47 protein-coding genes and 1 pseudogene (2 of these 48 only partly in view) are annotated in these 57,671 nt (G+C 67.8%); 35 read left to right on the top strand and 13 right to left on the bottom strand.

Translation table 11 applies throughout. From position 1 onward, the window contains the following. Window positions 1-870, top strand: partial view of an ammonium transporter gene (locus tag ABTW65_RS16105; protein ID WP_350661741.1) — the 3' portion only. 390 nt of this gene lie to the left of the window's left edge; 870 of the gene's 1,260 nt are visible here — the last part of the coding sequence; its start codon lies beyond the left edge, outside the window; the stop codon is at window positions 868-870. Window positions 871-928: 58 nt separating this feature from the next. On the opposite strand, the gene ABTW65_RS16100 is transcribed toward ABTW65_RS16105, so the two are convergent. After that, a complete protein-coding gene (locus ABTW65_RS16100) occupies window positions 929-2,140 on the bottom strand; it encodes a Fic family protein (protein ID WP_350661738.1) in 1,212 nt (403 codons plus the stop codon). A 258-nt stretch (window positions 2,141-2,398) separates the two neighbouring features. Between ABTW65_RS16100 and rplS the strand changes: the two genes are divergently transcribed. From rplS to ABTW65_RS16060, 8 genes are all read left to right on the top strand, one after another. Further along, the gene (rplS, locus tag ABTW65_RS16095; protein ID WP_350661736.1) at window positions 2,399-2,749 is read left to right on the top strand and encodes a 50S ribosomal protein L19; all 351 of its coding nucleotides are present in this window, start codon (window positions 2,399-2,401) and stop codon (window positions 2,747-2,749) included. Between the two features lie 63 nt (window positions 2,750-2,812). Next, window positions 2,813-3,715 (top strand): signal peptidase I, encoded by a 903-nt coding sequence (gene lepB / locus ABTW65_RS16090; protein WP_350661734.1) that lies wholly within the window; start codon window positions 2,813-2,815, stop codon window positions 3,713-3,715. Then, a complete protein-coding gene (gene rnhB / locus ABTW65_RS16085) occupies window positions 3,712-4,404 on the top strand; it encodes a ribonuclease HII (protein ID WP_350661732.1) in 693 nt (230 codons plus the stop codon). Before lepB ends, rnhB begins: the two co-directional genes overlap by 4 nt. Before the next feature lie 83 nt (window positions 4,405-4,487). Next, entirely contained in the window at window positions 4,488-4,796 is a 309-nt protein-coding gene (locus ABTW65_RS16080) for a DUF2469 domain-containing protein (RefSeq protein WP_045550889.1), read from the top strand. A gap of 139 nt (window positions 4,797-4,935) precedes the next feature. Further along, window positions 4,936-5,301: a YraN family protein gene (locus ABTW65_RS16075; RefSeq protein WP_350661730.1), complete on the top strand. Its 366-nt coding sequence runs from the start codon at window positions 4,936-4,938 to the stop codon at window positions 5,299-5,301. After that, complete coding sequence (locus ABTW65_RS16070; protein ID WP_350661728.1) at window positions 5,301-6,884, top strand: YifB family Mg chelatase-like AAA ATPase; 1,584 nt, start codon at window positions 5,301-5,303, stop codon at window positions 6,882-6,884. The genes ABTW65_RS16075 and ABTW65_RS16070 overlap by 1 nt, the downstream gene beginning before the upstream one ends. Continuing rightward, complete coding sequence (dprA, locus tag ABTW65_RS16065) at window positions 6,881-8,053, top strand: DNA-processing protein DprA (protein ID WP_350661726.1); 1,173 nt, start codon at window positions 6,881-6,883, stop codon at window positions 8,051-8,053. The genes ABTW65_RS16070 and dprA overlap by 4 nt, the downstream gene beginning before the upstream one ends. A gap of 29 nt (window positions 8,054-8,082) precedes the next feature. Next, window positions 8,083-9,045 (top strand): tyrosine recombinase XerC, encoded by a 963-nt coding sequence (locus ABTW65_RS16060; RefSeq protein ID WP_350661723.1) that lies wholly within the window; start codon window positions 8,083-8,085, stop codon window positions 9,043-9,045. A 169-nt stretch (window positions 9,046-9,214) separates the two neighbouring features. Here the strand turns inward: ABTW65_RS16060 and ABTW65_RS16055 are convergent, their stop codons facing one another. Continuing rightward, on the bottom strand, window positions 9,215-9,838 hold the full coding sequence (locus ABTW65_RS16055; protein ID WP_350661721.1) for a peptidoglycan DD-metalloendopeptidase family protein: 624 nt from the start codon (window positions 9,836-9,838) through the stop codon (window positions 9,215-9,217). Between the two features lie 422 nt (window positions 9,839-10,260). Between ABTW65_RS16055 and rpsB the strand changes: the two genes are divergently transcribed. The 13 genes and pseudogenes from rpsB to ABTW65_RS15990 all read left to right on the top strand — a co-directional run. Then, the gene (gene rpsB, locus ABTW65_RS16050; protein WP_350661719.1) at window positions 10,261-11,190 is read left to right on the top strand and encodes a 30S ribosomal protein S2; all 930 of its coding nucleotides are present in this window, start codon (window positions 10,261-10,263) and stop codon (window positions 11,188-11,190) included. A gap of 48 nt (window positions 11,191-11,238) precedes the next feature. Continuing rightward, the gene (gene tsf / locus ABTW65_RS16045) at window positions 11,239-12,048 is read left to right on the top strand and encodes a translation elongation factor Ts (RefSeq protein ID WP_350661717.1); all 810 of its coding nucleotides are present in this window, start codon (window positions 11,239-11,241) and stop codon (window positions 12,046-12,048) included. A gap of 168 nt (window positions 12,049-12,216) precedes the next feature. Further along, the gene (gene pyrH, locus ABTW65_RS16040) at window positions 12,217-12,930 is read left to right on the top strand and encodes a UMP kinase (RefSeq protein ID WP_350661715.1); all 714 of its coding nucleotides are present in this window, start codon (window positions 12,217-12,219) and stop codon (window positions 12,928-12,930) included. A 62-nt stretch (window positions 12,931-12,992) separates the two neighbouring features. Further along, a complete protein-coding gene (frr, locus tag ABTW65_RS16035; protein WP_350661936.1) occupies window positions 12,993-13,547 on the top strand; it encodes a ribosome recycling factor in 555 nt (184 codons plus the stop codon). A gap of 176 nt (window positions 13,548-13,723) precedes the next feature. Beyond that, window positions 13,724-14,617, top strand: a complete 894-nt coding sequence (locus ABTW65_RS16030) for a phosphatidate cytidylyltransferase (protein WP_350661713.1) — start codon at window positions 13,724-13,726, stop codon at window positions 14,615-14,617. Between the two features lie 14 nt (window positions 14,618-14,631). Further along, window positions 14,632-15,135, top strand: a complete 504-nt coding sequence (locus ABTW65_RS16025; RefSeq protein WP_350661711.1) for a histidine phosphatase family protein — start codon at window positions 14,632-14,634, stop codon at window positions 15,133-15,135. 79 nt (window positions 15,136-15,214) lie between these two features. Then, window positions 15,215-15,613: a hypothetical protein gene (locus ABTW65_RS16020; protein ID WP_350661709.1), complete on the top strand. Its 399-nt coding sequence runs from the start codon at window positions 15,215-15,217 to the stop codon at window positions 15,611-15,613. Between the two features lie 121 nt (window positions 15,614-15,734). After that, complete coding sequence (gene rlmN, locus ABTW65_RS16015; RefSeq protein WP_350661934.1) at window positions 15,735-16,859, top strand: dual-specificity RNA methyltransferase RlmN; 1,125 nt, start codon at window positions 15,735-15,737, stop codon at window positions 16,857-16,859. A 945-nt stretch (window positions 16,860-17,804) separates the two neighbouring features. After that, a complete protein-coding gene (locus tag ABTW65_RS16010) occupies window positions 17,805-18,101 on the top strand; it encodes a hypothetical protein (RefSeq protein WP_350661707.1) in 297 nt (98 codons plus the stop codon). Further along, on the top strand, window positions 18,098-19,795 hold the full coding sequence (locus tag ABTW65_RS16005) for a restriction endonuclease (protein WP_350661705.1): 1,698 nt from the start codon (window positions 18,098-18,100) through the stop codon (window positions 19,793-19,795). The genes ABTW65_RS16010 and ABTW65_RS16005 overlap by 4 nt, the downstream gene beginning before the upstream one ends. A 121-nt stretch (window positions 19,796-19,916) precedes the next feature. After that, the gene (locus tag ABTW65_RS16000; protein WP_350661703.1) at window positions 19,917-22,448 is read left to right on the top strand and encodes a tetratricopeptide repeat protein; all 2,532 of its coding nucleotides are present in this window, start codon (window positions 19,917-19,919) and stop codon (window positions 22,446-22,448) included. Between the two features lie 452 nt (window positions 22,449-22,900). Continuing rightward, window positions 22,901-29,506: a DNRLRE domain-containing protein gene (locus ABTW65_RS15995; protein WP_350661700.1), complete on the top strand. Its 6,606-nt coding sequence runs from the start codon at window positions 22,901-22,903 to the stop codon at window positions 29,504-29,506. A gap of 1,014 nt (window positions 29,507-30,520) precedes the next feature. Then, window positions 30,521-30,694, top strand: a pseudogene (locus tag ABTW65_RS15990) (23S rRNA (adenine(2503)-C(2))-methyltransferase RlmN); the annotation flags it as partial. A gap of 27 nt (window positions 30,695-30,721) precedes the next feature. Here ABTW65_RS15990 and ABTW65_RS15985 read toward each other — a convergent pair. Beyond that, on the bottom strand, window positions 30,722-31,156 hold the full coding sequence (locus ABTW65_RS15985; RefSeq protein ID WP_350661698.1) for a hypothetical protein: 435 nt from the start codon (window positions 31,154-31,156) through the stop codon (window positions 30,722-30,724). A 186-nt stretch (window positions 31,157-31,342) separates the two neighbouring features. Between ABTW65_RS15985 and ABTW65_RS15980 the strand changes: the two genes are divergently transcribed. Beyond that, complete coding sequence (locus tag ABTW65_RS15980; protein WP_350661696.1) at window positions 31,343-32,503, top strand: glycosyltransferase family 4 protein; 1,161 nt, start codon at window positions 31,343-31,345, stop codon at window positions 32,501-32,503. On the opposite strand, the gene ABTW65_RS15975 is transcribed toward ABTW65_RS15980, so the two are convergent. Next, a complete protein-coding gene (locus ABTW65_RS15975) occupies window positions 32,478-33,590 on the bottom strand; it encodes an LOG family protein (protein WP_350661694.1) in 1,113 nt (370 codons plus the stop codon). The two genes, ABTW65_RS15980 and ABTW65_RS15975, sit on opposite strands and share 26 nt — an antisense overlap. Before the next feature lie 18 nt (window positions 33,591-33,608). Further along, a complete protein-coding gene (locus ABTW65_RS15970; RefSeq protein ID WP_350661692.1) occupies window positions 33,609-34,487 on the bottom strand; it encodes an oxidoreductase in 879 nt (292 codons plus the stop codon). 71 nt (window positions 34,488-34,558) lie between these two features. On the opposite strand from ABTW65_RS15970, the gene ABTW65_RS15965 reads away from it, so the two are divergent. Beyond that, window positions 34,559-35,152, top strand: coding sequence for a TetR/AcrR family transcriptional regulator (locus ABTW65_RS15965; protein WP_350661690.1), 594 nt, complete (start codon window positions 34,559-34,561; stop codon window positions 35,150-35,152). 33 nt (window positions 35,153-35,185) lie between these two features. After that, window positions 35,186-35,743, top strand: a complete 558-nt coding sequence (locus ABTW65_RS15960) for a hypothetical protein (protein WP_350661688.1) — start codon at window positions 35,186-35,188, stop codon at window positions 35,741-35,743. Window positions 35,744-35,803: 60 nt separating this feature from the next. On the opposite strand, the gene ABTW65_RS15955 is transcribed toward ABTW65_RS15960, so the two are convergent. The 3 genes from ABTW65_RS15955 to ABTW65_RS15945 form a co-directional block, all read right to left on the bottom strand. Next, window positions 35,804-36,676 (bottom strand): serine protein kinase RIO, encoded by an 873-nt coding sequence (locus tag ABTW65_RS15955; RefSeq protein ID WP_350661686.1) that lies wholly within the window; start codon window positions 36,674-36,676, stop codon window positions 35,804-35,806. A 166-nt stretch (window positions 36,677-36,842) separates the two neighbouring features. Then, window positions 36,843-38,222: an NAD(P)/FAD-dependent oxidoreductase gene (locus ABTW65_RS15950; RefSeq protein WP_350661684.1), complete on the bottom strand. Its 1,380-nt coding sequence runs from the start codon at window positions 38,220-38,222 to the stop codon at window positions 36,843-36,845. Next, complete coding sequence (locus ABTW65_RS15945) at window positions 38,219-38,692, bottom strand: Lrp/AsnC family transcriptional regulator (RefSeq protein ID WP_350661682.1); 474 nt, start codon at window positions 38,690-38,692, stop codon at window positions 38,219-38,221. The genes ABTW65_RS15950 and ABTW65_RS15945 overlap by 4 nt, the downstream gene beginning before the upstream one ends. Window positions 38,693-38,816: 124 nt before the next feature. Between ABTW65_RS15945 and ABTW65_RS15940 the strand changes: the two genes are divergently transcribed. Then, a complete protein-coding gene (locus ABTW65_RS15940) occupies window positions 38,817-40,205 on the top strand; it encodes an NAD(P)/FAD-dependent oxidoreductase (protein ID WP_350661680.1) in 1,389 nt (462 codons plus the stop codon). Window positions 40,206-40,323: 118 nt separating this feature from the next. Here ABTW65_RS15940 and ABTW65_RS15935 read toward each other — a convergent pair whose 3' ends face one another. Continuing rightward, a complete protein-coding gene (locus tag ABTW65_RS15935) occupies window positions 40,324-40,497 on the bottom strand; it encodes a hypothetical protein (protein ID WP_168381104.1) in 174 nt (57 codons plus the stop codon). Window positions 40,498-40,514: 17 nt separating this feature from the next. On the opposite strand from ABTW65_RS15935, the gene ABTW65_RS15930 reads away from it, so the two are divergent. Next, window positions 40,515-41,129 carry a hypothetical protein gene (locus ABTW65_RS15930; protein WP_350661678.1) on the top strand — a complete coding sequence of 205 codons (615 nt, stop codon included), beginning with the start codon at window positions 40,515-40,517 and terminating at the stop codon, window positions 41,127-41,129. On the opposite strand, the gene ABTW65_RS15925 is transcribed toward ABTW65_RS15930, so the two are convergent. Next, a complete protein-coding gene (locus tag ABTW65_RS15925; RefSeq protein WP_350661676.1) occupies window positions 41,100-41,744 on the bottom strand; it encodes a TetR/AcrR family transcriptional regulator in 645 nt (214 codons plus the stop codon). The genes ABTW65_RS15930 and ABTW65_RS15925 overlap by 30 nt on opposite strands. 81 nt (window positions 41,745-41,825) lie before the next feature. Between ABTW65_RS15925 and ABTW65_RS15920 the strand changes: the two genes are divergently transcribed. Further along, window positions 41,826-43,253 (top strand): amidase, encoded by a 1,428-nt coding sequence (locus ABTW65_RS15920; RefSeq protein ID WP_350661674.1) that lies wholly within the window; start codon window positions 41,826-41,828, stop codon window positions 43,251-43,253. Here ABTW65_RS15920 and ABTW65_RS15915 read toward each other — a convergent pair. Then, window positions 43,240-44,628, bottom strand: a complete 1,389-nt coding sequence (locus ABTW65_RS15915) for an aspartate aminotransferase family protein (protein ID WP_350661671.1) — start codon at window positions 44,626-44,628, stop codon at window positions 43,240-43,242. The genes ABTW65_RS15920 and ABTW65_RS15915 overlap by 14 nt on opposite strands. Before the next feature lie 117 nt (window positions 44,629-44,745). On the opposite strand from ABTW65_RS15915, the gene ABTW65_RS15910 reads away from it, so the two are divergent. The 6 genes from ABTW65_RS15910 (at window position 44,746) to ispG (ending at window position 54,926) form a co-directional block, all read left to right on the top strand. Then, entirely contained in the window at window positions 44,746-46,188 is a 1,443-nt protein-coding gene (locus ABTW65_RS15910) for a gamma-aminobutyraldehyde dehydrogenase (protein WP_350661669.1), read from the top strand. 141 nt (window positions 46,189-46,329) lie between these two features. Continuing rightward, complete coding sequence (locus tag ABTW65_RS15905) at window positions 46,330-48,366, top strand: acyltransferase family protein (RefSeq protein WP_350661667.1); 2,037 nt, start codon at window positions 46,330-46,332, stop codon at window positions 48,364-48,366. A gap of 247 nt (window positions 48,367-48,613) precedes the next feature. Then, window positions 48,614-51,235, top strand: a complete 2,622-nt coding sequence (locus ABTW65_RS15900; protein WP_350661665.1) for a substrate-binding and vWA domain-containing protein — start codon at window positions 48,614-48,616, stop codon at window positions 51,233-51,235. 49 nt (window positions 51,236-51,284) lie between these two features. Then, window positions 51,285-52,394, top strand: a complete 1,110-nt coding sequence (gene dxr, locus ABTW65_RS15895; RefSeq protein ID WP_350661663.1) for a 1-deoxy-D-xylulose-5-phosphate reductoisomerase — start codon at window positions 51,285-51,287, stop codon at window positions 52,392-52,394. Further along, a complete protein-coding gene (locus ABTW65_RS15890; protein ID WP_350661661.1) occupies window positions 52,391-53,749 on the top strand; it encodes a M50 family metallopeptidase in 1,359 nt (452 codons plus the stop codon). Before dxr ends, ABTW65_RS15890 begins: the two co-directional genes overlap by 4 nt. Window positions 53,750-53,771: 22 nt before the next feature. Further along, entirely contained in the window at window positions 53,772-54,926 is a 1,155-nt protein-coding gene (gene ispG / locus ABTW65_RS15885) for a flavodoxin-dependent (E)-4-hydroxy-3-methylbut-2-enyl-diphosphate synthase (protein ID WP_350661659.1), read from the top strand. A 203-nt stretch (window positions 54,927-55,129) separates the two neighbouring features. On the opposite strand, the gene ABTW65_RS15880 is transcribed toward ispG, so the two are convergent. Both ABTW65_RS15880 and ABTW65_RS15875 read right to left on the bottom strand, forming a co-directional pair. Continuing rightward, on the bottom strand, window positions 55,130-55,543 hold the full coding sequence (locus ABTW65_RS15880) for a hypothetical protein (protein WP_350661658.1): 414 nt from the start codon (window positions 55,541-55,543) through the stop codon (window positions 55,130-55,132). Then, window positions 55,540-55,695: a hypothetical protein gene (locus ABTW65_RS15875; protein WP_350661656.1), complete on the bottom strand. Its 156-nt coding sequence runs from the start codon at window positions 55,693-55,695 to the stop codon at window positions 55,540-55,542. Before ABTW65_RS15875 ends, ABTW65_RS15880 begins: the two co-directional genes overlap by 4 nt. A 221-nt stretch (window positions 55,696-55,916) precedes the next feature. On the opposite strand from ABTW65_RS15875, the gene ABTW65_RS15870 reads away from it, so the two are divergent. After that, on the top strand, window positions 55,917-57,671 hold the 5' portion of the coding sequence (locus ABTW65_RS15870) for a hypothetical protein (RefSeq protein WP_350661655.1). Its footprint extends 249 nt past the window's final position; the window shows 1,755 of its 2,004 coding nt (coding positions 1-1,755); the start codon lies at window positions 55,917-55,919; its stop codon lies off the right edge, out of view.

Below are 57,671 nucleotides of genomic sequence, written 5' to 3'. Positions count from 1 at the left end.
GCGAAGTTCTGGCCGTGGCTGCTCTTCGCGGGCATCTGGGCCACCGTCGTCTACTTCCCGGGCCAGGCCTGGGTGTGGGCCCTCAACGCCGACGGCGACTACATCGGCTGGATCGGCAAGTGGGGCGCGCTCGACTGGGCCGGTGGCACGATCGTCCACCAGGCTGCCGGTGCGGCCGCGCTCGCACTGGCGCTCGTCCTCGGTCAGCGCAAGGTCGGCTTCTCCAAGGAGGAGACGGCTGCTCACAACGTACCGCTGGTCCTGATCGGCACCGCGATCCTCTGGTTCGGCTGGTTCGGCTTCAACACTGGCGTCCCGGGCGCCACCCAGGGCCAGACCACCCTGATCTTCCTCAACACCCTGATCGCCCCGGCCGCGGGTCTGATCGGCTGGATCATCGTGGAGAAGTTCAAGGACGGTAAGTCCACCGCCGTCGGCGCCGCCTCCGGTGTCGTCGCCGGTCTGGTCGCGATCACCCCGGCCTGTGCCCACATCGCCCCGGTCTGGGCGATCCTGCTCGGCCTCCTCGTCGGCGTCGTGTGCTGCCTCGCCGTCGAGCTGAAGTGGAAGCTCGGCTTCGACGACACCCTCGACGTCGTCGGCATCCACCTGGTCGCCGGTTTCATCGGCTGCATCTACCTCGGCTTCTTCGCCCAGGTCGGCGGCACCGGCCTCTTCTTCGGTGGCGGCTTCGACCAGCTCATCAAGCAGCTCGGCTCCTCGCTCGCCGTGATCGCCTTCGCGTTCATCGTCGCCTACGTGGTCGGCATGGCGATCGAGAAGACGATCGGTTTCCGCGCCAAGGAGGAGGACGAGGTCGCCGGTATCGACCTCGCGATCCACGAGCCCGGTTACCAAGAGGTCGGCTGACCTCTTCAGGTTCGACGAGGCCCGTCCCGGTTCGCCGGGGCGGGCCTCGTGGCGTACCTCAGCGCGGACCGTACGGAAGCTGCCTGGCCTGGTGCTGGATGCGCGCGCTGAGGTCCTCGACCTCGGCCAGGACCGCCGGCGCGACCCACACGGGGGAGCGGCGGGTGCGCTTGGCGCGGGTGAGGATCCCGGCCCGCTCCAAGCCGTCGATCGTCTCGGCGGCGTCCTCGATCCCGAGGTTCTTGGTGACCAGCTCGGCGTTGAGGATGGGCTCCTCGGTGAGCAGGTCGAGAAGACGGTACGCAGCAGACCCGGGCCGTGGGTCGCCGGCCGCCTCGCCCCAGCTGCGCCGGATGCTCTCCAGCGTCTCGGCCGTCTTCCACGATTCCGTCGTCGCGATCGTCGTCGAGGCGGCGAGCATGGCGATGATCGTGGACGCGGTGCCGGCCCGGTAGTCGTTGAGGGCGGAGAAGTAGCGGTCGCGGTGGGCGACGAGCGCCGAGGCGATCGGTACGGCCAGGTGGCGCGAGGCGCGGCGCCGCCGGAGCACAGCGTGGATGAGTGCCCGCCCGATCCGGCCGTTGCCGTCGATGAAGGGGTGGATCGACTCGAACTGCGCGTGCACGATCGCGGCCTGCGCGATGGGGGAGAGGTCGTCGCGGTTCGCGAAGGCGACCAGGTCCTCGATGTATTCGACGACCGTCTCCGGTGGCGGTGGCACGTGGAGGGTGTCGCGGGGCGCGTAGTCGGAGCCCCCGACCCAGTTCTGTACGACGCGGAACCGGCCGGCGTTGGCCGCCTCGTCGGGGTGGCGTACGAACAGGTCACGGTGTGCGCGCAGGATCGCGTCGGAGGTGATCTTGCGGGTCGTGTCTGCCTCGCTGATCAGGCGCTGCATCGCCTGGGTCGCGGAGGCCATCGAGATCGCCGAGGAGTTGGCACCGATGCCGAGCAGGGCTCGACCGTAGTCGGCCAGGCTCGCCTCCACCTGCTCGATCTTGGAGGAGTCGATCGCCTCGGTACGCAGCTGCAGGTGGTTGAGCCCGTCCATCGTCCGGCCGTGGACCAGGTCGAGGTGACGTAGCGCGCCCGCGCTGGCGGTCGTCATCGCCGCCACCGGCCGCTCCAGCGCCAGGTCGAGGTCGGCGATGTGAGGTGGCAGCGCGACCGTGACCTCACGCAGCAGCCGGTCCACGCGCGGACCGCGCGGGATCCGCTGCTTGTAGGGGCGCGTCACGTAGGTGTGCGGTGGCCAGTCGGTGTCGGTCACGGGGGCATCCTTGCACGGGATGCGGATGCGTTGCCTACGTCGCGATTCCCGGCGGTCCCTGGCGCTGTGGCAGACTTGTGGGCCGGTCCAGTCGGCCGAAGCACGCTCCGAAGATGACACCCGGAGGTGTCGCGACGGGCTCCTGCCACAGGGGGAACCGTACGCCGCCGGCCAGCGTGGCTGGACCACCGCCAAAGATCGCCCTGACCAGGGCATGGATGACCGCGATCGGCCTGTGGCGAGCGTGAGGAGAAAAAGATGAGCAACGTACTTGCTGAGGTCGGCAATGTCGCCAAGCGCGACGACCTGCCGGAGTTCCGAGCCGGTGACACCGTCAAGGTGCACGTCAAGGTCGTCGAGGGCAACCGGTCCCGCGTCCAGGTCTTCCAGGGCGTCGTGATCCGCGTCCACGGTTCCGGCATCGGCCGCACCTTCACCGTCCGCAAGGTCTCCTTCGGCGTGGGTGTCGAGCGCACCTTCCCGCTGCACTCCCCGATCTTCGAGCAGATCGAGGTCGTCACCCGCGGTGACGTCCGTCGCGCGAAGCTCTACTACCTGCGCAACCTGCGCGGCAAGAAGGCGAAGATCAAGGAGCGCCGCGAAGCCTGAGAGGCCCCTGAACCGTAGCGAGTCGATGAGGCTCGTTGTGGAGGGAGTCTCTAGACTCACCGCGTGACTTCGAACGACCGCGATCCTTCCGTCGGCGTCGGGCCCCAGGCCCGCTGGGACGGGCCCGATATGGGGGGATCGCGGTCGTTCTCGTCTTCGCCTCAGGCCCCGCGCTGGGCCTCTGAGCGGCAGGGCCCGGCCAAACCCCCGCGCCGCGAGGAGGAACACAAGCCACGCCTCTCGGCCTGGCAGGAGGGCATCGTCCTGGTCGTGCTGGCCGTGCTGGTCGCGATCGTCGTGAAGGCTCTCTTCGTGCAGGCCTTCTACATCCCCTCGGAGTCCATGGAGCCCGGGCTTCAGGGCGGCCCATCGGTGGCGACCGACGACCGGGTGCTGGTGGAGAAGCCGTCCTACTGGCTCTCGGGCACGCCACAGCGCGGCGACGTCGTGGTCTTCTCCGACCCGGGCTCCTGGCTCGGTGTCGACGAGTCGGCAGGCCCCAGCAACATTCTCGGCAAGACGCTCGCGGTCATCGGTCTCTACCCCGAGGGCGGCCACCTGGTGAAGCGTGTCATCGGGGTCCCCGGCGACGTCATCGAGTGCTGCGACAAGCAGGGCCGGCTGATCGTCAACGGCGTCCCGATCGAGGAGCCGTACGCTCGGCCCTCCCAGACCAAGTGCGGCCGCCCCAACAAGGAGGGCGAGTGCTTCGGGCCGATGCCCGGCAACCGCCACTGGGAGGCCGGTCCGGTGCCCGAGGGTTCGCTGTTCGTGATGGGCGACAACCGGGCCAACTCGGCCGACTCGACCGTGCACATGTGCACGGCCAACGAGACCGACTGCGCGCTGGTGCCCTGGGTACCGGAGGACAACGTGGTCGGCAAGGTCGTCGCGCTGGGCTGGCCGCTGGACCGGGCGAAGTGGATCCACCGGCCCGAGAGCTTCGAGGACGTGCCGTCACAGTGAGCATTGCGCCAACCCTGCGAGTCGAGCGGTCCATGCTGCGCGACGGCGTCACGCATCTCGGTGCGGTCGACGAGGTGGGGCGCGGCGCGCTCTGCGGGCCGGTTTCGATCGGGATCGTGGTGATCACCGAGGCGACCCGCACGGCACCCCAGGGCGTACGCGACTCCAAGCTGCTCACGCCCGAGGCTCGCGAGATGCTCGCGCCGAAGGTGCGCCGCTGGGCCGTCGACTCCGCCGTCGGGCACGCCCTGGCATCCGAGATCGACGAGGTCGGGATCATGGCCGCGATGCGGCTGGCCGGTCAGCGAGCGTTGAGTGCTTTGGACGTACGTCCCGACGCGCTGCTGCTCGACGGCAACCACAACTATCTGACCCCGCCGGTGCAGGAGGGGCTCTTCGGTGAGGTCTCCGAGATGGTGGAGGAGGTCGAGGTGCCGCCGGTGACGACGATGATCAAGGCTGACATGAAGTGTGCCGCCGTCGCCGCCGCCTCGATCCTGGCGAAGACCTCGCGCGACGCGCTGATGGTCGCGCTCCACGACGAGTATCCCGACTACGCGTGGGCCGACAACAAGGGCTATTCCGCGCCCGCCCACATCGCCGCGCTGGAGCGCCTGGGACCGTCGGCATATCACCGCCGCTCGTGGAGTCTTCCCGGCTCTTCGCCTGTGTTGGCTCTAGAGTCTTAGGACATGAGCGAGCGCCAGCGAGCGACCAATGACCTCAGGCCGCCGCGTCCGTATTCTTCGCTTTCCTCTACGGAGGCGGCGGCATGAGCGCGGAGGATCTCGAGAAGTACGAGACCGAGATGGAGCTGACCCTCTACCGCGAGTATCGCGACGTGGTCGGCATCTTCAAGTACGTCGTCGAGACCGACCGCCGCTTCTATCTGTGCAACCAGGTCGACGTGCGAGCACGTACGGACTCGGGGGACGTCTACTTCGAGGTGTCGATGAACGACGTCTGGGTGTGGGACATGTATCGGCCGGCCCGGTTCGCGAAGGCGGTCAAGGTGCTCACGTTCAAGGACGTCAACGTCGAGACGCTCAACCCGACCGACATCGACCAACCGCTGGACTGACGGCCGGCTGATCTCGGGCCAGTTGCTGTCCACAGGGCGATCTCGATCCGGGGTTATCCCCAGGCGTCCCGGAACCGGCCCGGATTGTCGGTGCTCGCGATGAGTCTGGACCTCGAAGCCGAAGGGCAGGAGGTCCATGATGAGTTCAACGGCGCCGGCGCGGATCGCGCTGGGAAACTACGGCGAATCGGTCGCCGAGAGGCATCTGGTCGAGGCGGGCATGACCGTGCTCGACCGCAACTGGCGATGTGCTGACGGGGAGATCGACCTGGTCCTGCGCGAGGGCGACACCCTCGTCGTCTGTGAGGTGAAGACCCGGAGCCACGACGGGTGCGGCACTCCGCACGAGGCGGTCGACAAGACCAAGCTCGACCGGCTGAAGCGGCTGGCGATCGCCTGGCTGCAGCAGCACGACGTGCGCGCTCCGGGGATCCGGATCGACCTGGTCGCGGTGATGCACGCGCCCCGCGGCTCGGCGCTGGTCGAGCACGTCAGGGGCCTGTGATGGGATACGCGCGAGCTCATGGCGTCGCCCTTCGGGGCGCGGTCGGCCACCTGGTCGACGTGCAGGCCGACGTCTCGCCCGGTCTGGTGGGGGTGACGCTGGTCGGCCGTGCCGACAGCGTGCTGGCCGAGGGGCGCGACCGGGTCCGGATGGCGATCATCAACTCAGACCTCGAGTGGCCCGCGACCAAGAGGATCACGGTGCTGCTCTCGCCGGCCGACCTGCGGAAGGGCGGCTCGCACTACGACCTCGCGATGGCGTTGGCGATCCTCGCGGCCGGTGGCGAGCTCGAGACGATTGGGCTGGAGCGCACGGTCTTCATCGGGGAGCTGGCGCTCGACGGTGGGCTGCGGCCGACCTCCGGTGTGCTCCCGATGGTGCTCGCCGCCTCCCACGCAGGGATCGCTCGAGTGGTGGTGCCGGAGCCGCAGGTGGCCGAGGCGCGGATGGTGCCCGGGATGGAGATCCTCGGGTTCCGGTCGCTGGGCCAGGTGGTCGCCGAGCTGCGCGGCGAGCCGGTGCCAGACGCGCCGCCGGTCGCGACCGGCACCGGCGGCAGCCTGCTCGGCTGGCGGGGTGACCGCAGGCTCGACGACATGGACATGTCCGACCTTCGCGGCATGCCCGAGACCCGCTACGCGGTCGAGGTCGCGGCCGCCGGTGGACACCACCTGCTGCTCAAGGGACCCAAGGGCTGCGGGAAGACCTCGATCGCCGAGCGGATCCCCACGATCCTGCCCGATCTCTCCCGCGAGGAGTCACTGGAGGTGATGGCGGTGCAGTCGCTCGCCGGGGTGCTCGACGTCGACCGAGGGCTGCTGACCCGCCCGCCGTTCGCGGCCCCACACCACGACGCCTCCAAACCCGGCATCGTCGGCGGTGGCACCGGCCGGGTCCGCCCGGGCCAGGTCTCACTGTCCCACGCCGGCGTGCTCTTCCTCGACGAGTTCCCGTTGTTCAAGAGCGACGTCATCGAGTGTCTGCGCGAGCCGCTGGAGAGCGGCGACATCACGGTGTCGCGCGGTGAGGAGTCGGTGACGCTTCCGGCGCGCGCCCTCGTCGTGCTCGCCGCCAACCCGTGTCCGTGTGGCAACTTCGACGCCTCGATCACCAAGGACGGCTGCATCTGCCGGTCCAACGAGCGCCAGTCCTACGAGCGAAAGGTCTCCGGACCGATCACCGACCGCATCGACATCATCCGCACGCTGCGGCCGATGTCCGAGCAGAACCATGATCCGTGGGGCTCGGAGACCAGCGCCGACATCCGCGAACGGGTCACGGCGGCCAGGCGCCGCCAACGTGAGCGCTACGCCGACTTCGGGTGGCGGCTCAACGGGCAGGCCAGCGGGATCGCACTGCGCGACAATTGGCCGCTGCCGCCTTCGGCCGAGGCGCTCATCGACTCACGCATCTTCTCCGGTGCCCTGACCCGTCGTGGCGCGGTGCGCGTGCACCGCCTCGCCTGGACCGTGGCCGACCTCGCCGGGGTCGACTGGCCGGGAGTCACCGAGACCGAGACGGCACTCGCGCTGCGCAACGGCGGCTCGCTCACCGTGTCAGCCTTCGAGGGGAGGTCGGCATGACCGCGGCGCCCGTCGCTCCGTCCTTCACCGACCTCGAGCGCGAGCGCCTGGCCCGGATCGCGCTGACCCAGCTGATCGAGCCCGGCACCCCATTGCTCGACACCTGCATGGTCGGATCCACCGCGACCGAGGTCTACCGACGCTTCGCCGAGGAGGATCCCGATCTCGGCGAGGACGGGCTCGAAGCGAGATTGCGGCTGGCCCAGATCCACCCCGACCGCGACCTGGAGCGGGCGACCAATGCCGGGTTCCGCTACGTCATCCCAGGCGACGAGGAGTGGCCCACTCAGGTCGAGCGGCTCGCCGGTCAAGAGCCTCTTCAATACCGCACCGGCACCCCACTCGGCCTGTGGGTACGAGGACCGCTCCTGCTCAGCGACCTCGACCGGTCGGTCGCCATCGTCGGCTCCAGGGATGCGACTGCCTACGGAGCCGACGCCGCCGCGCGGATCGCGGCGGACCTCGCGGTCAACGACTTCGTGACGGTCTCCGGGGCAGCGGTCGGCATCGACGCGGCCGCACACCGTGGCGCACTCACCGGACCGCCGGGGAGCACCGTGGCCGTGCTCGCGGGTGGTGTCGACGTCCCCTACCCGCTGCGCAACCGGCGCCTGCTCGACGCGATCGCCGAGAGCGGAGCGGTGATCTCCGAGATCGCGCCCGGGTTCCCGGTCACCCGCTATCGATTCCTCTCCCGCAACCGGATCATCGCCGCCCTCGCCCGGGGCACCGTGGTCGTCGAGGCGGCGGCGCGCAGCGGCTCCCTCAACACCTCCCACTGGGCCTACAGCATCAACACACCCGTGATGGCGGTGCCGGGTCAGGTGGGCGCGATGACCTCGGTCGGCACCCACGAGCTCGTACGCAGCGGCAAAGGCGTCCTGGTGACCGACGGTCTGGACGTACGCGAGCTCGTCGGCGACATGGGCGAGGCCGTCCCCGAGGAGCCCCGAGGCCCCGTACGCCGCCGCGACTCGCTCACCTCCACCGAGAAGCAGGTCCTCGACGCGGTCCCGGTGAGCAGTCCCTCCTCACAGCTCGCCATCGCGAGGTCGGCCTGCCTGCACCCGAAGACGGCCGGCACCGCGCTGTCGCGACTTGAGGCGCTCGGTCTCGCCGAGCGGTTCCCCGACGGCTGGCAGCTGGCCCCAGGCGCGGCTCGCACCTGAGGCCGAGGGCAAGACCTATCCTGGCTCGGGTGAGCGCTGATCCAGAGGGGGACCCGGAGGGCAAGTCCGCGGAAGCGGAGCTTCCCGAGGTCTACGCCGCGCTGCTCGGGGACTACGAGCGACACCTCAGCGCCGAGCGCGGACTCTCCGACCACACGGTCCGGGCCTACCTGGGCGACATCCGCAGCCTGCTCGACCACGCCGGCCGCATGGGCCGCACCGAGCCGGAGGCGATCGACCTGCGCACGCTGCGCAGCTGGCTGGCCAAGCAGCAGACGACCGGCCACTCACGTACGACCCTGGCCCGGAGGGCCACCGCGGCCCGGGTCTTCTGCGGATGGCTGGTCCGGACCGGCCGGGCCCAGGTCGACGCCGGCGCCGCGCTCGGCTCGCCCAAGGCCCACCGGACGCTTCCGCCCGTACTGCGCCCCGACGAGGTCGAGTCCCTCATCGCCGCCGCCATCACCGCGGCCGAGGACGGTACGCCGGTCGGCATGCGTGACATCGCCGTCCTGGAGATGCTCTACGCGACCGGCGCCCGGGTCGGCGAGCTCGTCGGCCTCGATCTGGACGATGTCGACTACGAGCGCCGGGTGATCCGGGTCCTCGGCAAGGGGCGCAAGGAGCGGATGGTGCCCTTCGGCGGCCCCGCGGTGCGGGCGCTCGACCGTTGGGTCGTCCGTGGCCGCCCGCAGTTGGTCACCGAGTCCTCCGGTCCGGCCCTATTTCTCGGCGCCCGCGGCGGCCGGCTCGATCAGCGCGCCGTACGCACCCTCGTCCACCGCCGCCTCGCCGACGTCCCCGGTGCCCCCGACCTCGGTCCCCACGGACTGCGCCACAGCACCGCCACCCACCTCCTCGAAGGTGGCGCCGACCTGCGCTCGGTCCAAGAACTCCTCGGTCACGCCAGCCTGGCCACCACCCAGATCTACACCCACGTCAGCAGCGACCGGCTCCGCAAGGCCTACCGCCAGGCCCACCCCCGCGCCTGACCCGCCGAGGCGTCCCCGTCGGCCGAGATGTCAGCAGCGTCGGCCGAGGCGTCACTCGCGTCGGTCGAGTGTGTAGTTGTGGCCGGTCGAGACGTGAGTTGTGGGCGACGAAAGTCGAGTTTCGTCGCCCACAACTACAGTTTCGGCCCGCCACAACTGCCGATTCGGCCTATCGGACCGGGTCGCCGCGCCAGAGGGGGAGGAGCCGGACCGGCTGCGGTGCGTCAACGAGCAGCAGGGGTTCGAGGTAGACATCGTCCGCGTTGCGGATCCAGCCCCAGTGCAGGCAGGCGGCCGGGAAGCAATGGGAGCCGGCGATGCCGAGCCGACCCAGCGGGGCTCCGGCTGCCACCGGATCGCCGACGGCCACGGTGGCCGCGACCGGCTCATAGGTGGTCCGCGTGGCGCCGTGGTCGACGCTCACCACCGCCTTGCCGGCGATCACTCCGACGAATGCGACCGTCCCGGCCATCGCGGCCCGAACGACGGTGCCGGGCGACCCGGCCAGGTCCACGCCGCGATGACCCGCACCCCACGGAGCATCTGGCGGGTCGAAGCGGCGTACGACCTCCGGCTGTGGTGCCAGCGGCCATTCGCCCTGGGGGACCTCGTCCGCCCCTCCGACCGGACTCGGACCCTCGTCGTGACCCACAGCCCCACCCAGCGAGGCGCCGAACGGCGCCACCTCGGCACGTGGCGTTCCGAGTGCTGGGCTTGCTGGGGCGATGAGGACGACGAGGAATAGGGCCGCGACGAGGGCGCGGGCCCGGTCGGAGAGGCGGTACGAGGTCATGACGAGCAGACAACCCCGGATGGAGAACCCGCACAACGAGCGGCGTACGTCCTGTGGATAACCCCGTCCTGAGACACCCCTGTGGACACTGATCGGCCCGCGCCGGAGCAGGTCACGGAGGATTGGCCCGAGACCCCGGTCGGCGGCTAGTCTTGGACCGGCAGCCCCTTGTGGGCTGACTTCGCACGCCAGCAGACCGCGACGGTGCCTCGCTCCGAGACGCCGGTCGCCCGCGGGCGCGGCCCTCAGTCCCGAGCAGAACGCTCAGGTCGGACCGCGTGCAGGCGTCAGGGCCCATCACCACCGATGGGCGCGAAACTGAAAACCGACCGGCGCGCGCCAACACCCGCCCGACCTCGAGAAACGCAAGGTCGCGCCACCAGCGGTGCACACGCGGGCCAACACCTAGGAGAAAAAACATCATGGCAGTCGTGACCATGCGCCAGCTCCTCGAGAGCGGCGTCCACTTCGGACACCAGACCCGTCGCTGGAACCCGAAGATGAAGCGGTTCATCCTCACGGACCGCAACGGCATCTACATCATCGACCTGCAGCAGTCGCTGGCCTACATCGACCGCAGCTTCGCCTTCATCAAGGAGACTGTGGCCAAGGGCGGCACGATCATGTTCGTGGGCACCAAGAAGCAGGCCCAGGAGGCCATCGCCGAGCAGGCGACGCGCGTCGGGATGCCCTACGTCAACCAGCGCTGGCTGGGCGGCATGCTCACCAACTTCCAGACCGTGCACCAGCGGATCAACCGCCTCAAGGAGCTCGACGAGGTCAACTTCGACGACGTCGCCGGCTCGGGTCGCACGAAGAAGGAGCTCCTGCAGATGAAGCGGGAGCGCGACAAGCTCGAGAAGACCCTGGGCGGCATCCGCGAGATGGGTCGCACCCCGTCCGCCGTCTGGATCGTCGACACCAAGAAGGAGCACCTCGCTGTCGAGGAGGCGCGCAAGCTCAGGATCCCGATCGTCGGCATCCTGGACACCAACTGCGACCCCGACGAGGTCGACTTCCCGATCCCGGGCAACGACGACGCCATCCGCGCGGTCGGCCTGCTGACCCGCGTGGTCGCCGACGCTGTCGCCGAGGGCCTCATCGCCCGCTCCGGTGGCAAGACCGAGGGCACCGAGGGCGCCACCGCCGACGAGCCGCTGGCCGAGTGGGAGCGCGAGCTCCTGGCGACCCCGGCTGCCGAGGAGGCCAAGGCCGAGGAGACCCCCGCCGAGGCGAGCCCCGCCGAGGAGACCCCGGCTGAGGAGACCCCCGCCGCCGAGGCTGCTGAGACCACCGAGGCTCCGGCCGAGGAGACCCCCGCCGAGACCCCCGAGGCCCCGGCCGAGGCCTGAGCCTCATCGTCCACCCAAGAGCCACTTAACAGTCAGAGGAAGACACACATGGCTTACACCGCTGCCGACGTCAAGAAGCTCCGTGAGCTGACCCAGGCCGGCATGATGGACTGCAAGAAGGCGCTCGACGAGGCTGACGGCAACTTCGACAAGGCTGTCGAGATCCTTCGCGTCAAGGGCACGGCCAAGGCCGCCGCCCGCGCCGCGGAGCGCACCACCTCGGCCGGCCTCGTCGCCGCGTCCGGCAACGCCCTGGTCAGCCTCCTCTCGGAGACCGACTTCGTTGCCAAGAACGAGGGCTTCGTCGCTGCTGCCCAGCAGATCGCCGAGGCTGCCGACGCCAACAAGGCCAACGACCTCGAGACCCTCAAGGCCATCTCGCTCGGCGACAAGACCGTCGGCGAGACCGTCGAGGAGCTCGCCCGCACCATCGGCGAGAAGATCGAGCTCGGCCAGGTTGCCTACTTCGAGGGTGAGACCACGGTCTACCTGCACAAGAAGGCCTCCGACCTGCCGCCGAGCCTCGGCGTCATGGTCGCCTACGAGGGTGACGAGGCGGCCGCGAAGCAGGCCGCCCAGCAGGCTGCCGCGCTCAAGGCGCAGTACCTCACCTCCGACGAGGTGCCGGCCGACGTGGTCGACGCCGAGAAGGACGTCCTCACCAAGAAGACGCTCGAGGAGGGCAAGCCCGAGGCTGCCGTCGCCAAGATCGTCGAGGGTCGGATCAAGGCGTTCTTCAAGGAGATCGTCCTGCTCGACCAGGAGTCGGTCTTCGAGTCGAAGAAGTCCGTCAAGCAGGTCCTCGACGCCGCCAACACGCAGGTGAAGCAGTTCGCCCGCTTCGACGTCGGCGCCTGAGCCGAGCCTGATTCCGCGCGAACAGCGCGTGATCGGTTAGGTTGAGCAACAACGTACGACGAAAGGGGCCGGTCCGATGAACCGAATGGTGATCATCGGACCGGCCCTTTCGTACGCCATCCCCACATGCACCACCCCGCAAGACGTCGCCCCAGGAAAGGCCACGGCATGACCCGCTACCAGCGCATCCTGATCAAGCTGTCCGGAGAGAACTTCGGCGGTGGCGAGGTCGGTGTCGACCCCATCGTGGTCGCCTCGATCGCCAAGGAGATCTCCGCTGTCGCCTCCTCCGGCGTGCAGATCGCGATCGTCGTCGGCGGTGGCAACTTCTTCCGCGGCGCCGAGCTCCAGCTGGCCGGCATGGACCGGTCCCGTGCCGACTACATGGGCATGCTCGGCACCGTCATGAACTGCCTCGCGCTGCAGGACTTCCTCGAGAAGGAAGGCGTCGACACCCGGGTGCAGACCGCGATCACGATGGGCCAGGTCGCCGAGCCCTACATCCCGCGCAAGGCGATGCGTCACCTCGAGAAGGGCCGTGTCGTGATCTTCGGCGCCGGCTCCGGCATGCCCTACTTCTCCACCGACACCGTCGCCGCGCAGCGCGCCCTCGAGGTCCACGCCGAGGTCGTTCTGATGGCCAAGAACGGCGTCGACGGGATCTACACCGCCGACCCGAAGAAGGACCCGACGGCGACTAAGTACGATGAGATCACTTTCGGCGAGGCGCTGCAGAAGCAGCTCAAGATCGCCGACGCCACCGCGTTCGCCCTCTGCATGGAGAACAAGATGCCCATCGTGGTCTACGGCGCGGAGGACGAGGGGGCGGTCTACCGGATCGTCCAGGGTGAGAAGATCGGTACGCTCGTGACCGCTGGCTGAGCGGCACGAGCCCATACGCCACCCACAACACAACACTTACGAGCGCACAGGAGCATCCGGTGATCAACGACATCCTCAACGAGGCCGACAGCAAGATGGTGAAGTCGGTGGACTCCACGCGTGAGGACTTCTCCACCATCCGTGCTGGCCGCGCCACTCCGCAGATGTTCAGCAAGATCCTGGTCGACTACTACGGCACTCCGACGCCGATCCAGCAGCTCGCCTCGTTCACCAGCCCCGAGCCGCGGATCATCAACATCGCCCCCTTCGACATCGGCGCGATGGCCAACGTCGAGAAGGCGATCCGCGACTCCGACCTCGGTGTCAACCCGTCCAACGACGGCAAGATCCTGCGTGCGGTCTTCCCCGAGCTCACCGAGGAGCGCCGCAAGGAATACATCAAGCTCGCCAAGGAGAAGGCCGAGCAGGGTCGCGTCTCGGTGCGCCAGGTGCGCCAGAAGGCCAAGCAGAACCTCGAGAAGCTCGAGAAGGACGGCGAGGCCAGCAAGGACGACGTCACCGGTGCCGAGAAGCGCCTCGACAGCATGACCAAGAAGCACACCGACGCGATCGACGAGCTGCTCAAGTCCAAGGAAGCCGAGCTGCTCGAGGTTTGAGCCTGTGACCCTGCGAGCGAAGCGAGCAGGGTCACAACGCGAAAAGATCGAGCGAGCGCACGCCTGAGCTCGCGAAGGCGTGACCGCGTGTCGAGATCCAGCCAGCGATGCAGTCGAGCCCCACAAGCGCCGCGGCCAGGATCCAGAAGAAAGACCAGAGCATGAAGGAATCACTTGTGAGCCAGACGCCGCCGTCTCCTTCTTCGTCAGCTTCCGAGCCGCCGAAGAAGGACTACGGCCGCGCCGGCCGCAACCTCCCCGCAGCGATCGGCTCGGCCGTCGTCCTCCTGGTCGCGATCGCGCTGAGCCTGATGTTCGTGAAGACGGCGTTCATGCTGATCGTCGTCGCTGCGGTCGTCGCCGCGACCTGGGAGCTCCACCGGGGCCTGATGGCCAAGGACATGGACGTCCCCGAGCAGCCGCTGATGATCGGCGGCACGGTGATGGTCCTGGTCGCCTACTTCCTGGGCTCAGACGCGCTGGTGACGGCCACCGCGGTGACCGCGCTGGTGATCATGCTGTGGGTGCTGCGGCGTGGGGTCGACGGCTACGTACGCACGTCGGCTGCCGCCGTCCTCACCCTGTTCTACCTGCCGTTCCTCGGCTCGTTCGTCGCACTCATGCTTGGCGAGGGCGGCGGCTGGACCTCGGGCGGCCTCTCGGATGACGGCGTACGCGGCATCATCGTCTGGGTCCTGCTCACGATCATGTCCGACATCGGCGGCTACGTGGCCGGTGTCCTCTTCGGCAAGCACCCGATGGCGCCGGTGATCTCCCCGAAGAAGTCGTGGGAGGGCTTCGCGGGCTCGGTGGTCTTCACGGTCGCCACCGGCGTCGGCCTGGTCGTATGGCTGCTCGACGGAGCCTGGTGGGTCGGTGTCGCGCTCGGCGTGGTCGCCTGTGTGATGGCCGTCCTCGGCGACCTGGTCGAGTCGGTCATCAAGCGCGACCTCGGCATCAAGGACATGAGCCAGATCATCCCCGGCCACGGCGGCCTCATGGACCGCCTCGACTCGCTCCTGGCGACCGTCGCCCCGGTCTGGCTGATCCTCCACTACGCCGTCTTCTGAGCGGTTTCATCCTGATGCTCTTCCTCGTACGCCACGGACGACCGATCCAGGTGCGCGGCGTCGCCGCGGAGCACTGGGAGCTCGACCCGGCCGGGTTCGACGACGTCTGGGCTCTGCGTGACCGGCTCCCGGCAGGCGCCGCGTGGTACTCCTCACCAGAGCCCAAGGCACAGCAGACCGCCCAGCTCCTCACCGATGGCGACGTCGGCGTGGTCGACGCTCTCCGTGAGCACCGCCGCGGCGACGCATGGGTCGACGACTTCCACGCCACGGTCGAGCAGGCGTTCGCGGAGCCGACAGTGCCTGCGTACGACGGCTGGGAGCCGCTCGAGGAGTGCCGCGCCCGCGTGACGAAGGCGGTCGCCGGGATCCTGTCGGCCCACGCGGGCGAAGACGCCGTGCTCATCGGCCACGGCACCGCCTGGACCGTCCTGGTGAGTGAGCTGACCGGCACACCGCCGGATCTCGCCCGGTGGCGAGACCTCGGCTTCCCGGACCTGATCACCGTCGACGCCTGATCGGGCGTAATCACCCCGAGTTCGTCGGGGCAGCGATTCTTTACCAAAGGATGACAGCGTTCGGCGCTACGGTTGAAGAGTGACCCAGCGTCCCGCGGACCTCGACGTGGACCCCGATCCAGAGGTCGAGGCAGATCAGGGCCCGGAGGAGGAGTCCTCGGGGTCTGGTGGAGTGTGGGCCTGGCTGCACGACTCGCACCCGACCGTGGCGGCCCTGGTCGGGTTCTACATCGGACTGGCGTACGCGATCCTGGTGCCCGGCACCTGGGGCGCGCTGCTGACCTGGGTGGTCGGGCAGGAGCGGGCCGAGGAGCTGTTCCCATGGGTGGCGCCGACCCTGCTGGTGCCCCTGGCCCTGCTCATCCCGCGCAAGACCCGCCGCCTGGCCGAGTTCGTCTGGCTGGGAATCATCCTCACCGTGCTGGTGGTGGTCGGAGTCGGCTCGCTGGTCTTCTGGATCCTGCTGAAGACGGGCTGACCGCGCGGGCCGGATCCAGGTTTAGCCGTACGCCGCACCCCGGTGGGACAATGAAGCAGTGACCGAGTCCCGCCCTGCCAACGTACCGGCCCCGCACAGCCCTGAGGCCGAGGCCGCCGCGATGGAGGGGCGCCGCCTGCCCCTGGTGATGGCGCCGCCCAAGGGCCGCGGCAAGCCGCCGCGCCACCTGGCCGACCTCGACCTGGCCGGCCGTCAGGACGCGGCGAAGGAGGCTGGGCTTCCGGGGTTCCGGGCCAAGCAGCTCTCGGTGCACTACTTCGAGCGGTTGGTCGACGACCCCGAGCAGATGACCGATCTTCCCGCCAGCCAGCGCCAGGAGCTGGTCAACACCTTCCTGCCCGATCTGATGACGCCGATCAGTCAGCAGGAGGCCGACAAGGGCACCACCCGCAAGACGCTGTGGAAGCTCTTCGACGGCGCTCTCGTCGAGTCGGTGCTGATGCGCTACACCGACCGCGCCACGGTCTGCATCTCCTCCCAGGCCGGCTGCGGCATGGCCTGCCCGTTCTGCGCGACCGGCCAGGGTGGCCTCGAGCGCAACATGTCGACGGCCGAGATCGTCCACCAGGTCGTCGTCGCGGCCCGGCAGATGGCCAGCGGTGAGATCCCGGGTGGCCCCGGTCGTCTCTCCAACGTGGTCTTCATGGGCATGGGGGAGCCGATGGCCAACTACAAGGCGCTGATGGGCGCGGTCCGCCGCCTCACCTCCCCGGCACCCGAGGGCCTGGGGCTCTCGGCGCGCCACGTGACCGTCTCCACGGTCGGCCTCGTACCCCGGATCAAGCAGCTCACCGAGGAGGGCATCCCGGTCACCCTCGCCCTCTCGCTGCACGCACCCGACGACGAGCTGCGCAACGAGCTCGTCCCGATCAACACCCGCTACTCGGTCGCCGAGACCGTCGACGCCGCCTGGAACTACGCGCGCGTCACGAAGCGCCGGGTCTCCATCGAGTACGCGATGATGCGCGGCATCAACGACCAGGGCTGGCGCGCCGACCTGCTCGCCGACGTCCTCAACTCCTACGGCGACTGGGGCTGGGTCCACGTCAACCTGATCCCGCTCAACCCGACCCCGGGATCCAAGTGGACCGCGAGCGACCCGGAGGACGAGCGCGAGTTCGTACGCCGCCTCGAGGCCAAGGGCATCTCCACCACCGTCCGTGACACCCGCGGCCGCGAGATCGACGGCGCCTGCGGCCAGCTCGCCGCTCAGTCGGTGTCCTAGCCGTATGGGGCTGGTGCAAGGTTCCAGGGCAGATGGTGGAACGGCCACCGTTGCCCTAGTCGTGGCAATCGCTGGTGCCGGCATCGCGTTGGCTAGCTTGGTCTGAAATTTCGCCCTATACCGACTCGCCGGAGCACGGCTGCAGGTGCGGCTAGTTCCAGCGGTGCTCACGTCGCGAGGCGACCTGATGCGAGGCCCCGACCAAGGGTGGCGCAAGAGAGCGCCCGATGGCCTGGGGCCTGGCAAGCGTGATGGCTATGTGGATCTCGCCATCATCAAAGTCACAAATGTTGGCAGATCACCTATTTCTGTTTCCGAACTCGTCCTCGACTTCGGTCGGGCTGGCGTCCCTGGTGGCGGCACAGATCGGCGGAAAGCGCATCGCGATCCACGAGTGTCAGGACATTTCGGGAGACGTGCGGTTGGATGTTGGGCAGAGCATCTCGTTGGCAGTCGATCACTGACCGCTCATTGAACACGTTGCGCAGGCCAAGCGAAAGGCCGTTAGGGCCAGTGCGACAGCCGTCGGCCGCCGGCCGACTCTGAGTGCCTGGCGTCGCCGGTGGTCGTCGTCGTCTTCCAGGACGATCTACTACCCGGGCGAGCGGACTCCTGAGCAGAAGGCATTCGCCGAGGTGCTCAGGGCCGTGTACCCGCATGACGTGGCTGGGGGTGCGAGGCATGGATCGCCGTGACGACACTGCTGGCGATGGACTCGGCCGCTGGCGCCACGGAGATCGCCGCCGAGCTATGAAAGTTGCTAACCCCCCCCGGTCACCACGACGCGGCTAGCTGGGACGGGCCCACAACATATGTAGTTCCCTAAGAGTTTCTGGACAACTTGTCGGTTCGGACCACCACCGGGAGTTCTTAGTTCCCGATCTGGAGCCCCCCGTGGCTGGAAACTTCCTCCTGGACAACTCCGGTGCCCTAGCGTCAGGAAGCATGAACGCTCCGAGCAAGGACATCCACGAACGCGTCCACGACGAGATCCAGGCACGGATCGACACTCTTCGGTCAGGAGCCCCGGCCACTGCCCCAAACGGCGGCGCCTGGACCCAAGACAAGGTCGCCAAAGAGCTGGCGCAGCTGGAGCGTGACCAAGACTTTCTCGTCGCCCACTGGAGGACTCGGCCCGGTGGCAGCCTGGCAGCCGACCACCTGCCAATGCGAGCACTTGCCTGCGGAGAGCCGCAGACCTGCGCCCACGTGGAGGACCTCGCTAAGAAGTACTGTCCATGACGAGCGGGCGGGTTGCCTGGAGCCGGTACGAGGGGAACGACGTCGAGTCCGTCATCGCCATGATGCTCAACCGGGAGCATCCAAACTCGGTCCGGATCACCCCCTCCAAGGGTGATGGCGGGATCGACATCCTCGACCGGGGCGCTGGCCCCTCGGGCGGCGACGTCGTTTACCAGGTCAAGCGATACAGCGGGCCAGTCTCGGCCTCGCAGAAGGGCAAGATCAAGAAGTCCCTCGACCGGATCTTCGACCCCGAGAAGCTAGACCCACGATGGAAGGACCTGAAGGTCACCGAGTGGCGTCTCGTCATGCCCTGGGACCCCACCGCCGAGGCCTATCAATGGCTCCGGGATCTGGACACCCCGAACGACGTCACTGTCGTGTGGGACGGGCTCACCTTCGTCGATCAACTTGCAGCAAAGTTCCCCGACGTGATCGATTATTACCTGCATGAAGGCCGCTCCGCCGTCGAGGCCGCCTACCAGCATGCGATGGCTCTGATGTCGTTTGAGGCTGGCCCCTTGAACGACTCGGTCAACTCGGTCGTCGACAAGGTCCGGTCGGCGCTGAAGCTCCTCGACCACGACCCCCACTACCTCTACGACCTACGAACCGGACGCGGCGAGCCGACCAGGCTTTACACATTTCCGGGCTTGGTGTTCAGCACCTACACAGTCGACGTGGGAGCAGGCACCTGGCACGCCATTGACGTCAGCGCACGATGCGCTGAATCGACGAAGCAGCGACCGATCACCTTCACCGGTCACCTCCAAGCCGAGCCTGGCAGCAAGACTGCGGAGAAGATGAAGGACTTCATCGAGTACGGCGCGCCGTTCGGCGCCCCAACTGGAGTACTCAGTGGCGTCCTCGATGCTCCGGGAGGGCTTGGGGGCGAGGTCCGCGACGCCGCCGTGAAGGTGTGGTCGCACCACCCTCTTGAGACCCCGAACGACGACGGACTGCACATAGACGTAGTGAGCCCCCTCGGTGCCGTGCTCGCCACTGTCGGCGTCCGCCGCCTCGATGTCACTCAGGGGACCACAGGCGTCCGGGTCCTTCTGGAAGAGGACAACGGCGTGTTTTCCATCGAGATGCCCGCTGACCCGAAGACCGGAAACTCAGTTTGGACCTTCACGACCAACCCGCCGACCGGCAAGCCCGTCGGTGCCGTGCTGCCCGCTGTCAAGTTCCTTGCGTCCTACTGTGCGCCGAACTCCTTCAGAGTTCGTCGCCGTCACGGGCCAGCGGGGAAAGCCCCGCTTGAGCCTCTCCGTCCCGCCGGCGAACTCGCCAACCGTTCTCAGGTGATGCAAGACGTCCTCCGTCTGCTCGCGTCCATCCAAGAACATGCGGGCGAGATCGTCACCGTCCCGGACGTGGCCGAGCTAGAGAAGCAACTTCGCGGGTGGCGCTTTGCCGCCGCAGTCCTCACCGGAGCCGAAGTCACCGAGACTCTCCCCGAGGACCGAGTCGCCATCGTCGTCGTGGACAGCGGCATCGTGCCCATCGGTTCCTTTGCCCTGACCGTTCCGCTGGACGTTCCCGTTGGTGACCAGATCATCCACTGCGGCCCGATGTTCGTAACGTTCGACGAGCCAGTTGTCCTGGAGCAGGCCACGGATGCAGACGGGCGTACGGTGCTGAAGCTCCGCCCAGCTGACGGCAAGGTCCGCTACTCGCAAGACCCAGGCTGACCGATTACATCTCGGCTGGGACCCGCTCACGTCCTCGTGTTCGCGTGGGATGGGCAAACGGCTTGGTAAGGCCGGCGTCCGGTGATCAACTTGGCGCCTGGTTCGCAGAGTCGCGAGGAGTGTGAAATCCCTGTTCTCCCTCAATACCTGGATGAAGCGGGTCATGATCACTCCCATGCTCAAATCGCGCCCCCTCCTCTGGGGCATCGCAGTAGTTGGGTTGATCGTTTCGACGGCGGGGATCAGTGCTGGCGTCGCGAACGGCGGCATGTCGGGACCCGCCTGGTTCGTTGCCGGTGTTGCTGGTGTCGCGGGCGCAGCGGCGGCTGTGATGGCGGCCCTTCGACCTGTGTTCGTCAAGGTTGTCGAGGCTGGCGTCGATCGATCCATGAAGCAATCGGATGCTGCTCGGGAGTTGCGCGATCGCCTCGGTGGTCCCAAGGGCAAGTTTCCTCGTGTTTCCGACATACGTGATCGGGCACTGCGCTACGGCGTACAGCGAGCAATCCCGCTGGATCATGTTGAGGCGGACGGGTTGTCGGCTGATCTTCCCCGCTACCTGCCGCGCACAATCGACGATCAGATCAGATCTGCCCTGACCGCCCGCTCGGCGACCGGTGGGATGGTGATCGTGAAAGGCAACTCGACGTGGGGTAAGTCGAGAACCATGTTCGAGGCGGTCAGCCAGGTTCTCGGTGGTTGGGTGATCGTTGCGCCGAGCAACGCCAACGATCTTCGAGCGTTGGTCGAGAGCGGGCTCACGCTCAGGCAGACAGTCATCTGGCTCGACGAACTGGCGGACTTCCTGGCTGGGGTCGATCCGCTGACGCGTGACGTTGTCCAACGTGCTGTGGACAAGGGCGCAATCGTGGTTGGCACGATTTGGAAAGACGCTTTCGCTTCTCTCACGGAGCCGCCGAAGAAGTCGTCAGGGAACGGGGCGGTCCGGTTGGAGCACGACTCGGGAACGGTGGATGACCTAGCCGAGACGCGCGCGATCTTGACGGCGACGTACGCGGATCTCATTGAGATGCCAGGTGCCCTCGATGACGATGAGTCGACGGTTGCTTCAGCGCTTGCAAAGCAGGACTCACGCTGGGCACATGCCCTTGCCGGCGCCGGTGAACTTAGCCCCATCCAGGTACTCGCCGCTGCCCCGCAACTCCTGCATCGATTCCGCAGTCCGGACGACGAGACTGGGGGAGTGGTGCTCAACACAGCGGTTGCCTTGCTCGCGATGGAGCATCCACGCCCAGTCCCGGCTGACCTGATCCGCCGGGTCGCTCAACCGGCAATTCCGCCGACCCTGGAGCTTGATTCGGATCGTTGGTTCGACAAGGCACTTGCGTGGGCCACTCGGCCAGTTCGTGGAACGATCGCACCGCTACAGCCGTATCGCAGCGACGGGGGCGAGGACGATCGGGCCTTTGTCGCGCCCGATGTCCTCGTGAGCGCAGCGCTGGAAGACGGCCGGATGCAAGACCAGGTCAATCTCGATCTGACACTGACACACGCAACACCGGAAGCGTGCGCTGCCATCGGCAGCTTCTTCTACTTCCGTGACGAGGACGACGTCGCCGAACCGTTCCTTCGCCGAGCCGCCGAGTGCGGTGTGGTCCGAGCGTTTAGTCGGTACGCGTATGTGCTGAGCGCTCAGGAGGATCGTGCTCGGGAAGCTGAGGCGTGGTACCTGAAAGCGGTAGAAGCGGGAGACATTGGTGCGTCGTTTGATCTGGGTTACCTCCTGGCTGACAAGGAGGGGCGTACGGCGGATGCTGAGGCCTGGTATCTGAAAGCAGTTGAGGCTGGTAACACCGTCGCTCTGTTCAACCTCGGGGTGTTGGCAGTGAATGACGGGCGCGTCGAAGATGCCGAGATGTGGTACCGGAAAGCGATGGATGCGGGGGACCGCGACGCCTCAATCAGCCTAGGCGTCCTGCTGGGCGACCAAGAGGGGCGTCTTGGAGAGGCGCGGGAGCTCCTTGCCGAGGCCGCTGATGCGGAGAACCCCCGTGCCCTTTACACACTGGGCTACTTGGCAGGGCGAGAGGGGCGCGCCGAGGAATCTGAGGAGTTGCTTCGCAAAGCTGCCGATCTCGGAAGCATCGAAGCCTTGGTCAACCTTGGGGGCCTGTTGGGTCAGATGGAGGGTCGTGACGGGGAGGCTGAGGAGTGCTTTCGACGTGCAGTCGACCATGGGATCGTTGAAGCCATGATGGGCCTCGGGTTTGTGCTTTCCGATCAGGAGGGGCGTACAGACGAAGCTGAGGAATGGCTTCGCAAAGCCGCCGACACGGGGGACCTCGATGCAATGGTCGGCCTAGGAACCCTCTTGTTCGATCAGGAGGGGCGTGCCAAGGAGTCAGATGAGTGGTATCGCAAGGCGATCGAAGCGGGTGATCCCGATGCTTTGACCTTCTTTGGTGACGCGTTGAAGGAGCAGCGTAGGTACTCAGAGGCAAGGCCGATCCTCGAGCAGGCAATCGCGGGCGGCGATCCGTACGCGATGCGGATGATGGGTGAACTCGATCTGCTCGAAGGCCACCGCGAAGCAGGTCGGACCTGGCTTCGGAAGGCCGCCTCCCTAGGGGTCAAGCGAGCGGGTGAGATCGTCGGGGACGAGTTCGACGAAGACCCTCCTGCTGCAGAATGAAGTGGCGCCCAGCCGAACCGGGTGCATCTGAATTAATGTTGAGCTTTATCAACTAGCCGCCCGGTGGAGCTGCTCGCTCCGTCGTGCACATCCGGCTGCGAGGGCCCCGGCAAGTCGTTGCAGGCTGTCGAACAATCGTTCTCGTGTTAAGGCCCTGGCATGTACGCCGTGGCCAGGCATCTCGCGGGGAGCCTCATCGTAGTCAGCCAGTAAATACACGAGTCGGTAACATACGGCGGAAGTTCTGCGACGGTATGCCCCCTGGGGTTAGTTTCTGTCTGCTCGCCGGCTCGGGATCGGAGAAGCGTTTCTAGCTGTCCGGTTCTTAGCCAGGAGTCTCGATGAGTTTCCCGTGTCTCGACGTATTCGCAGGTATCCACCGCAGACTGTCGAATCGTGGGTCTCACCCATATGGTGTCCCGTTCTTTGCCGACACGTTCCGCGTTCGTTCGGTGACACTGATTGCATTGATCAGTGGTTTGTCGGTTGCTGTGGTAGTCGCCGGTCTGTGGATGCCTACAACGCCCGCAGCGGCGGCTTCTGTTCAGGCGGCAGAGGACTCTGTCCTGGGGACCGGTGATCTCGATGACCGGCCGGGACGGCCGGATGCGGTGTCGGCTGCGGTGTCGGCTCGGGCCTCTGGTATGGCTGTTGAGGACCTCTCGCAGCGCAGCGAGTCCGAACGTGTGTTCGCCAACCCTGATGGCAGTTGGACCTCGGAGACGGCCTCGGAGCCGACACAGGTGCAGGACGGAGCCCCGGGGTCAGACGGGACAGCTCAGTGGAATCTGGTCGACCCGACTCTCGTCGAGATTCCGGGCACTGCGGGAGGGTGGCGGCCGGCGCACGCAGCGGTCAAGCAATCGTTCACTCCGGGTGGGACTGACTGGTTCGCCTCGCTGACTCAGGAGGGTCACGAGCTTCGGTTCGGCCTAGATGGTGATCTGGCTGACGGTGGCGCCGATGCCGGTACAGGTGATGCGGAGCCTGTTCAGTTCGGGACGCCTGTGGTCTCGGAGAACACGGCGGTGTACAAGAACGTCGCCTCGGATGAGGCGTGGAGTGCGGACTTGGTGGTCCGCGCCTCGGCCACCGGGTTCGAACACTGGTGGGTCTTGAACCCCGTACAGTCCACGCCACCGGAGTCGACGTCGTCCTCGACGAGAGAAGCGGAGGATGAGGGGTCGACTCTGGCCACGGCGACCATCACATCTCTTGACCTCGCCCTGACGGTCACCGATGTGACTGCGCAGAAGAGTTCCAAGGTCGACCCGGTCAAGGTGGTCACCACCGACAGTGGCGGGATCAAGCTCCTCACGGACAAAGGCACGTCGGTGCTGCAGGCACCTGCTCCGCTGTACTGGGACGCCACGACCGCTGGACCCGATGAATTCGACCCAGCAGCCAAGGCGCTGAAGACGCGCGGCACAAGGCCCCCGAAGCGGACCACGCGAGTTGGCGAGCCCGCGGATGAGGGGCACGTGCACAAGGCGAAGGCCAGCGCCCGCAACGTGTCCAAGAACGGCAAAGCCACGGGCGTGTCCGTGATCAGACTGGGCATCTCCGCTGAGGTGCTCACGAGTGCGGCTGCAGCCGGACCGGTCACGGTTGACCCATCGTTCACGGTCGCTCCGAACGCAGACACCTGGATCCAGGCGCCCGATTACACCACCTCCCAGGCGTCCTCGGAAGAACTCAGAGTCGGAACCAACGACAGCGGCGGCCATAGAGCGCGGTCGTTCTTGAAGTTCGACGGCGGGAACAGCGCATGGGCCGGCAAGCACATCACCTCAGCCTCCCTGAAGTTGCGCAACTTCTACTCCGGCTCCTGCACGGGCTCCGCCATCCGCGTCTCGCGGCTCACGTCGAACTGGGACTTGTCCGGGTTGACCTGGGCCAACCAGCCCGGCGGCGCCAGCACCACGTACGCCGACCTATCTACCGCGCACGGCTTCAACTCGTCGTGCCCCGCTGCTGACGCGACCTGGAACCTGACATCGATGGTCCAGGCGTGGGCTAATGGAACCGCGAACTACGGCATCCGGCTGGTGGCGCTGAATGAGAGCGTCAATAGCAGCTGGCGCAGGTACCGGTCTGGAAACTACCCCACCGAGTCGTTGGGCCCGACACTGTCCGTGACCTACAACTCCTACCCGGGTACGGCAGGTACGCCAGTGGCCTCGCCGGGCACGGCGCCGTATGTCACGTCGTTGACCCCGAAGGTCTGCTTCACGGTCTCTGACCCCGATCCGGGGGCGAAGCTGCGGGGCTCGGTGGAGGTCTACGCAGGCTCGACTGCGTCCGGGACCGCATTGTGGTCCTGGACTGCAGCCGAGGCCAACGCAGTGACGGCCGGCACGAATGTCTGCCCCACGATCCCAACGGGCAAGCTGACGAACGGGTCGACCTACACGGTACGTGCACGTGCCTCCGACGGCATCAGCTGGTCGAAGAACTACTCGGCATCCACGACGTTCACCGTCGACACAACCCCGCCCACCGTGAGCATCAGCGGGACCGGGTTCCGTGATGGAGAGTGGACGAACGAGATGCCCCCATTCAACATCTTCTATTTTCACGGAGCGGCGGACACGAAGTCGTTCTCGGTGGTCAAGGACAGCGGAGCCCCAACCACCGTGACCGCGGACGCCAGCGGCACCGGCAAAATCACGTGGCTGCCGACCAATGGCGCGCACACGCTCAAGGTGACGCCAACAGACAAGGCAGGCAACGTCGGTACGACGGCGACCTTCTCGTTCGGAGTCGGAGCCGCCTCAATGCAGTCGCCGAACCGCGATGACCGCTCCACTGGCATGTTCGCTATCAGCGCAGCCGGTCAGCCCAGCGCGACCGGTGCCGAACTCGACTGGCGCTACGCCGGCGAAAGCACCTGGAATGACGCCAAGGGGGTGACTACGACCAATGGGTCGGTCTGGTCGGGCACGGTCTCCGAGACATCTGGGACCTCGACAACCCCGAACCTGGTCTGGGACGCCACCACCCAACCGGCCCCGACGACCGATGACCCGAACGCTGTGCTGAAGGCCCCTGCTCGCATCGAACTGCGGACCTGCTTCACCTACTCCGGCCCGTCAACGGTGTGTTCGCCTGCTCGACCAGTCCGACTCGTGCCGTCCGCGTTCGGTGAGAACTTCCCGACCACCGACGTCGGCCCCGCCTCCGTCGCGCTGGTCACTGGCGAGGCGACCATCACCGAGCCCGATGCAGTAGACACTGCCGCCGGAGTCGGACGCACCTATGCCACCCTGGACGGCTCGACCCTCACCAACGGCAGCGCGGGCGCCTTCGGACCCGGCTGGTCCACGACACTCATGGCGGCCGGCGCCACTGACGCCAAGATCGTCGACCACCGCTCTCTGGACCGCACGATCGTCCTGGTCACCGCAGGTAGCTCCTCGCAGATGTTCACTCCAGTCGATCCTGAGGCGGACGTCACTGCTCCGACCGGACCGTTGGAGTTCAAGCCTGCTGGTGTGGACGACGGATCACGGCTCGTCCTCGACCAGACCACCGATCCAGACACGCTCACGCTGACCCGGCGGCAGGGACCCGTCACGAACTGGAAGCGGGACGCCACAGATGGCGCGTGGGTTCTGGTCAAGTCGGATAGCGGATATGACGACGACACCGACCCGGAGGCTCAGTTCAGCTTTGACCCCACCGGCGGGGTTGATTATCCGACCTGGATCGCCCAGACCTCGCCAGGTGCGGCAGCGACCTGTACCGTGCAAACCCAAGAGCGCGGCTGCCGTGGCCTGAAGTTCACCTATGCCGGCACGGGTGATGCGAAGCGCGTCTCCAAGATCGACCGGCTCACGGTCAACCCCGACGGCACCATCGCGACCGAGACGGTGGCGACCTACACCTACACCAACGGTCTGCTCACCAAAGTCTGCGGGACCGACCCCGACGCCTCTGGTGTCCTGCCGTCGTTGTGCTCGAGCTACGATTACGACACAACTACGGTCGCGTCCCGGACGCTGCTCGCGAAGGTAGTCCCGCCGGGACAGAAGCCGTGGGAGTTTCGCTACGACTCCACCGGCCGACTCGCCACCGTGACCCGTGCACAGGACGAGAACACCACCAGCGGTGGCACCGCCACCTGGTCCATCGCCTATGACCTCGCACCGGGCCACGCCGGCCTCCCGGACATGACCCCCAGCACGATCGCCCGGTGGGGCCAAAACGTCACCCCAGTCAAGGTGTTCGCGGTGTTCGACCCGACAAAGGTCCCCGCCGACCGGAAGAACCCGACCGCCACCGAGATCGAACACGCCGACCTCTGGTACACCGACGCGCCCGGCACAACCACCAACACTGCTGTACACGCGAACATCGACGGCGACCCCGAATGGCTGATCGAGACCACGTGGTACGACGAACACGGCAACACCATCCGCAGCCTCGACGGCCCCGGCCATCACGCGGCACTCGCCGCCAGCACCGTGCCGGAGGAACAGCAGGTCGCAGCGTTCGATGCCTCGACGATCACGGAGTACAACACGCAGGGAACCCGCGTCGAGGCCGAGTACAGCCCCGTCCAGACTGCGACACTCGAAGACGGCACGACCGGCACCTACCGGCCCGCCACCCGCAACGACTACGACGACGAAGAACCCACCCTCGGTGGAGGGTCCAAGCCTGCCTATCCTGAGGGCGAGACATCTTTCGACATGATCGTCCAGACCCACCAATTCGCCACTAGCCCCGACATGACCGAGGTCTTCGACGAGCAGATCACTCGGACCGAGTATGCCCCGTTGGTCAGTGGTGACGCCAACGGCTGGAAGACCAGCACGCCGACCAAGTCGCTGGTTAAGCTCGCCGACGGCAACTGGCGGGAGACCGCGATCGATCGATATAACACCGACGGCCGCCAGATCGAGACTCGCCAACCCGGCGGAGCTATTTCCGCCTCCGGCGCCGGTTCAGACGCCAATGCGACCGTGTTCTCCTACTACTCAAAGAACAACGGGGACCCGGATTGCGACATCACTGGTCACGCGAACCGCGCCGAGTGGAACGGCTTGGTCTGCAAGACCGGCCCGGCCGTGCAACCGGCCGGCCAGCCCATCCCCGTCAAGCGTCACGCCGACTACAACGCAGACCTCAAGCCGACGACCATCGTGGAATCCTCTGCGGCCGTCACCCGCACCACAACAATCGGCTACGACAAGTTGGGCCGTCCGACCAGCACGCTCGTCCAGGTCACGGGCGCCGGCGCAACCAACGAGACCATTCGCACCACGGTCACCTACGACCCGTCGACCGGCATGCCGGCATCGACGAGCGAGGGCACGAACAAGGTCTCCGCAACGGTGGACACATGGGGCCGTACATGGACGTCTACAGATGCTTCGGGCCTGGAGGCGATCACGACCTACACAAGTGACGGCGCCGTCGCCACCTTCAACGACGGCCGCAGTCTCTACAAGTACGCCTACGACCAGGCGACAGGCGAACACCGAGGCGTGCTGACCAGCGTGGATCTCGACCTGCCTTCCGGGACCGACGACACCTTGACGATCAAGCGCGACGCGAGAGGCCAGGTCGCCGAGGTCGCCTACCCCAACGGCATGTCCGCGATCAATGGCTACACAGAGGCGGGCGCCCAAACCTCTCTCAGCTACACGACCCTCGTGGACGGGGTCCGGACCGAGCTGCTCGGATTCGCCGCGAAAGCCGATATCGGCGGCCGCATTCTTGGTTACAGCTCGACAGCTTCAACTCAGAACTACGCCTACGACTCAATTGGCCGCCTCACAAGGGCCGAAGACACCCGCGAGGGTGCATGCACCACTCGTGTCTACGAGTTCAGCAAGGCATCCGAACGCACCAGTCTGACGACGTACGATCCGGCTGCGGGTGACCCGACGACGGGCGAGGGGGCAGGCGCATGTCAGGCCACGACGGCAGCAACCGTGAAGTCAAGCACCTACGATTCGGCCAACCGCATCACCAACGATGGATACAGCTACGATCCTCTCGGCCGTACCCTGACGGTCCCGGCTGTCGACACCAGCAGCGGCGCGGGCTCTGGAGTTCTACAATTGGCCTACCACGCCAACGACATGGTCAAGTCGATGACCCAGCAACTCCAGACAACCGCCGCAGGCGGCACCGTCATCACCGAGGCCCACGGCCGCGAATACACTCTGGACCCTGGGGGGCGGATCATGACTATCTCCTCAACCCTCGACGGGACGGAGAGGAGCAGAACCCGCTATGAGTACGCCGGCGCAACGGACAGTCCTTCCTACGTCACGACGTCGAATAACGCCGGCCAGTCCTGGGTGTCGCAGCGGAACGTCGGCATCGACGCACTTGGCTTGATAGCGTCAGTCAGCGACGGAGAGACTGCCTGGCAAATCTCAAACCTCCACGGTGACGTTGTCGCCACCATTCTTGGATCTGCGAGTGGTGGAATCAGCAACTACACCGAGACCGACGAATACGGCGTCGTGATTGGCGACGGCCAGGACGAACGGCGCTATGGGTACGTAGGTATTCATCAGCGAAGTGCTGGTACTGACACTCTCGGAGGCCTCATCCTAATGGGCCGGCGGCTTTACAGCCCACGAAGTGGATTGTTCAACTCCATTGACCCGGTTCTTGGCGGAAACGCCAATAGGTACACCTATCCAGTAAGTCCGATTACCGACCTTGATATCTCGGGAGAATCCGGCTGGGGGACTGGGACCCGATACTTCTCGTGGGGAAAGGTGCGAGTCGAGGTCTACCGTCTCACGGCCTACGTTAAGGTTGTGGTCAACAAGCGGGGCCTTGAGAAGTTCATGTGGCATGCTGGCGGAATTGCGATGATAGCGGGCGGGATTGCCTATTTTGCGCCGTGGCCCTTCGCCAAAGCGGTAGCTGGAACTGTGGCAGCCGTGGCGGGCTTACTTGGAGGCGGCGCTTATCTGTTGCACACGTTTAAATTAGGGGCGGTTTACAAAAGCCTGCATTATAAGTATGCCCCAGTTGTCTTGTGGCATTTTTCATACGCCAGTCGGAGGGCCTACTACGTTGGGATGTAGTAATGCAAATTGAGCGGTTTCTTGCTGCGTTACTTTGGGCCGTGACACTTTTTCTGGCGCTCTCCTATTCGGCGCTTGAGACAGACGCGCGTCCTGTTGCAGTCCTTGCTGGAGCGTGCGTATACGGGTTCATGTGCGCTATTAGTCCCAGGGGGAGTGAAAGTCTCGCGGTTTCGAGAACGGGGTCACGCGGGACCGATAAAGCTCTAGCTGGACTTTTGTTTATGAGCGCGCTCATGTTTGGCCTGGAAGGGTGGATCGTTCTTTTCCCATTTGTCTTTTCAGGATTCATACTCACGGTATCGATCCGCGCGGAGTTTGAACGCGCCCGCGGTGCACACCATCGCGCCCCAGACTGATCTCCACGCCCCACCTCCAGCAGTGTGTGCACGCTAGTCTCGTCGATTGTCCTCGCGATTCATGTGACTCCCAGTTCAGGCGGGCTCGACAACCTGACCTCCACCTGAGCTCGGAAGAACCGGAACAGGGGCGCAAGCGCCAACTCCCAAACCGGCCCCTGCGCTCGCCGCGGTATCTACCGATACCGGCCATTCCACACGTTGATTTCGCTCCTCGCTGGCCGGATCTCGTTGATGGGCAGCCAGGCGCCCCGGATCTCTCGTGTGGCGTGCGTGGTGTCGACCCAGATCACCCGTGCTCGCCGCCCGCCCTTTTGCACCCCACTTGAGCACGAGACCAGGCATCGGCGGCGGATAGTTTCGGCGTTTGCGGTGCACCCAGACGTGCAGCCACTGCCTGGGATCGGGCCCCGGCGTCGGTTTTGGAAGGGTTGGCCGACAACCCCCAGACCATCGAACAATCGGGCGAGTGCGAAGTTCCTGTAGTCAGGGGCAACGGCGCCCTGGCTGATCGGAGCGGCTGGCTGCCGACCTTCGTGAGCTGCGCGACGATCGCGGCGAGTTTCAGGCAGTCCGTTCGGTCTGGCGAACCGGGAGGGCGCGGAGTAGAAGAAGTGGGGGATGCGACCGGTTGTTGGGCGCACTTCAATTCATGTTGTGCCCCCTGAACCCGACCCCGGGCTCGAAGTGGACCGCGAGCGACCCGGAGGACGAGCGCGAGTTCGTACGCCGCCTCGAGGCCAAGGGCATCTCCACCACCGTCCGCGACACCCGCGGCCGCGAGATCGACGGCGCCTGCGGACAGCTCGCCGCTCAGTCGGTGTCCTAGCGCGACGCGGCTGCGCAATGGGCCGGCTCAAGCCCCTGGCGCGGGTCGCTGCTCGTGGCCGTGTCGGCCTTGGGTGCGGCGTACTTCCTTCATCTCCGACTCGTAGAGGTGCCGCTTGCCCTCGACGAGAGTGTCGCGAGCCTCTTTCTCCAGCCGCTTGAAAGTGGCGTAGTAGCCGTCGTCGTACTCCTCGACGATCTGAAACGTCCACCTGCCGTCGAGCACGTTGAGTCCTACGAGCTCGCGCTGGAACCTGTCCGCCAGCTCGGTGTGGCCGGCCTCGCGCAGCTGCTGGACACCCTTGCCGAGGGTGAGGTCGGCCGTGCCGGTGATGCGATGCATCGCGTACAGATGACCGCGGGCGATCTCGATCGCTTCGAGGGCCTCGCTGATGGAGCCGAGCGCCTCGACGGTGAGGTCGTCGACGCCTTCGGGCCGGATGTGCTCCTCATCGGTGGTCATGCCGCGATCGTGGCAAAATGAGTGGCCGGGCGGCAACCCCAGATTTCTGTGAGTCACGCGGCGTTTCCGCTGATGACACCGCCCGGACTATCTGTCGCCCGGCACGGAGTTCTGGCCACGGGAGGTTCACCGACCGGTCAACCAAGTCGGGGGTGACGTTGCCGGACGGCGCTCACGATCAGGAACATGAGCATCAGCCTCGATCGGGTCCCGCTGGTCGCCGCCAACTCAGAGCCGCTCCGTGTCCTCATCGTCACGGAGTCGTTCCTGCCCCAGGTCAACGGCGTGACGAACTCCGTACGCCGCGTCCTGGAGCATCTCGCGGTCGACGGCCACACCGTCGAGGTCGTGGCCCCCACCGGGCCCACCGAGTACGCCGGGTTCCCGGTGACTCGCACCCGGGGCGCGACGTTCTGGGTCTACAAGGACTTCCGCGTCGGCCTGGAGACACGGCGCAAGCTGCGCGCGGTGATGCGCCGGTTCAGCCCCGACGTCATCCACGTCGCCTCGCCCGCACTGCTCGGGCGGCAGGCGGTGCTGGTGGCCAAGGAGCTCGGTATCCCGAGCGTGGCGATCTACCAGACCGACCTGGTCGGCTTCTGGGACAAGTACAAGGCGGTCGGCGGCCCGCAGGCCGCGGCGATGCTCACCCGCCAGGCGCACTCGGCGGCCGATCGCACCCTGGCGCCGAGCTCGTCGGCTCTGACCCAGCTCGAGGGTCTCGGCGTACAGCGCACCGGGCTGTGGCCGCGAGGCGTCGACGTCGAGCTGTTCCACCCGAGCCGCATCGACCACGACCTGCGCGCCCAGCTCGCGCCCAACGGGGAGACCATCGTCGGGTACGTCGGCCGCCTCGCCCAGGAGAAGGAGCTGCACCTGCTGGCTCCGCTCGCGCACAACCCGGCGTACAAGGTCGTGCTCGTCGGTGGCGGCCCGCAGGAGCGCGAGCTGCGCCACCTGCTTCCGAACGCGACCTTCATGGGCGTGCTGCAGGGGGAGGAGCTGGGGGCTGCGTACGCCTCGCTCGACGTGTTCGCGCACACCGGCTCCCACGAGACGTTCTGCCAGGCCGTCCAGGAGGCGCTCGCCTCCGGGGTGCCGGTCGTCGCGCCGCGTTCGGGCGGGCCGCTGGACCTGGTCGCCGACGGCATCACCGGGTTCTTCTACGAGCCCGGCAGCCGCGACGACCTCGGCTCCCACGTCGCGCTGCTCCACAACGACCCGCAGCTGCGGCTGCGGATGGGGCGCGCGGCCCGCAAGAGCGTCGCGCACAAGTCCTGGGGCGCGGTGAACGCCGCCCTGGTCGACCACTACCGCGACGTCATCCGGGCGCGCCGGCTGCGATGACGTCGAGGACCTCCTCGTAAGTGTCGACGAGGTGGACGTGTCCCTCCATCGCGCGGCCACGCGCCAGAGCCTGCAAAAGCGGCCAGACCGGCAGCTCCTCGGTCCAGTAGCTGCGCCCGACCAGCACCATCGGCGCGACCGCGCTCGCGTCGGCGTAGTAGTTCTCGCAGGCGTCCTGGAAGACCTCCTGCACGGTGCCGCCGGCGCCGGGTAGGAAGACGATCCCGCCGTCGCAGACCTCCAGCAGCACCGCCTCGCGGGTGGCGTTGCGGAAGTATTTCGCGATCGCGCCGGCGAACACGTTGGGCGGCTCGTGCCCGTAGTGCCAGGTCGGGATCCCCAGGGACCTTCCGGGCTTGCCGTCGAACTGGTTCCGTACGTCGAGAGCGACCTGCGCCCATGACCGGATCGAGGGCCGGAACGACGGGACCGTGGCGAGCGACGCGAGCGCATCGTCCAGCACCGTCTTCGGCGCCCCGGCGAGGAAGGCACCCAGGTTGGCGGCCTCCATCGCGCCCGGCCCGCCGCCGGTGGCGACCACGTGACGGCTCGCCAGGTGCTGGGCGAGGCGGGCGGCGGTCGCGTAGCCCTCCTCGCCGCGCCGCAGCGCGTGCCCGCCCATCATCCCGACGATCCGCGTACCCTCGTCGCGTCGCGAGCGCACCCATGCCTCGAGCGCGGCGTCGATCGCGTGGTCGTGGAGGGTGATCGCGAGCTCGTCGTCGGCGTCGAGCGGCTGCTGCAGCCAGGCGTACGCCCTCGCATCCAGGCTCCGCGCGTAGACCGGGTCGTCGTAGAGCTCCTCGGCGGTGTAGAGCCGGGAGCGGTAGACGTCGACTGGTGCCTCGGGGATTACCGGCATCACCAGCGCGCCCTCGTCCTCGGCGTAGTCGCCGTCCCCGGGTGCGAAGGTGCAGCCGAGGAAGGTGGCGCCGGCCAGCTCGGTCTCCCGCAGGGCCGAGGAACGCGAGCTCAGGTCCAGCGACCGCAGCCGCCACCCCTTCAGGCTCCCCGCGCCCGCTGCCAGGTGCCCGTCGAGCTCCTCCACCGACTCGATGTCGACATGCCGTCCCCGGTGATGCTTCATACCGAGAAACCTACCGACTCACAGTGGCCAGGAGACTCCGGTCAGGCTCTCGGACTCGGTCCACAGCTTGCGGGCGAGCTCGGGGTCGGAGGCGATCGCGGTGCGGCCGACGAGCGTCGGACTGCCGCGGTACTCGCCGAGCCCGTCCGGCCCGACGTAGCTTCCCGACGGAAGGTCCTGGCTGGCTGCGTACAGGGTCGGGAGGGCGCCCGCCTCCGCGGACTGCGCGACGACCCGGTTGCCGATCGCCATGAGGGCGTGCTTGACCGCGTTTCCGGTGTGGCCCTGCAGGTTGGTCGCGGCGTAGCCCGGGTGGGCGGCGTACGCCCGAAGCCCGGTGCCCTCCAGGCGCCGCTGGAGCTCGAGGGTGAAGAGCAGGTTGGAGATCTTCGACTGCCCGTAGGCCCTCTCCGTGCGATATTCGCGCCGCTCCCAGTTGAGGTCGTCGAGGTCGAAGCCGCCCCAGCGGTGGGCCGAGGAGGCGACCGTCACGACGCGGTCGGTGATGTGGGGGAGCAGCAGGTTGGTGAGCGCGAAGTGCCCCAGGTGGTTGGTGGCGAACTGGCTCTCGTAGCCGTCGGTCGTGGGGCGCTTGGGCACCATCATGATCCCGGCGTTGTTGATGAGTACGTCGATCTCGCCCTCCCACTCCTGGGCGAAGTGCCGTACCGAGCTGAGGTCGGCCAGGTCGAGCGCCCGCACCTCGGCGCTGCCACCGATCGTGGCGGCGACCTCCTCGCCGGCGGCGACGTTGCGTACGGCCAGGACGACGCGGGCGCCCTTCGCGCCCAGCTGGGTGGCGACGACGCGGCCCAGGCCGCTGGTCGCGCCGGTGACGATGACGGTGCGGCCCTCGAAGGACGGCAGCCGTTCGGAAGTCCACTTCTGTTCGGTCATGTACCCAATCTAGGCGCTGCCAAGAATCTTGACAATGTCTAAATCGGTGAAATCTCGATAAGGTGTGCCTGATGACCGAGACGATGACCCGCTACCACCACGGCGATCTGCGCGCCGCGGTGCTCCGCCGTGCGGAGGAGGTGCTGCGCGAGTCGGGCACCGACGCGCTCTCGCTGCGCGGCATCGCCCGCGATCTGGGCGTGAGTCACGCCGCGCCGAGCGCCCACTTCCGCGACAAGAACGCGCTCTTCGATGCGCTCGCCGTCGCCGGATTCCGGCGGCTGGGCGAGGTGATGGACGCCGCGTTGGCCACCCGCGGCTCGCTGACCGACGACCTGGTGACCTTCGCCTCGGCCTACCTCGACTTCGCCACCGACAACCCGGCGCTGCTCTCGGTGATGTTCGCGCGCAAGCACAGCGAGACCGCCGGCGCCGAGATCGCTGAGGCCGTCGCCGCCGCCTTCGCCCACCCCACCGCCCTGCTCACCGACGGCCAGGCCCGTGGTGAGGTCGTCGACGGTGACCCCGAGGTCATCGGGGTCACGGTCCTGGCCGCCATCCAGGGCCTGGCCACCTTCGTCGGCTCCGGCTTCGTGACGCCCGAGCAGTCGCAGCGGATGCTGGAAGACGTCGTCGCCACCCTGATGCGCGGCCTGGCCCGCTAGATGCGCCTTCTTCGCGCGGTGGCGGCGCGCGGCGTGCTCGTAGAAGTGGGGATCGGCATCGCGATCCTCTGCACTCTCCTGCTGCTCGCAGGGCTTGTGATCCGGGCGAGCGTGGATGAGAGCAGACAAGCGGAGCGCGCGGTCGTCACGGACCAGAAGGCGCTCGAGGTCTGGCGTGACAAGCTCGAACCCCACCTCGAGCAGATCAACTCGATCCCGACGCCTGACGGGCTCCGCTGGCCGGAGGATGCCGCGGTGGACGAGTGCCGCGTCGACGAGTCGGACGACAATCTAGTCCAGGTTGGTGCCTGGTTCGTATGGGAGGCGACCGAGGAGGTTGCCTTCGATGAGGTGAGCGAGATGGGAGCTGCCGGATATGTCGAGATCCTCGACTACCTCGCCGACCACGGATGGCGGATCAGCAAGCGGGAGAACCTGAACGGCATGGTCTCCGGCGTCAACCGCGACTTCGACTCCGCCGATCTGGAGCACCCCTCGGGCGTCACGATGCGTACGCAGTTTCTCGGCAACTCGATCTTGGGTCACCTCTTCTTCAAAGGAGCCCCTAAGGTCTGCTCCTTCAGTGGCTGAACCGCCGCGCAGCGCTGCCAGGAGTGCGTCAATGCGTACTCCTGGCAGCACACGGCTGGCTTAGAAGGCGTGGGCCATCAGGTCGGCGTAGACCTCCTGCTCGTCGACCTCCAGGCCTCGGGCCTGGAACCACTTCGCGACGTTGGTGATGTCGCGGAGCAGGAAGTCGAAACCCAAAGGGTTGCCGACCAGGTCGATGATCTGGGGGAGGTCGATGATCACGAGTCGGTCCTGCTGGGCCAGGATGTTGTACGGCGAGAGGTCACCGTGGACCAGGCCCGCCTGCACCATCGTGGCCAGTGCGTCGACGAGACCGTCCCACCACATCTCCAGCACATGGTGCTCCGGCCGGGTCTGGGCGAGCCGCGGCGCGGTCTCGAGCTCGCCGTTGCCGTCGTCGACCGCGATCCACTCCATCAGGATCTCGGTCCCGTCGATCTGCACCGGATAGGGGACCGGGAGGCCGAGGTTCCAGCAGCGTACGAGCGCGTTCCACTCGGCGTTGGCCCACTCGGCCTTGGCGACCTCGCGGCCGAAGGTCGAGCCCTTCTTCAGCGCGCGCTCGTCACGGGAGCGCTTGACCGAACGGCCCTCGGTGTAGCTCGCGGCCCGGTGGAAGGTGCGATGGTCAGCGTCGCGGTACCGCTTGGCAACCATCAGCGCCTCCTGCTCCGGGAAGAGCGGGTCGGCCCGTACGACCAGGAAGGCGTCGGCCTCCTTGCCGGTCTTGAGGATGCCGAGCTCGGTGTCGATGGCGCCCTGAGAGGTCACCACCCAGTCCGGGCGTGGCTCCGGTCCACGGGAGAGCGGCTCTACGGAGAGCCAGGTGGACCAGCGTTGTCCGTCGTCCAGGTCGTCGTAGGCCTGGAAGTCGAAGACGAAATTCGGGTCGATCCTCTGGAGAGGATCAGCGGAGATGTTCTCCTGAGTCACTTCGGGTGCTCCTGATACGAGAGATGTGGTCTGTGGGCAGGCACAGGACAACGACAGTCATGGTCTGCTCCTCTCGATCAGGGGCGCCTCGTGGACGAGGAACGCCGGTCGCGCTCCATGGTGGAGGACCGCGACCGGCATACGCAACAGGTTTATTCGGTCCGGGTCAGTGACCGCCGACGAGCGGAGCGACGGCCCGGGCGACCAGCGAGCCCTTGCCGGTGGCGGTCTCCTCGGCGTCGGCCATGGTCATCGCGCGCAGGCCGGCGTTGACGCCGAGCCAGCGCAGGGGCTCCGGCTCCCAGCGGGGTGAGACGTGACCGACCCAGGGGAGGGTGGTGAGATCGGACTCGGTGCCGAGGACCAGGTCGCGCAGCGTACGGCCGGCCAGGTTGGTGGTCGCGACGCCGTCGCCGACGTAGCCGCCGGCGTGCGCGAGGCCGCTGGCCGGGTCGTAGCCGACCGAGGCGTGCCAGTCGCGGGGGATGCCGAGCACGCCGCCCCATCGGTGGGTGACCTTGTGGCCGCGTACGGCCGGGAACATCTCGATCAGGGTCGCCATCAGGCGACGGTGGGTGCGCAGGTCGGAGGCGTCCCCGTGGGTGATCTTCGATCCGAAGGAGTACGGCGCGCCGCGCCCACCGAAGACCAGCCGGTCGTCCGCGGTGCGCTGCCCGTAGATCAGCAGGTGCCGGCCGTCGGAGAACGTCTCGCGTTCCTCCAGGCCGATGCTCGACCAGACCAGGTCGGAGAGGGGTTCGGTGGCGATGATGAGTGAACGCACCGGGATGACCTCGCGCTCGAGGCCGGCGAGCGTCGGGGTGTAGCCCTCGGTGGCGCGTACGACGACGTCGGCGGTGACCACGTCGCTCTCTGTGCGCACCTGGTGCGGCCCGATCGTCGTGACCCGGGTCTGCTCGTAGATCGTGACGCCGCGAGCCTCGACGGCGCGGGCCAGGCCACGGACGAGCTTGGCGGGATGGAGCGCGGCGCAGTCGGGGGTGTAGGTCGCACCGAGGGTGCTGGTCGCGGCGAGCCGCTTCTCGGCAGCAGCCTGGTCCAGCAAGGAGATCTCGGCGTCACCGAGCCCCCAGGAGCGGGCGTGCTCGACCTCGTCGCGGGCGCGCTCGAGCTGGGCGGGCGTACGGGCCACGACGACCGTGCCGCCCTTGGCGATGTCGGCGTCGATGCCCTCCGCCTCGGCGACCCGGATCACCTCGTCGACGGTCGCCCGCATCGCCCGGTCCTGAGCGAGCGCGGCCTCGCGGCTCGAGCCCGCGGCCACCTTGTCGAGCGAGGCGGGGAAGAGGGCCGAGCACCAGCCGCCGTTGCGGCCCGAGGCCCCGAACCCCGCTACCTCGGCCTCGAGGATCGCGATCTTCAGGTCGGGCCTCGCCTCGGCCAGGTAGTAGGCCGTCCACAGGCCGGTGTAGCCGGCCCCCACGATCGCGACATCGACCTCGACGTCGCCCATCAGCGCCGGGCGTGGCTCCCACGTGTCGCCGGCGGTCTCGTGCCACAGGCTGATCTCGGGGTAGCTGCTCACCTGACGCCCCAGGCGTAGGTCTGCTTGTGCAGGTGGAGGTACATGAACGTCTCCGTGCTCACCACGCCCTCGATGGCGCGGATCTTGCTGGAGACGAGGTTGAGGAGGGCCTCGTCGCTCTCGGCGACGACCTCCACGAGCAGGTCGTAGGAGCCGGCGGTGATGACGATGTAGTCGACCTCGTCGAGCTTGCCGAGCTCGTCGGCGATCCCCTCGATCGGGCCGGAGGTGCGTACGCCGATCATGGCCTGCCGTGCGAAGCCGAGCTCGAGTGGGTCGGTGACCGCGACGACCTGCATGACGCCGCTGTCGATGAGGCGCTGCACGCGCTGTCGCACCGCAGCTTCGCTCAGGCCGACCTCCTTGCCGATCGCGGCATAGCTGCGCCGGCCGTCCTGCTGGAGCTGCTCGATGATCAGCTTGTTGACCTCGTCGAGGTGAGCGCCCCCGTTGCGCTTGCGAGTGGTCATGGCACCCAGTCAACCTGTTTGCCGTGGCCAGATGCAACGAAATCCGTCGTGTGTAACGAACAATTTCCATGATTCCGTACGTAGTGTGTGGCTGACGGCCCCTGAAGTTGTCATAGTGGGCCTCGTGAACCATGTCGCGCTGACCGATGCGAAGCCCGCCGTCTACTGGCTGGACGACCCTGCGAAGCCCGCGCCACTGCCGCCCCTGCTCGGCGTGGAGTCGGCGGATCTGGTGGTCGTCGGAGGCGGCTACTCGGGGCTGTGGACGGCACTGCTGGCCCGCATGCGGTTTCCGTCGTGGTCGGTGGTGCTGCTGGAGGCCGGCCAGTGCGGGGACCAGGCGTCGGGCCGCAACGGCGGCTTCGCCGAGGCATCGTTGACCCACGGCTTCTGGAACGGTCTGGAGCGCTGGCCCGAAGAGCTCGCGACGCTGGACCGGCTCGGCCAAGAGAACCTCAACGAGATGGCCGCGACCATCGAGGAGCACGGCATCGACTGCGACTGGCAGCTCACCGGCGCGCTCAACGTCGCCACCCGTCCGCACGAGGTCGACGACCTCGCCGAGTGGTCGACCGCGCTGACCGAGCACGGCATCAAGCACCGGCTGCTGGACGAAATCGGGGTGCGGGACGAGCTCCGCTCGCCGACCTACCTCGGTGGCCTGGAGGTCGTCGGTGACACGGCTACGGTCGAGCCGGCGCGGCTGGCGTGGGGGCTGCGGCAGGCCTGTCTGGACGCGGGTGTGGTGATCCACGAGGGCTCCGCGGTCACCGGTCTCGACCGGGACGGAGCGGGGATGCGGGTCTCGACGATCACGGGGTCGGTCCGGGCCGGGCGGGTGGCACTGGCCACCAACGCCTTCCCGCCGCTGCTGCGACGACTGCGGATGATGACCGTGCCGGTCTACGACTACGTACTCATGACCGAGCCGCTCTCCGCCGCCCAGATGGACGCCATCGGCTGGGCGAACCGGCAGGGCGTCAGCGACTCCGCCAACCACTTCCACTACTACCGCCTGACCAGGGACAACCGGATCCTGTGGGGCGGCTACGACGCGATCTACCACTTCGGCTCGAAGATCTCACCGGAGCTGGAGACCGGCGCCACCCACGACAAGCTCGCCGGCCACTTCTTCGAGACCTTCCCGCAGCTAGAGGGTCTGCGATTCACCCACCGCTGGGCCGGCATCATCGACACCTGCACTCGCTTCTCGGCATTCTTCGGCAAGGCGTACGCCGGCCGCGTCGCCTACGCCCTCGGCTACACCGGCCTCGGCGTCGGAGCCACCCGCTTCGGCGCCCAGGTCATGCTCGACCTCCTCAGCGGCGAGCAGACAGAACGTACGTCCCTGGAGATGGTGCGCTCCAAGCCGCTGCCTTTTCCGCCTGAGCCGGCTCGGTATGCGGGTATCTCGATGATGGTCCGCTCGCTCGGGAAGGCCGACGCCAACGGCGGCCGCCGCGACCTGTTCCTACGAACGATGGACCGGCTCGGGCTCGGCTTCGACTCCTAGCCGTGAGTCACTCGAGCCTCATCCGTCACGTCGTACAGGCAATTCCTGCACTTCTCGGGTGTTGCATTGCCTGATAAGTGCAGGGATACCCGGTTAACCGGGTATCCCTGCACCGGGCTCAGGCAGCGTCCTGCGCCGCCGCAACCCGCTCGCGGAGCTTCGCGTGGATCTCCTCCGGCGTGCGCTGCGTACGCTGGCGGTGGTTGCGCGCGATGATGACGCCTGTCGCGGTGACTCCGGCCAGGCCGGCGAGACCGACGATCTTCCACACGCGTGCACTGCCGAAACTCATAGGACCCCCTGCTCACGATGTCTGACGACACCACTATCTCCCTTGCCGACGCCGTGGACCAGACCCGTACCGGTGATCTGTGGCTCTTCCGAGGCCGTTCGGCCGCCGACCGAGCGATCCGGATGCTCAGCAACGCCCCGGTCAACCATGTCGGGATGGCGGTGGTGCTCGACGACTTGCCGCCGCTGATGTGGCACGCCGAGCTCGGCAAGGGGCTGCTCGATCTTTATACCGGCACCCACCACCGTGGCGTACAGCTCCATGATCTGCGTGCCGCGGTCGAGCAGTGGGCCGGCCGCTACGAGCAGCAGGTCTGGCTGCGCCAGCTGACCGCCGACATCGACCGCCCGCGCGAGGACGCGCTGCTCCGGACGATCGCGCGGCTCGACGGCACCCCGTTCCCGTCGACCGCCGCGCTGGCCGGACGCTGGGCGCGGGGGAGGGTGCGCTCGAAGGCCGGGCTCGAGCAGGTCTTCTGCGCCGAGGTCGTCGCCGCGACCTACCAGGAGATGGGCCTGCTCGACGACGAGCGCCCGACCAACTACTACGACCCGGGTCGCTTCTGGTCCGGCGACCACCTGACCCTGCAAGACGGGGCGGTCCTAGGTAGCGAGGTCCGCGTCGTCGGCTGAACCGCGGCCCGCGAGACGAAGAGCGACGGAGATCTCGCCGCTCTCGACCAGAGTGCCGATGACGAGGGCCCGAAGCCCGCGGAGCAGAGCGTCGGGGTCGACCAACTCCGGGGCCGCGAGGGCGTGAAGCAGGTAGCCGTGCACGAGGGCGAGCAAGGAGTCGGGGTCGGTCCGGGTCGCGCCCGCGACGGTCGCCGCGCGGTCCGAGACGGCGCGGCCGGCGGTGAGCGCCTCGGCCACCACCGGCCGGAACTGCGGCTCGCGCGCGGCATGGAGCAGCCCCTCGAGGAACGCGAGCGAGTCGGTCGGCGGCGACATCAGCGCCGCGGCGAACGCCTCGGCCATCGCGTCGGTGCCGGAATCGGTCGCGGCGAGCTCGTCGGCGAGCGTACGCAGCCGGGCGACGTCCTCGGCCACGCCCGTACGCAGCGCTTCGGCCGCCAGGTCGGTGATCGAGTCGAAGAAGTAGCCGACGGTGGCCAGCGGCAGCCCGGCGCGCTCGGTCACGGCCCGGTGGGTGACGCCGGCCATGCCCTTCTCGGCAGCCACCTCGATCGTGGCGCGGACGAGGGCGTCGCGTCGCTGCCTGGCGCTGTCACCGTGCCGTCGCTTCATGGGCAGAGTGTTTCACGCGATCCGGCACAAGTCTGGAAGATCTTCTAGACTTTTGGCAGTCGATCCAGCACGCTGTCCGGCATGACCGCACCGGCCCGCGTACACGCCTTCACCGACGACGCTCTCGGCGACCACGACGCCGTCGAACTCGCCCGCCTCATCCGCGACGGCGAGCTGAGCGCCGCAGAGGTCGAGGCAGCGGCGGTCGCCCGGCTGCGACAGGTGGCCCCGGGGCTGCACGCGATGGCGTACGAGGCCTACGACGCGCCCCGGCGCGCGGATGCCGACACCGGCCTGCTCCACGGCGTACCGACCCTGCTCAAGGACAACACCGACCTGCTCGGGATGCCGACCAACCACGGATCGGAGGCCTTCCGGGCGCGCCCGGCCAAGCACGACGGGCGATACACGACGCAGTTCCTCAGCGCCGGGATGACCGTGCTGGGCAAGAGCCGGATGCCCGAGTTCGGGCTCAATGCGACCACCGAGTTCCGCAGTGGGCCGGCGACACCCAACCCCTGGAACACGCGCCACTCCGTCGGCGCATCCTCCGGCGGGTCGGCGGCCCTGGTAGCCGCCGGAGCCGTGCCGCTCGCGCACGCCAACGACGGTGGCGGCTCCATCCGGATCCCGGCCGCGGCCGCCGGACTGGTCGGGCTCAAGCCCAGCCGCGGCCGGCACATCGACGGCGAGATGGCCCGCACCCTCCCGATCAACATGGTCAGCGAGGGCGTGGTGACGCGTACGGTCCGCGACACCGCGACCTTCCACGCCGCGCTCGAACGACACTGGCGCAACCCGGCGCTGCCTCCCCTCGGGCTCGTCGAGGGTCCCGCGCGACGGCGGCTACGGGTCGCGATGATCATCGAGTCGGTGACCGACGCCGTCGTGGACACGCCCACGAAGGCGGCCGTCGAGCGGACCGCGACGCTGCTGGAGGAGCAGGGCCACAGCGTCGAGCCGGTCCCGATCCCCGTCGACGCACGCTTCGGCGACGACTTCCTCAGCTACTGGGGCCTGCTCGCGTTTCTCGCCGGCAACCTGGGCCGCCTGACCATCGACCGTACGCTCGATACCCGCCGCCTCGACGGCCTCACCGACGGCCTGCGTCGCGCCTTCGGCTCCGGCGGCTGGCGCCAGACACCGGCCGCGCTCATCCGCCTGCGGCGGGCAGCGGCGGCGTACGCCTCCGTCTTCGACCACCACGACGTCGTCCTGTGCCCGGTCGTCGCCGGCGTCACCCCGCCGCTGGGTCATCTCTCGCCGAACGTGCCGTTCGAGGAGCTCGTCGACCGGCTCCTGCGGCACGTCGCGTTCACGCCGCTGCAGAACATCACCGGCGCACCGGCGATCTCACTGCCGATGGGGCTCAGCGAGGAGGGGCTGCCGATCGGGGTCCAGCTCTCCGCGGCGTACGGCGACGAGCGGACGCTCCTCGAGCTCGCCTACGCCCTCGAGGAGCAGTCGCCGTGGCCGCGGATCCAAGACGGGCAGATCACAGCATCGTAGACGCCTTCTCCAGCACCCGGCGCAGGATCTGCTCCATCTCGTCGAACTCGGCCTGGCCCACGGTGAGGGGCGGGGAGAGCTGGATGACGGGCTCGCCGCGGTCGTCGGCGCGGCAGTAGAGGCCCTCGGACCACAGCGCCTTGGAGACGTACCCGTAGAGGATCCGCTCGCACTCCTCCTCGGTGAAGGTCTCCTTGGTCTCGCGGTCCTTGACCAGCTCGATGCCGTAGAAGTAGCCCGTGCCGCGTACGTCGCCGACGACCGGCAGGTCCTTCAGCTTCGAGAGCGTGGCCAGGAACGCGGCCTCGTTGCGGCGTACGTTGCCGAGCAGGTCCTCGGCCTCGAAGAGGTCGAGGTTGGCCATCGCCACCGCGGTGGAGACGGGGTGACCGCCGAAGGTGTAGCCGTGGTAGAAGGTCTCGTCCCCGGCCAGGAACGGCTCCATCAGCCGGTCGGAGATGATCGTGGCGCCCAGCGGCGCGTATCCCGAGGTCAGCCCCTTGGCGGAGGTGATCATGTCGGGCACGTAGCCGAACCGCTCCGAGCCGAACATCGTGCCGAGCCGTCCGTACGCGCAGATGACCTCGTCGGAGACGAGGAGCACGTCGTACTCGTCGCAGATCTCGCGCACCCGCTGGAAGTAGCCCGGGGGAGGCGGGAAGCAGCCGCCCGAGTTCTGCACCGGCTCCAAGAAGACCGCGGCGACGGTGTCTGGTCCCTCGGCTCGGATCACGACCTCGATCTGGTCAGCGCACCAGCGTCCGAACGCCTCCGGGTCGCTTCCGTCCATCAGGCCACCGGTGATCTCCGAAGCCCGGTAGATGTTGGTGTTCGGCACCCGGAAGGTCGAGGGGACCAGCGGCTCGAACGGCGCCTTGATGTCGGCCAGACCAGTGATCGACAGCGCCCCGTGGGTGGTGCCGTGGTAGGCGATGTTGCGCCCGATCACCTTGTGCTTACCCGGCTTTCCCCGCAGCTTGAAGTAGTTCTTGGCGAGCTTCCACGCGGTCTCGACGGCCTCGGAGCCGGAGTTGGTGAAGAAGACGCGGTTCAGGTCGCCGGGAGCCAGCGAGGCCAGCCGCGCGGCTAGCTCGATCGCCGGCTCGTGCGCATAGGACCACAGCGGGTGGAAGGCCAGCTGCTTGGCCTGCTCCGCGCCCGCATCGGCGAGCTCCGCCCGCCCGTGGCCGACCTGAGAGACGAAGAGCCCGGCGAGTCCGTCGAGGTAGCGGTTGCCCTCGATGTCGTAGATGTAGGCGCCCTCACCCCTGGCGATGATCGGCACGTCGGCCTCTGCGTAGCTCGAATGCCGCGTGAAGTGCATCCAGAGATGGTCCTTGGCGTCGCGCTGCAGCTGCTCGTAGTTGCCGGTCATGACTCAATGGTCACCCAATGCATCTCGCTTTCGCAAGCGAATCAGTAGCAAACCATCAATTCAACTTCGGATTCAGTTGTGACATCTCTGTTACAGGCAGGAGTTAGTCTCTACCGCATGGCTGACCAGACCTTCAGGAATGTGATCGGCGGCGAGCTGCGCGAAGCCGCCGACGCCGCGACGTACGACGTCGTAGACCCCGCCACCGGCGAGGTCTACGCGCAGGCCGCGATGTCGGGGGAGGCCGACGTCGACCAGGCGTACGCCGCCGCAGCAGCGGCCTTCGAGGCCTGGGGCGAGACCACGCCTCAGGAGCGCAGCCTGGCTCTGCTCCGGATCGCCGACGCGATGGAGGCCCGCGCCGAGGAGCTCACCGCTGTCGAGGTCAAGGACACCGGCAAGCCGTTCCAGCTGACCCTGGAAGAGGAGCTGCCGCCGACGATCGACCACTTCCGGTTCTTCGCGGGCGCCGCACGGACCCTGGAGGGGAAGAGCGCGGGGGAGTACCTACAGGACCACACCTCCTGGATCCGTCGCGAGCCGATCGGCGTGATCGGGCAGGTCACGCCGTGGAACTACCCGCTCGCGATGATGTCTTGGAAGATCGCCCCGGCCCTGGCCGCCGGTAACACGATCGTGCTCAAGCCCTCCGACACCACCCCGGCCAGCTCCGCGCTGCTGGCCGAGCTCGCCCAGGAGTTCCTGCCGCCGGGCGTACTCAACCTCGTCACCGGCGACCGCGACACCGGCCGCGCGCTGATCCGGCACAAGACGCCGCAGATGGTCGCCATCACCGGCTCGGTGCGCGCCGGTATGGAGGTCGCCGCAAGCGCGGCGCAGGACCTCAAACGCGTTCACCTCGAGCTCGGCGGCAAGGCGCCGGTGATCGTCTTCGACGACGCCGACATCGACAAGGCGGTCGCCGGCATCGCCGCGGCCGGCTACTTCAACGCCGGCCAGGACTGCACCGCCGCGACCCGCGTGCTGGTGCAGGACGGCATCCACGACGAGTTCGTCGCCGCTCTCGCCGAGGCGGCCCGCAACACCACCGTCGGCCTCCCCGCCGACAACACCGACGTCGGCGCGCTCAACAACCCCGGCCAGCTCGCCCGGGTGGCGGGCATGGTCGACCGCCTCCCGGACCACGCCACGATCGCGGCCGGTGGCGCGCCGGCACGTGTCGAAGGCGGCGAGAACGGCTACTTCTACCAGCCCACGGTCCTGGCCGGGCTCCGCCAGGACGACGAGCAGATCCAGCAGGAGATCTTCGGCCCGGTGATCACGGTGCAGGGGTTCGCCGACGAGGCCGAGGCGCTCAGGTTCGCCAACGACGTCGACTACGGCCTCGCGTCGAGCGTGTGGACCAAGGACCATGCCACCGCGCTGCGGGTCAGCAAGCGCCTCGACTTCGGCGTGGTGTGGATCAACACCCACATCCCCTACATCTCCGAGATGCCCCACGGCGGCTTCAAGCACTCCGGCTACGGCAAGGACCTCTCTGTCTACGGGTTCGAGGACTACACCCGGATCAAGCACGTGATGTCCTACTTCGGAGGCTGACACCAAAAGAACAGATCGACCGGCGACCCTCGATATGCGAACAGACCATGTCCGTGAAAGCATCGAGGGCCGTTTCGCGCACCTCCGCGACACGGACCCAGCAATGGAAGCAGCCGAACCCCCACACGAGGTGCACCCCACATGTCAGCCAAGCAATGGCGGACAGATGTCCAAGGTCTTCGGGCCGTTGCCGTAGGCCTGGTCGTCGCTGCCCACGCGGGCATCCCGCACACCGAGGGCGGGTTCGTCGGCGTCGACGTCTTCTTCGTCCTCTCTGGCTTCCTGATCACCACCCTGCTGCTGCGCGAGGCTGACACATCAGGCACGGTCAGCATCCCGCAGTTCTACGCGCGCCGCGCCCGCCGGATCCTGCCGGCCGCCACTCTCGTGATCCTGGTCGTCCTGGCGTACGCCGCCTGGCAGCTGCCCACCACCCGACTCACCGACGCGGCCGCTGACGGCACCTGGGCGGCGTTCTTCCTGGCCAACGTGCACTTCGCGGCCGAGGGGGTGCAGTACTTCCAGCCCAGCGAGCCCTCGCCGTTCCAGCACTACTGGTCGCTCTCGGTGGAGGAGCAGTTCTACCTGGTCTGGCCGGTGCTGGCGCTCCTGCTCATCCCCAGGCTCGGGCGCAAGGGCTTCACGATCGTCGCCGCGGTGATCGCGGTCGCGAGCCTGGCGTGGTCGGTCTACGCCACCGCCGAGAACCCGACCGCTGCCTACTTCTCCACCCCGGCCCGCGCGTACGAGCTCGCCGCCGGCGCGCTGCTGGCCTGCTGGGGCGGCCGGCTCAAGGGAGCCGCCAGCGTCGCCGCCGGCCTCGGAGGAGCCACGGCGATCCTCGTCTCCACGGTCGCGTTCAGCGAGGCCACCCCGTTCCCCGGCTGGCAGGCGCTGGTGCCTACCCTCGGCACGGTCGCGCTGCTGGCCTCCGGCGCCAACGCCCCGACCGCGAAGCTGCTCGCGGTCAAGCCGCTGAGGTACGTCGGCGACATCTCCTACTCCCTCTACCTGTGGCACTGGCCGCTGATCGTGCTCGCACCCGAGTTCCTCCATCTCGGCAACGCCGCGCTCGAGATGACGGTCGCGGTCGCCGCCGCGCTGCTCGTCTCCGCCCTGAGCCATCGCTTCATCGAGCTCCCGTTCCAGCACAAGCAGGTGCCCGTGCTCTCGCACGGGCTGCGCTCGCTGGCCCTGTGGCCGGCAGCGCTCGTGCTGGCGGTCGGCAGCGGCTGGCTGACGACCGGCTATGCCGCCTACTCCGAGAAGGAGCGGGCCGCTCAGGCGCAGGCGTGGTTCGCGGCCAACGAGGTCCCGGACACCGCTGCCGAGACCGGGGGCGCGCCGCAGGTCCAGCGTGAGCTCCGTGCTGCCCTCGACATCGCCGACCGCGGTGGCCCGATCCCGCCGGCGGTGCTCGGCGCGGAGATCACCGATGACCGGTGGCAGAAGACGTACGGCGACTGCTACGCCAACTACGGAGACACCCGCGGCGCCGACTGCATCCTCGGCGACACCGACGCAAAGAAGACCGTCGCCGTTGTCGGTGACTCCCACGCCGGCATGTGGCTCACCGCCTTCGACGACCTCGGCAAGGAGAACGGCTTCAGGGTCGTGCCGGTCGTGAAGGTCGGCTGCGCCCCCTATCCGGTCCAGCACCGTGGCAAGAAGATGACCCAGGCCGAGTGCGACGACTTCCGCGACTGGTCCGCGGAACACCTCGAGCGCCTCGACCCCGACACGATCGTCTCGACGGCTCGCGGGCAGCTCTTCATGCCGAAGACGTACGACGGGATGGACCGTGACGAGCAGTGGTCGCAGGCGGTACGCAGCAGCGTGAAGGCCTATCGGGAGATCTCCCGCAAGGTCGTCGTCCTCGGTGACGTACCCGCAGTCGATCACAACCCCGCCGACTGCATCAGCGCCCCCGAGGCGGACCAGAGCTCCTGCCTCAGCGATCCGGACTCGCGCGAGACCAGCAGCAATGAGGTCACCGAGGCGGCCCTGAAGGGCACCAAGGCGGCGTACGTCGACACCCAGCGATTCGTGTGCGCCGAGGACCGCTGCCCGCTGGTGGTAGGGGAGAAGGTGACCTACTACGACAGCTCGCACCTCACCGAGTCGTGGGTCCGCCACGTCACGCCGCGGCTCGGCGCCATCCTGGCGCCCTTGATCTGACGCAGATTTAACTGGGACGCGCATTTCGGGATTTGCCTTTACGTGCATCTTTGTGGCTTAATTGTGGCCAGACGTTGCAAAACGTTTCATGCACAGCCCTGGACCCGTGGGGGAGTCCGGGGCTGTTGCTATTTCTGCGGTTGTCTGTGCCGCCGTCCTTCAGCCAATCGGCCTCTTTTCGCAGTGCGATTCGAATAGCCTTCACTAGACTCCGCGCGATCGGATCGATGCCCGCTAGGAGACTCGGATGGCGCAACACCCGGACCTGTCGTCCGCCAAGCCGTGGGCATTGACGTCTGTGGTCGGCGCCGTGGCGATGGCGGCGCTCGCCTATCTCCAGTCCGTTTTCCAAGGTCAGGCCGGCATCGTCGCCGTCGTCGCGGGCATCGGCTGCGTCGTCGTAGCGGTCGTGCTCAACGCGCTGCTCGCCTGGGATGCGGCGCGGAAGCGCGCCATCCCAGCCACGTCTGCGGCCCTGATGATGACCGCGGCGGTGTATGACCAAGGTGGCGAGGTCGTCGGCTACGCGTTCCCGGTGACCAAGCGCCACCTGATGACCTCTGCGGCCGTGGTCCTCGCGGCGAGCGATGCGACGACGGTCGCCGACGGCACGTTCCTGCGGGTCCACTGGAAGATCGCGGCCGAGTCGCGCGACGTCGCCGTGACCGCGCTGCCGGGCGGCTTCGTGCTGCTCACCCTGATGCCCGAGGACAAGCTCCCCCGTCAGGTGAAGAGCGCCTCGCTGGTCCGGCGACACGTCGAGAACGCGCTGGTGGTCGCCGAGGCCTGGCACGGGGACGGCAACCGAGAGCTCGGCGGACGGGCGCACGCGGTGGGCGAGCACAACCGCGTCGTCAACCTCGACGCCGAGAAGACCGCGACGGGCGAGGAGCTGATCGGCGCACCGCTGCTCCAGACGGGCAACCGGAGGGTCGTCGGACTTCTGGACGGCAACGACGACCGCGGCCCGCGCTACCTGCCCCTGACTCGCGACAAGGCGCGAGCCCTGGTGGGCGGCGCCTCCTGGTGGCGAAGCACCGGTTGGCTGGTCCCGGTCGCGGTCGCGGCCGTGATCGCCCTGCTGGCCGCGATCCAGCCGATCCTCGGCTCCGGCGGTGGTCGCCTGATCCCGGCCGCAGCCTGCGAAGGGGACGCGACCAGGTTGAGCGTCGTGGTCAGCACCGAGAAGGACGGTCTCATCGACCAGTTGGCCACCGACTTCAACGAGCAGTACCGAGGCGAGGACGGCGCGTGCGCCGATGTCCAGGTGTTCGGCGTCAACTCCGGTGACGCCGCCGAGGCGATCGCCACCGGATGGGTCGCGGCCCCCGACGACCGGCTGGAGTGTCCGGTCGACGACCCGGAGGACTGCGAGGTCGTCGAGGCGCGCAAGCCGGACCTCTGGCTGCCGACCGAGTCGGTCTGGCCGGAGCTCCTGGCTGCCGGCGAGCTCGGTGAGGACGGTGCCGGCGAGCTGGCCGAGAACGACGGCGAGTGGACGTCGGTGGCCTCCTCCGTCCTGACGATCCTGATGCCCGAGGCGAGGCGCGAGAAGCTCTCGCGCTCGCCCGACTGGGACGAGCTGCTCACCAAGGCCGCCGGTGGCGAGCTGTCGATCGCGATCGACGACCCGATCGGCTCGACCTCGGGGATGGCGACCTCGGTCGCCCTCAACGAGGCGCTGGTCGCCGACCACGACGAGGAGGACGCGGTCGGGCTGTTACGCGACGCGATCGCCTCGGTGCCCGACGAGCTGGCCGGCGAGGACATCACCCGGCTGATGAACCGCGTCTTCCAGGACCTGGACCTGCTCGCTCAGATGGATGCCGTGGTGGCCCAGGAGCAGACCGCGTACCTCTACAACTGCCAGGACCCGCTGGGCTCCGACGACTTCTCGTGCCGCGCCCCGCTGGACAAGGACCGCCGGATGGTCGCGGTGAACCCGGACGACACGGTCTACGCGTTCGACCACCCGGCGGTCCCGATGTCCTCGCTCGACTCCGACGAGGCCAAGCGGACGGTGTCGGAGGCCTTCGTCGAGTACCTGAGGACGAAAAAGGCGCAGCAGGAGTTCCGCGCCTGGGGCTTCCGCGCCGCCGGTGAGCCGGAGAAGGTCACCGATGAGCTCCAGGACGTGGTCGACGCCGGCGACGTCGAGACCGTGACCCCGTGGCCGGAACCGAAGACGGTCAACCAGTGGCGGCACCAGTGGCAGAACGTACGCCTTCCCGTACGCGTGCTGCTTTCCGTCGACACCTCGGGCTCGATGGAGCAGATCGACGGTCAGGACCGCCGGGTCCGCCTCGACGGGTTCACCGACGCGTGCACTGGCGAGACGACCGACAACCCGACGTACCTCCAGGTGGCGAAGAGCGCGGCGCTCAACGCCATCGGGGAGCTCAAGGACGGACGCGACTCGGTGGGTCTGGACTCGTTCCCACCCGCTGGCGAGGACACCTCGACCGAGATCAAGCCGCTGAGCGCCACGACGCGTGCGCAGTTCAAGCGTGAGATCTGTGAGCTGACGGCCTACGGCGAGACACCGTTGTACGACGCGATCCGCGACGGAAACGCCTCGATCAACGCCTCCGAGACCGAGGTCTCGGACCGTACGGTGATCGTCCTCCTCTCCGACGGCGGCCAGAATCCGCCGCAGAGCCTCGACGCCCTGATGGACGAGATCGGCGGTGAAGGCGCGATCCCGGTCATCGCCGTCGGGATCGGCGACCAGGCACCGATCGACGTGCTCGGCAGGCTGACCGGGGAGACCGGGGGAGCGCTGCGCAACCTGAGCGAGCCCGCGGACGTCGCCAACCTCGACCGCGTCCTGGTCGACGTCTTCCAGGGGCTCGCGGGGAAGGTCTCCTGAGAGGCCTGCCGCTTGGCGCCTTCTCAGCCTCTCCTGGGAGGATGGGTGGGTGAATGAGCAGCGACCACGCGATGTGGTGATCCTCGGCTCGACCGGGTCCATCGGCACCCAGGCTCTTGACCTGGTGCGGGCCAACCCGGACCGGTTCCGGGTCGTGGCGTTGACCGCGGGCGGGGCCAACAAGGAGCTCTTCGAGGCGCAGGTGGCCGAGTTCGCGCCCAAGCTCTCCGGACTGGGGGAGGAGGCCTCGGTCGAGGCCGCCGCCCAGCCCGCCGACGTCGTGCTCAACGGGATCACCGGAGCCGTCGGGCTCCGCCCGACGCTGGCCGCGCTGGAGGCGGGCAACACGCTCGCCCTGGCCAACAAGGAGTCGCTGATCATCGGCGGGCCGCTGGTCAAGCGGGTCGCGCGCGGGGGGCAGATCGTCCCGGTCGACTCCGAGCACTCCGCGATCGCCCAGTCGCTACGCGCCGGGCGAGCCGAGGAGGTACGCAAGCTGGTGCTGACCGCGTCCGGCGGCCCGTTCCGCGGCCGCACCCGCGACGAGCTCGCCCAGGTCACCCCGGCGCAGGCGCTCAAGCACCCCAACTTCGCGATGGGGCGGGTGATCACGACCAACTCCGCCACCCTGGTCAACAAGGGTCTCGAGGTCATCGAGGCGCACCTGCTCTTCGACGTACCGTTCGACCGGATCGAGGTCGTCGTGCACCCGCAGCAGTACATCCACTCGATGGTCGAGTTCACCGACGGCGCCGTGGTCGCCCAGCTGGGCCTGCCGACGATGCTGGTGCCGATCTCGATGGGGATGGCCTGGCCCGAGCGGGTGCCGGACGCCGAGACGCCGATCGACTGGACCAAGGCTGCCGACTGGCGCTTCGAGCCGCTCGACGACTCTGCTTTCCCTGCGGTGCGACTGGCTCGCGAGGCGGGCACCCGGGCCGGCACCCACCCCGCGGTCTACAACGCGGCCAACGAGGTCTGCGTGGATGCCTTCCACGAGGGCCGGATCCCGTTCCCCGGCATCGTGGACACGATTGCGGAGGTGATGGCAGCCCATCACGGCGTACGCTCTGAAAGCACCCTCTCGATCGAGGATGTGCTCGCTGCCGACGCCTGGGCGCGCGAGGAGACCACTCGGATCCTGGAGACCCGTCCATGAGCTATCTGCTCTACACGCTGGCCGTGATCGGCTTCATCGTCGCGATCCTGGCCTCGATCGGGCTCCACGAGCTCGGCCACATGATCCCGGCGAAGGCGTTCGGCGGGAAGGTGACCCAATACTTCATCGGCTTCGGGCCGACGGTGTGGTCCAAGCAGATCGGCGAGACGGAGTACGGCCTCAAGGCGATCCCGCTCGGGGGTTACGTGAAGATCGTCGGGATGCTGCCACCCGGCGCCGACCAGCTGGGGGAGCGCACCGACGACGGCGCTCTGAAGATCCGCAAGTCCAACACCGGCATGTTCACCCAGCTGATCAGCGACGCGCGCTCGGCCGAGTGGGAGCTGATCCGTCCCGAAGACGAGCCGCGGCTCTTCTACAAGATGTCGTGGTGGAAGAAGGTCATCGTGATGGCCGGCGGGCCCACGGTGAACATCGCCATCGCGTTCTTCGTGCTGTGGGGTGTCTTCGGGATCTACGGGGTCCACGAGAACGTCGTCGACAAGGGTCATCCGGTCGTCTCGAGCCTGCAGGAGTGCCTGCTGACCTGGGAGGACCAGGGCCGCGAGTGCCGCGCGAGCGACAAGCCGACCCCGGCCGCCGACGCCGGACTCAAGCCCGGCGACGAGCTGGTCTCGTTCAACGGCACCGAGCTGACCTCGTGGGCGGTCGCCCAGGAGCTGATCCGCGACAACATGGACGGCGACGCCACCATCGTGATCGAGCGCGACGGTGAGCGGATGACGCTGCACACCCAGACCGTCGTGCAGGAGCGGGTCAAGGACGTCGACGACACCAGCGCCAACCCCGAGACCGCGAAGGTCGGCTTCTTCGGGATGTCTCCCGAGTCTCACGTGGTCACCACCAAGGAGGGGCCGGTCTACGCGCTGAAGGAGATGGGTGTGATGGCGGAGAACGCCGTCCACTCGCTGCTGAGGCTGCCGGTCAAGGTCTGGCACGTCGCGCTCGCGATCGTCGGTGTCGAGGAGCGCTCGGCCGACAGCCCCGTCAGCATCGTCGGCGGCGGCCGCATAGCCGGCGAGATCGCCGCTCACGAGGGCCTCGACGTCGGCGAGAAGGTCGCCAGCTTCGCGTTCCTGGTCGGTGGGTTCAACCTGTTCATCGGCATCTTCAACTTCGTCCCCCTCCTGCCCCTCGACGGCGGTCACATCGCGACCGCGCTGTGGGAGGGCATCCGCCGCGCCTTCGCCAAGGTCTTCCGACGGCCCGACCCGGGACATGCCGACCCGGCGAAGCTGCTGCCGGTGGCGTACGTCGTGGCCTCGGCGCTCCTGGTGATGGGTGTTGTCCTGATCGTCGCCGACCTCGTCGTCCCGCTTCATCTCCAAGCCTGACCCGCCCGTAAGATTGGTAGACATGACGTCGATCCCCCTCGGTATGCCGGAGGCACCCGCCCCGGTGCTCGCCCCTCGCCGCAAGACCCGCCAGATCAAGGTCGGTTCGGTGGGAGTGGGCAGCGAGAGCCCCATCTCCGTGCAGTCGATGACGACCACGCTCACCTCCGACGTCAACTCCACGCTGCAGCAGATCGCCGAGCTCACCGCGTCGGGCTGCGACATCGTCCGGGTGGCCTGCCCGAGCCAGGACGACGCCGACGCGCTGCCCGCGATCGCGAAGAAGTCGCAGATCCCGGTGATCGCCGACATCCACTTCCAGCCGAAGTACGTCTTCGCCGCCATCGAGGCCGGCTGCGCGGCGGTCCGGGTCAACCCGGGCAACATCCGCAAGTTCGACGACCAGGTCAAGGAGATCGCCGCGGCCGCCAAGGACCACGGCACCTCGATCCGGATCGGCGTCAACGCGGGCTCGCTCGACAAGCGGCTGCTGGAGAAGTACGGCAAGGCCACCCCCGAGGCGCTGGTCGAGTCGGCGATGTGGGAGGCCTCGCTGTTCGAGGAGCACGGCTTCAACGACTTCAAGATCTCGGTCAAGCACAACGACCCGGTCGTGATGGTCCGCGCCTACGAGCTGCTCGCCGAGTCCGGTGACTGGCCGCTCCACCTCGGCGTCACCGAGGCCGGCCCGGCCTTCCAGGGCACCATCAAGTCGTCGGTCGCCTTCGGCTCGCTGCTGTCCAAGGGCATCGGCGACACGATCCGGGTCTCGCTCTCCGCGCCGCCGGTCGAGGAGGTCAAGGTCGGCATCCAGATCCTGGAGTCGCTCAACCTGAAGCCGCGCCGCCTCGAGATCGTCTCCTGCCCGTCTTGCGGCCGCGCTCAGGTCGACGTCTACACCCTCGCCGAGCAGGTGACCGCGGGCCTTGATGGCCTCGAGGTCCCGCTCCGCGTCGCGGTCATGGGCTGCGTCGTCAACGGCCCCGGCGAGGCCCGCGAGGCCGACCTCGGCGTCGCCTCCGGCAACGGCAAGGGCCAGATCTTCGTCAAGGGCGAGGTCATCAAGACCGTCCCCGAGGCCGCCATCGTCGAGACCCTGATCGAGGAGGCGATGAAGATCGCCGAGGGCATGGAGCCCGTCGAGGGCGCCGGCGCGCAGGTGTCGGTCAGCGGCTGAGGCTTGGATGTTCACCGAGGTGACTCGGTGAACGGTCGCTTCCTTCGTGGAGTTCCACGAGGCCAGTGCGCACTCGCCGAGTTACCTCGGTCAGCATCCCGCGCGTACCGACGTACGCAGGAAGCCCGGTCCGTCAGTCGGACCGGGCTTCTTTTTTGTGCTCCGAGACGTCCCCCTGCGTACGTCTCGAAGATCTTGTGGTCTCACCAGTGCATCAGCCTGGAGACCAGGCCGAGGAACCCGAGGTGGAGCAGTGCTCCGAGCGGGTCCGTGGTGATCAGGTGGCCCCAGGCGAGAGCGGCCTGGCCCATCTGGTTTCCGAGGGCCGTGGCGAACCCGTCCAGTCCGCCGTGGGTCCACAGGTGGACGACGACGAACCGGATGCCCGGCACGACCAGGAACAGGACGAGTGCGGCCTTGACCGGGATGATCCAGGACAGCGAGCCGCTGCCGGTGGAGCTCAGGTTGCCGGTACGCACCCAGCGGGTGCCGCTGCTGCCGTTGAAGCGGACCTTGGTGCGGCCTGCGGCGGTGGCGACGACGACACCGCGCTTTCCGGAGCGGGTGCCGCCGCGGGCCCGGACGGTTTCGCCGGGGCGCATGAAGTTGCTGATCATGACAGCACTCCTTCCGTGAGTACGACGGACACGGACGAGGTGCCGACGGCTGCCTCGCACTTGGGCGGCTCGGCGCTGAGCAGCTGGTTGAAGCCGAACACGACAAGAAGCGTGACGGCGAAGGTGGCGATGCTGAACTTGTGGTTCCTCATGGTCATCATCTCCTTCAGCGGTGGGGCCCGTAGGTGGGGCCGGCGCTGTCCCTGGTGGGGACAACTCCACGGTGGCGGAGGCCACATCCGTCCCACCAGAGGGCGGGTGGGAGTGGGGACGATGTAAAGACAGTCCCAGGCCAGTTGGGACGTTTCTGGGACAGAATTGGGACGCCTGCGAGATACTCTCAACCGCGTTCGCGACGACTCGGCGAGGGGCAATGACCGACGAATCTCTCTCACCAGAGCAGTTCAACGGCGAATTGCGCGCCTGGGTCCGGCAGGTGACCGGAAAAGCTGACGGTGGCGCCGGTGTGGCGATGGCCCGGAGCACCTTCTACCGGCGTACGTCCGGATCGAAGCTGATGCCGCTCGACGAGCTCATCCGCGTGGTCGGCGGCGCGGTGCCCCGCACCCTCGACCCGTCCCACCGGGGCGAGTGGATCCGGAAGAACACCGGCATCTGGCAGGCGAAGTGGTGGAAGGCGTACGCCTGGCGTGGCGAGGACACCGCGGTGCCCGGACCAGTGCTGGCCCCCGCAACACCGGCCGCACCGGTCCCCGCCACCAGCTCCCGGCTGACCTTCCCGCGGGCACGGGTGGCGGCGCTGAGCGGGCTGACGACGGAGCAGCCGACGATCCCGCTCTTCGAGGCGCTCGGCCGGTGGCTGGAGAATCCCGAGTCCAACCTCTTCTTCCTCACCGGCCCCTCGGGCTCGGGAAAGACGGTCGAGACCCGAGAGTGGACCGCCTCGAAGGAGCAGGTGCGCTACATCAGCCTGCGCGACGGCGCGGTCGACTACGGCGCCCTGGTCGACGAGGAACGCGCGCCGATCGTCATCGACGACTTCGACCTGATCTCCTCCAGCGCCGAGGAGCACGGCGTCACCCGCCCCGACCTGAGCGAGCTGCGCTCGGCCTTCGGCCGCGGCGGACGGTTCGTGGTGATCAGCAAGCGCAACCTGCAGACCGAGCGCGACGAGCTCGCCGAGCAGCTGCGCAGCCCGGCCCGGCTGGAGGACCTCGGGGTCGAGTCGGCGATGGTCGTACGCGTCGAGCCGATCTCTCCGGTCGAGGTGCGCGCCCTCGGCGACGAGCGCGGCGGTGACGACAGGCTGCGAAACCTGGCCGCGGAGATGGAGCGCGGTGGCGGGTTCTTCCCCGCGACGCCGATGGTCCTCAAGCAGCTCTACGCCTCCCTCGAGGAGGGCGCTCCGGCTCCCCGGACCCAATGGGACGGCTACACGGTCCATCTCAAGCACGTCTGCGGTCAGCCCTGGGACCGGAAGAGCTCACGCATCCCCAGCCGGGTGCGGTTCCAGACCTACCGCGACATCGCCTGGGACCTGTTCACCGGGATGGACGAGCCGACCTCGCAGGAGCAGGACCTGATCCCCGTCCCGCGCGTCTCGGAGTGGCTCTTCGCCAACCTGCAGCGCGACCTCGACATCACCCGGCAGCGGGACTTCCTGACGTACGAATGGATCGCGGACCTGCTCGATCACTCCGAGGTCTTCGGGGTGACCGGCCGCACCAAGGACTCGGTGGAGTCGGCGGAGTTCGCCCACGAGACCTTCTACCAGTACTTCGTCGCCGAGGGCATCCGCGACCGGCTGCGCGACGGGCACGGCATGGCCTTGGACGGCGCCCGCTTCGCGGACATGCACATGGGGCCGCTGGTGATGACGTTCCTCAAGGCCGGTTTCCAGCCCGGCGACCTCGACGCGGTGGCCCGGCTGAGCGTACGCGAGAGCCTGTCCTGGATGGACCGGCTGATCTGCCTCTACCTGACCGAGGAGCGCGAGGACTACGGCGACCTCCTCGACCAGGCGCCGGAGCGCTACTGGGACGAGCTGGAGTTCGTGCTGGAGGCGTTCCGGTCGCTGTTCCTGCGGAAGGCGGCGATGTTCCAGCTGATCCTGCGCGGCCGGGTGCCGGTCGACGGCTATCTCGAGATCCTGGACCGCGAGGAGGAT

The sequence above is a fragment of the Nocardioides sp. NPDC127503 genome (assembly GCF_040302165.1).
Lineage (GTDB): Bacteria > Actinomycetota > Actinomycetes > Propionibacteriales > Nocardioidaceae > Nocardioides.
Note: the sequence above shows the minus strand (reverse complement) of the source record. Positions and strands in the feature narration are given on the sequence as shown.

Coding starts and splice junctions, on each gene's coding strand:
- ABTW65_RS15880 (WP_350661658.1), bottom strand. CDS start 55,543: ATGATCAGCAACTTCATGCGCCCCGGCGAAACCGTCCGGGCCCGCGGC.
- ABTW65_RS15930 (WP_350661678.1), top strand. CDS start 40,515: ATGTCTGACGACACCACTATCTCCCTTGCCGACGCCGTGGACCAGACC.
- ABTW65_RS16055 (WP_350661721.1), bottom strand. CDS start 9,838: ATGACCTCGTACCGCCTCTCCGACCGGGCCCGCGCCCTCGTCGCGGCC.
- tsf (WP_350661717.1), top strand. CDS start 11,239: ATGGCTTACACCGCTGCCGACGTCAAGAAGCTCCGTGAGCTGACCCAG.
- ABTW65_RS16070 (WP_350661728.1), top strand. CDS start 5,301: ATGGGATACGCGCGAGCTCATGGCGTCGCCCTTCGGGGCGCGGTCGGC.
- ispG (WP_350661659.1), top strand. CDS start 53,772: ATGACGTCGATCCCCCTCGGTATGCCGGAGGCACCCGCCCCGGTGCTC.
- ABTW65_RS16075 (WP_350661730.1), top strand. CDS start 4,936: ATGAGTTCAACGGCGCCGGCGCGGATCGCGCTGGGAAACTACGGCGAA.
- ABTW65_RS16010 (WP_350661707.1), top strand. CDS start 17,805: ATGAACGCTCCGAGCAAGGACATCCACGAACGCGTCCACGACGAGATC.
- rplS (WP_350661736.1), top strand. CDS start 2,399: ATGAGCAACGTACTTGCTGAGGTCGGCAATGTCGCCAAGCGCGACGAC.
- ABTW65_RS15975 (WP_350661694.1), bottom strand. CDS start 33,590: ATGAAGCATCACCGGGGACGGCATGTCGACATCGAGTCGGTGGAGGAG.
- rlmN (WP_350661934.1), top strand. CDS start 15,735: ATGGAGGGGCGCCGCCTGCCCCTGGTGATGGCGCCGCCCAAGGGCCGC.
- ABTW65_RS15970 (WP_350661692.1), bottom strand. CDS start 34,487: ATGACCGAACAGAAGTGGACTTCCGAACGGCTGCCGTCCTTCGAGGGC.
- ABTW65_RS15875 (WP_350661656.1), bottom strand. CDS start 55,695: ATGAGGAACCACAAGTTCAGCATCGCCACCTTCGCCGTCACGCTTCTT.
- pyrH (WP_350661715.1), top strand. CDS start 12,217: ATGACCCGCTACCAGCGCATCCTGATCAAGCTGTCCGGAGAGAACTTC.
- ABTW65_RS15905 (WP_350661667.1), top strand. CDS start 46,330: ATGTCAGCCAAGCAATGGCGGACAGATGTCCAAGGTCTTCGGGCCGTT.
- ABTW65_RS15890 (WP_350661661.1), top strand. CDS start 52,391: ATGAGCTATCTGCTCTACACGCTGGCCGTGATCGGCTTCATCGTCGCG.
- dprA (WP_350661726.1), top strand. CDS start 6,881: ATGACCGCGGCGCCCGTCGCTCCGTCCTTCACCGACCTCGAGCGCGAG.
- ABTW65_RS15945 (WP_350661682.1), bottom strand. CDS start 38,692: ATGACCACTCGCAAGCGCAACGGGGGCGCTCACCTCGACGAGGTCAAC.
- ABTW65_RS15920 (WP_350661674.1), top strand. CDS start 41,826: ATGACCGCACCGGCCCGCGTACACGCCTTCACCGACGACGCTCTCGGC.
- ABTW65_RS15980 (WP_350661696.1), top strand. CDS start 31,343: ATGAGCATCAGCCTCGATCGGGTCCCGCTGGTCGCCGCCAACTCAGAG.
- ABTW65_RS16005 (WP_350661705.1), top strand. CDS start 18,098: ATGACGAGCGGGCGGGTTGCCTGGAGCCGGTACGAGGGGAACGACGTC.
- ABTW65_RS15910 (WP_350661669.1), top strand. CDS start 44,746: ATGGCTGACCAGACCTTCAGGAATGTGATCGGCGGCGAGCTGCGCGAA.
- ABTW65_RS16080 (WP_045550889.1), top strand. CDS start 4,488: ATGAGCGCGGAGGATCTCGAGAAGTACGAGACCGAGATGGAGCTGACC.
- ABTW65_RS15935 (WP_168381104.1), bottom strand. CDS start 40,497: ATGAGTTTCGGCAGTGCACGCGTGTGGAAGATCGTCGGTCTCGCCGGC.
- rpsB (WP_350661719.1), top strand. CDS start 10,261: ATGGCAGTCGTGACCATGCGCCAGCTCCTCGAGAGCGGCGTCCACTTC.
- ABTW65_RS15915 (WP_350661671.1), bottom strand. CDS start 44,628: ATGACCGGCAACTACGAGCAGCTGCAGCGCGACGCCAAGGACCATCTC.
- ABTW65_RS15985 (WP_350661698.1), bottom strand. CDS start 31,156: ATGACCACCGATGAGGAGCACATCCGGCCCGAAGGCGTCGACGACCTC.
- ABTW65_RS16025 (WP_350661711.1), top strand. CDS start 14,632: ATGCTCTTCCTCGTACGCCACGGACGACCGATCCAGGTGCGCGGCGTC.
- ABTW65_RS15965 (WP_350661690.1), top strand. CDS start 34,559: ATGACCGAGACGATGACCCGCTACCACCACGGCGATCTGCGCGCCGCG.
- ABTW65_RS15900 (WP_350661665.1), top strand. CDS start 48,614: ATGGCGCAACACCCGGACCTGTCGTCCGCCAAGCCGTGGGCATTGACG.
- ABTW65_RS15925 (WP_350661676.1), bottom strand. CDS start 41,744: ATGAAGCGACGGCACGGTGACAGCGCCAGGCAGCGACGCGACGCCCTC.